Here is a 56,545-nt window from a genome sequence, read left to right as displayed (position 1 = left end):
AGTTCAGGAAGTTCTTGAACCCGATGACCAGGTTGATGAGGATGTAGCCCGCGGTCAGCGGTGCGGTTATCGAGACGAGCTGCCGCCAGGCGCTGGCACCGTCGAGGGCGGCTGCCTCGTACACCTCGCCGGGGATCGAGAGGACGCCGGCGATGTAGATGAGGAGCGTCGACGGGATCGCCTGCCAGGCGGTGACGACCACGATCGCCAGCCAGGCCAGGTCGGGGTTCGCCAGGATGCTCTGCTCGAGCGGCCCGAAGCCGATCGCGGTGGCGAAGGCCGGCAGGCTGTTCGCGAACAGGAACGAGAACACGTAGGCGATGACGATCCCCGAGATCACCATCGGCAGCACGAACACCGCACGCAGCGCGATCTTGCCGCGGATCTTCGACGTGAGCGCGATGGCCAGCAGGAACGCGATCGCGTTCACGACGATCACGGTGACGAGCGAGAACCCGAGCGTGAACAGGTACGCCTGCAGGATCGCGGGGTCGGAGAACACCGCGATGTAGTTGGTGAGCCCGGTGAAGCGGAACTCGCCGAAGCCGACGGAGTTCGTGAAGCTCAGCACGATGCCCATCACCGCCGGCAGCGTGATGGCGAGCGTGAAGAGCACCAGGGTGGGCAGCAGGAACGCCAGGAAGAGCGGGTCGACGCGGGGCTTGCGTCGTCCGGCCTGGAGGCCCGTGGCGGCTCCGCCACGGCGGCGGCGGTCCGCCGTCGTGATGGATTCGGTGGTCGTGGTTGCCATTCGGACGTCTCCTTACGCGGCCGTGCGGAGCGCGAGACGCGCCCAGTCGGCGTCGAGGGTGCGGAGCTGGCGCTGCGGGTCGCCGCCGAAGGCGATCGACTGCGCGTAGTTCGCGACCGGGATCTCGGCGGGGATGAGCTGCGAGGCGCCGAGGTAGAAGGCTGCGTCGTCGTAGTACGACTGCATGCCGCGGAGGGCGGGGTTCGACGCCGGTGGAGCGTCCTTGCGGACCCCGAAGCCGTTGTTGTCCGCGTTGTACTCGTCGTTGACCCGCTTGGACATCAGGAACGACAGGAACTCGCGGGCGGCCTCCTGCTTGCGGGACGCCTCCGGGATCCAGAGCGCCAGGTCGACGTTCACGCGGACCTTGCGGTCGGCCGGGTCGTCGGTGACGGGCAGCGGGAACGTGCCGAGGTCCATGTCCTTCGTGGTCTTGGCGATCTCGCCGAGGGCCCACGGTCCCTGCAGGTACATGCCCGCCTTGCCCTGGGCGAAGGCGAGGTTGCCGTCGCCGTACCCGCGGCTCGCGGCGCCGTCCTGGTGCCAGGCGCGGAGCTGCACCATGCGCTCCATCGGCTTCCGCAGGTCGCGCTCGAACGAGACGGCGGATCCCTTGCCGACGTTCGTGCCCTCGCGGCGGAGCGCCTCGAAGGTCGCCGGGGTGTCGATCATGCCGCCGATCGAGTAGTCGAACATGCCCTGGGCGATCGTCCAGTTGTCCTTGAACGTGCCGTAGATCGGCGCGATGCCGGCCTTGGTCAGGCGCTCGCACACGTCGGCGAACTCGCTCCACGTCGTCGGGACGTCGAGCTCCTGCTGCGCGAAGAGCGCCTTGTTGTAGATCACCGACGCCGCCGTCACCGAGTACGGCAGGGCGCTCTTCCGGCCGGGGTAGTCGGCGGTCTGCTCCATGAGCGGCCACAGGTCGGGGTTGATGGTGTCGGCCTGCGGCAGGTCGGACAGGTCGGTCAGCGCGCCGTGCTCGACGAACGGCACGACCGAGAAGTTGTAGTTCCAGCAGCCGAGGTCCGGCGGCCGGTTCCGCACGAAGTTCGCGGACATGCTCGAGGTCGAGTCGCGCACGACCCGGACCTTCGACTGGCTCTGGTGGAACTGCGCGATGACGTCGTCGAAGTAGCCGATGACCTCGGGCTTCGACACGTAGAACGTGATGGTCTCCGGCTTGGCGCTCGAGGACCCGATCGGGGCGCATCCGGCGAGCGCGAGGCCCGCTCCGATGCCGCCCGCTCCCAGCAGGAACCCGCGTCGGCTGACCGATGCTGCGCTCCTGGCGGTGGCGTGTGCTTGCACGTCGTCTCCGTCCGTCCGGACCCGGCGTCCCTGCCGTTCCGTCCCGCGAGCGGCTCCGATGCTGCCCGCGGAACTAAATGTAGCGAGAAAATCTAATTCCGCAAGGAACTCGTCGCGCGATAGGGTCACGACATGCCGCCACCCCGTGGAACGAGCGCAGAGACGCTGCTCGCGTACGCCTTCGACTCGTCGGCGTTCACCGCGACCGAGGCGATCGACGCCACCGGCCTGACCCGGTCGACCGTGCTCGGGGCGGCCGAGGAGCTCGTGCGGCTCGGCTGGCTCCGCGAGCTCGACGACGCCCGCGCCGCGGGGGAGTACCGGATGGGACGCCCGGCTCGCCGCTACGAGCTCGACACGGTCGCCGGGGTCGTCGTCGGTGTGGACGCCGGCCAGCACCGGGTCACGGCCTTCGTCGCCGACCTGCGCGGCACGGTGCTCGGTCGTGCCGAGGGGTCGCTGGGTGCATCGGGCCTCGACGTGCTCGTGCGACTCGGGGTCCTCGCCGACACCGTGGCCGCCGCCCTCGCCGCGGCCGACGTCGACCGCACCCGGGTCCTGGTCACCGTCGTGGGCATCCCGGCGCCGGTCGACGCCGCCGGGGCCTCGCCCGACGACGGCGGCTTCTGGGTCCGGATGAACCCGGGGTTCGCCGACGCCGTGCCGGACGGGCGGGTGCTCGTCGAGAACGACGCGAACCTCGCCGCGCTCGCCGAGCGGCCGTCCTCGGGTGACGCCTCGTTCGCGGCGCTGCTGTCCGGCGAGCGCTTCGGCGCAGGCCTCGTCGTCGACGGGGTCCTGCTGCGCGGTGCCCACGGCGGTGCCGGGGAGATGCGGGTGCTCGAACTCGTCGAGGGTGTCGGCTCCTCCGACGGCATCGGCGCGGTCGCCCGCACCTTCGTGGCCGACGCCGTCGCCGCCGGGCACATCCCCGCGGACGCCGCACTCGCCGGCGACGCTGCCCTGGTGTTCGCGGCCGCGCGGAGCGGTGATCCGGTCGCGCGCACCATCGTCGACCGCCTGGGCGACCGCCTGGCCCGGGTCTGCATCCTGCTCGCGAGCCTGCTCGACATCGACCGCGTCGTGGTCGCCGGCGCGATCGCCCAGCCGGCGGTCGCGGTCATCGACCGTGCGCGCGACCTGCTCGCGAAGGGGCACTTCGACCCGGTGCCGGAACTCGTCGCGTCGTCGCTCGGGGCCGATGTCGTGGTCATCGGGGCCGTGGCCCACGCGGTCGACGCGGTGCGTGCCGACCCGCTGTCGTTCCCGGTGCTCAGTCGGGCAGCGGCACCTCGAGGCTCCGGTCCCACGGTTCCGTCCAGCCGAGTCGGTCGAACAGCGCATCCAGCAGCATCGCGGTGAAGCCCCACACCAGGTGCTCGTCCCCGTCGGCCTCGATCGTGAACGCCGGTCCGCGCCACTCCTGACCACTGCGGCGGATCACGGTCACGCCGCGGTTCGCCGGGTCGAGCAGGTCGGCCACGGGGACCCGGAACACCGCCGCCGACTCGTGCTCGTCGACGACGCGGATCGGTGAGGGGTCGCGCCACCAGCCGATGACGGGCCGGACCAGGTGGTTCGAGAACGCCAGGGGCACGGCCGGCAGGGTGCCGAGCACCTCGACGCCGGCGGGGTCGAGCCCCGTCTCCTCCTGTGCCTCGCGGAGTGCGGCGGCGACGGCGTCCGCGTCACCGGGGTCGATGCGTCCGCCGGGGAACGCGACCTCGCCGGCGTGCGCCCGCAGGGTCGTGGCCCGGGCGAGGAGCAGGACGTCGAGGTCCCGCGGGACCCCGGGTGCTGCTGCCGGTCGGTCGCTCGGCGTGTGGTCGAGCGCGCCGAAGAGCATCAGGACCGCGGCCCGTCGTGGCGAGGCCGTACTGCCGGGTTCGACGAGCGGCCCACCGTCACCCCAGCCGTCCGCTGCGACCGCCGCGAGGGCAGCCCGTACCGATCCGTCGTGCGTCACCCGTTCACCCTAGGTGTGCGCCACCGAGAGGTCCGGCGGGCCCGTCGCTCCGGACGGTTCGCTGGGGGTTGTTCGAGCACTGCCTGGGAGCCGCACAGGTGGGAACTGTGCGAACCGGAAGCGCGTCGGTGCCCCGTTCGCAGCGGGCCGACGCCACGATTGCACCGTCCGCCGGGAGGCCCCATGTTCCACGATCTGCTCCGACCCCTGTTCCACGTCGCCGTCGTCGCACCGTCCGTGCTCGTCCCGGTGGACGTCGCCGCGGGGCTCCTCGCCGTCGCCGCGCTGCTGCCGGCGTTCGGTCGTCGCTCCCGGCATCCGGTCCGCGGGCTGGTGGTCTGGCGGCTCGGCGGCGTGGCCGTCGGTGCCGTGATCGGCCTGGTCGCGGTGTGGTGGTTCGGGGACGTCCAGGACCTGTACGGGGTGTCGTTCACCCCTATCACCCGGATGTGGGTGGCCCTGGCCTTCGGCGCCGTCGGCCTGCTCGTCGTGACGGTCGTGCAGGGCGGCTGGGTCCGCCGCGTGCTCGGCGTGCTCGCGGCGGTGGCGGTGGCCCTGGCCGCCGTCCTCGGCGTCAACGTCGACTTCGGGGCGTACCGCACGATCGAGCAGGCCGTCACGACCGATCCGTACCCGTCCGGTCCGCTGGCACACGAGACGGGGGTGGGGCGCGCCTCCAGTCCGGTGGTCGACCCGGCCACCTGGCGGGCGCCCGCCGACATGCCGCGACGAGGGAAGGTGCTCTCCGTCGCCATCCCGTCGACCGTCTCCCACTTCCACGCGCGGCCTGCGGACGTGTACCTGCCGCCCGCTGCCCTGACCGAGCGACCGCCGACCCTGCCGGTCCTGATCAGCCTGGCCGGACAACCCGGCCAGCCGAGCGACATGTTCCAGGCCGGTCAGCTCGGGGCGGTGATGGACGCGTTCGCCGAGGCTCACCACGGACTGGCCCCGATCGTCGTCGCGCCGGACCAACTCGGGGCACCGGGCCGGAACCCGATGTGCGTCGACTCGCCCCTCGGCCGTTCCGCGACGTACATCATGACCGACACCACGAACTGGATCCGGCAGCACCTGCGCGTCGGGGCAGCGCCCTCCGCCTGGGGCATCGTCGGGTTCTCGCAGGGCGCGACGTGCGCCATGCAGTTCTCCGCCGCGCACCCCGACGTGTTCGGCACGACCTTCGCGATCTCGAGCGAGCTCGCACCCCTGAGCGGCTCCGTCCAGCACAGCATCCAGGTGGGGTTCGGCGGCTCCGCCAGCCGCTACGCCGCAGCGGCACCGCGGGCGATCATGCGGGCGCACGGGCCGTACCCGGGGCACCTGACCGTCTTCGCCTACGGCAGCGAGGACGACCCCTACGTCGCCTCGACCACGGCGCTCCGCGCAGCTGCGGACGCCGCGGGGATGCAGACCCGACTGTTGGTGTCCGAGGGCTCCGCCCACGACTGGAACACCGTGCGCTACGCCCTGCGCGTGGGGATGCCCGGCGTGATCGCGCACATGGGCCTCCGGTGAGCGCAGTGGCCGCGGCCCTCGCGTGGGCGACCCCGGGGCGACTCGTGCCGGTGGCCCGTCGGTACCCGCTGACGAGTGTCGTCTCGGCCCTGACCGTCGTCGCCGGCATCGCCGCCGTGGTGCTCCGCTGCGTCGGCGCGCTCGACGGACGGACGCCCGACACCCTGGGCGGGACGATGGGTCCGCTCGGCGTGGTCGCGGTGACGTCCAGCGTCGTCGGGTTCCTCGTCACCTTCATCGCCGTCGTGGTGTGCACCGGCGCGTCCGAACGGCTGCTCGGCTGGCGGCGCACCCTGCTCGCGATGGTCGTCACGACCGTCGTGGGGACCGGCCTCGGTGCCGTGCTCCAGCTGTTCGACGGAGCCCCGGCCAACCCCGGCTTCCTCGTGCACCTGGGACACGTCGGCCCCTGGACCTGGATCGTCGGGACCATCGTCACCGCGAGCGCGTTCGCCGGCGCCCTGTGGCGACGCCGGATCCGGGTCGTGTCGATCGCCGTCGTCGCCGCGCTGCTGCTCTACGCCGGACACGCGTCCGACCTGCACGCGGCGCTCGCCCTGGTCGTCGGCCTGGTGCTCGGCCGCGTGCTGCGACGGTCACCGGTACGGAGCGGCTGGACCCGGAGCTCCTCACGCGAGACCCGCGTGCTGCTGGTGGCCGCGGTCACCGTGTCGGCGGTCGGCCCCGTCCTCGCGCTCGTCACCGGTGCTCAACTCGGGCTGCTCGCCCCGCTCGCCGTGGTGCTCGACACCGGGCCGACCGGACGGATGCCGCACTGCTCGGTGACCGGGGTGACCGCCAGCTGCGTCCGAGCGCTCGCCGCGGTGCACCCGCACGGCCTGTTCCAGTCGCTGCTGGCCGTGATGCCGCTCGTGGTCCTGGCGGTCGGTGCGGTGGGCCTCCGGCGTGGCAGTCGGTTCGCGCTGTGGCTCGTCGTGACCGTCGACCTGGTCACCGGCCTCGCGACCGCCGTCTCGTACGGGGTGCTGCCCGAGCGGCACCATGCCGTCGTGCAGCGTCTGGCGTCTGACCACCTCGAGGTCTCGCTCTCGCTCATCGCGTCGGTGCTGGTGCCGATCGCCACCGCCGTGGTGCTCGTCCTGCGCCGCGCGGACTTCCCTGTCCGGACCGACCGGCGACGACTGCTGACCTTCGCCGTCACGATCGCGGGCGCGGCCCTGGTGCTCGCGGTCGTCGTCGTCGGCGTCGCCGTGGCTTCGGGCGACAGCGTGCGGGAGCCCCTCCACCTGGCGCTCGCCGTGCTCGGTCCGATCGCCCCCGTGACCCTGCCCACGCACCTCGGACAAGCCGAGCCGGCGCTGCGGTTCGTCGTCGGCATCTCGGGCCCGCTCCTGTGGCTCGCGGTGGCGATCGCCGCGGTCCGGCCGACCGGTGCCGGACGCTCGGACAGTGACCTCGACGGGCAGGACGCCGCGCGGGCGGCTGCTCGGGCGCTCCTGGTCGCCGGCGGCGGTGACACCTTCGGGTGGATGACGACGTGGCCCGGCAACGAGTACTGGTTCACCGAGGACGGCCGAGCCGGGGTCGCCTACCACCGCACCGGGAGCGTGGCCGTGACGACCGGCGGCCCCTTCGGACACGAGGACGCGCGGCTCGCGGCACTCGAGGGCTTCGCACGGGCCGCGGACGACCACGGCTGGACGCCCGTCTTCTACGGCATCGACGCCACTCTCGGTGCTGCACTCGCACGACTCGGTTGGACGACGCTCCCCGTGGCCGAGGACGCCGACCTCGACCCGCGCACCTGGACCACGACGGGCAAGCGCAAGCAGGACGTCCGCACGGCCGTGAACAAGGCCGCACGGTCCGGCACCACCGCGCTCTGGTCGGACTGGGCCTCGCTGCCCGGATCGGTCACGCGCCAGATCGAGGCGATCTCGGAGGAGTGGGTCGCCGAGCGCGAACTGCCGGAGATGGGGTTCACCCTCGGCGGCATCGACGAGATGCGCGACCCCGCCGTCCGGACGCTCGTCGCCCTGAGCGAGGACGGCACCGTCCTCGCCGTCACCAGCTGGCTCCCCACGTACCGTGCCGGGCAGGTGGTCGGGTGGACGCTCGACGTGATGCGCCGTGCGCCGGACGCCCCGAACGGTGTGATGGAGTTCCTGGTCGCGAGTGCGGTCGACCGGATGCGCGTCGACGGTGCCGAGCGTCTCAGCCTGTCCGCGGCCCCGCTCGCGTCCTCGGCGGAACCGCAGGGCTCCGGCCGGAGCGGCGTCGAATCGGTCCTCGACGTCGTCGGCGGTGCGCTCGAGCCCGTCTACGGGTTCCGTTCCCTGCTGCGCTTCAAGGCGAAGTTCGGGCCCGACCTGCACCCCCTGGTGATGGCGTACCCGGACCCGGTGGCGCTGCCCACCATCGGCGTCGCGATCGTCCGTACCTACCTGCCGGGGTTGTCGCTGCGCCAGGCGGTGGCGATCGTGCGGGAGCGGCGTCCGGCACGCGGAGTCCGGGCCGAGCCGCCGGCGGAACGAGTGGGCTGACCCGGACGGGTTCCGACCGCCGTCGGTACGTTCGGAGCATGGGAACCGAACGGGCCGACGGACCGGCCGTGGACGAGCACGATCCGTACGAACGCCGCCCCGGGTACGTCACGAGTGGCGACGGCCGGACCGACCGGATGACCACGGACATGTTCGTGGGCATCGCGGTCGGGTTCGTCCTGGTGATCGTCTTCGGGTCCTTCCACATCGTCGAATGGCTCGCGATCGGAGCGGCCGTCGTCATCGGCGCCGCGGTCTGGTTGGTCCTGCGCAGCCGGCGACGGCGTGCAGACCGCCGTGCAGGTCGGTCGCCCGACGCCGTCCCTCGTGCTCGGGACCGCGCGATCGCCGAAGCGAACGGTGGGCGCCGGTTCTTCATCGCCCAGAACCCGGTCGTCGTCATCGTGATGGGCGCCGTCTTCATCGCTGTCGCGGTCGCCCCGCTGCTGTTCGGTGGGGTCTCCATCGGCCGGATCGTGACCGGGGTCATCGTCGTCGCGAGCGGTGTCGTCTGCATCGTGCAGGGGATCGGCACCCTTCGGGTGCGTCGTCGGGAGCGCAGCGGCGGCTGATCCCCGGTCGTCAGGCATCCGGGGGCCGGTGGAGGTCAGCGTGTTGACGAACAGGGGCCGCGAGACCTGGCGGCCGTACTGGCCCTGGGAAGACTGATACGTCGTCGACGCGATCCCAGGGCGGACGGGAGGCCCGGTGCCAGCTGGCACCGTCCCTCCAGGCTCGGCCGTCACCCCGCTGGCGCGGTGCGCCGGTACCGGCTGGAGGGGCCGGGCGGAGGTGCGTGACTCAGTGACCGGCGCCGAGGTTTCCGGCGAGGCGCGCGTGGAATGCCCGGCTGGCGTCGTTCATCCCGCGGATGTCGACCCGCTTGCCGTGCGCGTGGTACTTCGTCTCGATCGAGTCGAGGGCGGCGACGGTGGAGGCGTCCCACACGTGCGACCGGTTCATGTCGATGACGACGAGTTCGGGGTCGCCGACGTAGTCGAACCGTGTGGTGAGTTCGTTGCTCGATGCGAAGAAGAGTTCACCCTCGACCAAGTAGATCGCGTGCTGCTCACCACTGTCGGCGGTCTCGATGCTGCGGGTCACGGAGGTGAAGTGCGAGACCCGGCGGGCGAAGACGACCATCGCCGCGATGACACCGATGATCACGCCGATGGCGAGGTTGTCGGTCGCGACAACGATCACGACGGTGAGGACCATGACGATGGTCTCCCCGACGGGCATGCGCTTGAGGGTGGAGGGCTTGATGCTGTGCCAGTCGAAGGTGCCGACGGAGACCATGACCATCACGGCGACGAGCGCGGCCATCGGGATGACCGCGACGACGTCGCCGAGCCCGACGACGAGCACGAGCAGGAACACCCCGGACAGGAACGTCGAGATGCGGGTGCGGGCGCCGGATGCTTTGACGTTGATCATCGTCTGGCCGATCATCGCGCAACCACCCATGCCGCCCATGAATCCTGAGCAGATGTTGGCGATGCCCTGCCCGATGGCTTCGCGGGTCTTGCGTGAGCCGGTGTCGGTGACCTCGTCGACGAGCTTTGCCGTCATCAGGGACTCGAGGAGCCCGACGAGGGCCATGGCGAGGGCGTAGGGGGCGATGATCGTGAGCGTCTCGAGGTTCAGCGGGACGTTCGGGATGAACAGCGTCGGCAGGCTGTCGGGGAGCTTGCCCTCGTCGCCGACGGTCGGGATCGCGATGGACGCGAGCACGGTGACGAGGGTCAGGACGACGATCGCGACCAGCGGCGCCGGGATCGCCTTGGTGAGCCGGGGCAGGAGCACGATGATCGCGATGCCGACGATGGTGATTGGCCAGACGAGCCAGTCGACGCCGATGATGTTGGGCAACTGAGCGGTGAAGATCAGGATCGCGAGCGCGTTGACGAACCCGACCATCACCGACCGGGGCACGAACCGCATCAGCTTCGCAGCTCCCAGCCCGCCGAGGATGAGCTGGAACACGCCGCCGAGCAGGACGGTGGCGATCAGGTAGTCGATGCCGTGCTCCTTCATCACCGGGGCGACGACGAGGGCGATGGCGCCGGTCGCACCGGAGATCATCGCGGCACGGCCTCCGACGATCGAGATGACGACGGCCATCACGAACGCCGAGAACAGCCCGACGCGGGGATCGACGCCGGCGATGATCGAGAACGAGATCGCTTCCGGGATCAGCGCGAGGGCGACCACCAGGCCGGCGAGGGCCTCACGGGTCAGCAGGCGCGGGCTCTTCAGTGCGGACAGGACGGTGGGGCTGGTGTGCACCTGAGCTGGTGCGGGCGTGACCGTTGTCACGGTTCTCCTTCGATGAGGGGGCGGACGCTCCGCGCCCGCAGGGGAATGTCGTGGGGCGCTGCGTCGCGCACGCCGGCCGCGGGGGAACGAACCGGGAACCCGAATCTTCCGTTGCGGAAGAGTTGGTCCTGTCCGACTCTAACGCAACGGAAGGGTTGCTGCGCAAGGGTCGGTACGATCGGTCAGGACCGGGCAGCCGGGCGGAAGGTGGCAGCAGTGACGGACGCGGCAGGTGCATCGACGATGCGCATCGGTGAACTCGCCGAGCGGACCGGTCTGTCGATCCGGACCGTGCGCCACTACGACGACGTCGGCCTCCTCCATCCCACCGGCCGGACCGAGGGCGGCTTCCGGCTCTACTCCGACGACGACCTGCAGCGTCTCCTCGTGATCCGCCGGATGAAGCCCCTCGGCTACTCCCTCGAGCAGATGGCCGAACTCCTCAGCATCGTCGACGGGCTCCAGACGGCGGACGGCACTGCGCGCGACCGGCTTCAGGCGCAGCTCGACGCGTACATCGTGAACACCGAGGATCGCCGAGCAAAGCTCGCCCGCAACCTCGACTGGGCGGACGAGTTCCTCGGCATCCTGCGACGACACTGATCGATCAGCAGCAGACACCAAGCGCGGAGCGGAATCTGCGAGCAGAGCCGCGGAGATGCGCAGCAGGCTGTTCAGACCGTGGTTGTTCGTTGAACGACCGGCTGGTGAGACCCGGGCGGTCAGACGGCGTGAGTCCGTGGCGTCGGTACTGTCCCCGTGTGAGCCCTAGGCGACTGGCCCGATTCCGCCCTCAGCGGTCATGGTGCGCTCGAGCAACGTGCGACGCAGGGTCGCCACCCTGGACCTGGCCCGATCTGGAGCGACCACGGCCATGACGTTGATCCCGTCCGCTGCCATCTGCACGGCCGTGATCGTTGCAGCGTCCAGGCCATCGAGCGCCAGCTCCCGATCCCAGTAGTCGATGTCATCGGTGAGCAGTGCGGCAATGCTCGGCTCGGTCGAGAGCGCAAGCCACAGCGACAGAGAGGTCCCCGGATCCCGGTCATCGGCGACGAGGTCGCAGACAGCGCGGACGTAGGCGCGGAGGAGCTTTCCCGGAGCGTTCTCAGAGAGGTCCACCCGCTCAGCGACCGCCTCACGGAACCAGGCGAACGAAGCGATCCCGAGCTCACGGATGAGGGCCTCTCTGGACGGAAAGTGGTGCAACCATGTACAACTGCACGCTCACCGACGACACGGTGGGCTCCTCCTACGTCAGCAGCGGGATGACCGACAGTCACTGAGCACGGTTGGTGCCGGTTCCGAGCGGCGTTCCATGAGCCGCCACGATCCGCCGAGCAGCGGCGTGAGCGTCACGACCGTGTACACGACCGCGACGACGGCGAAGGTGGCCTCGACCCCCACGCCGTCGGCAGCGAGCCCGGCGACCAGGCCGCCGACGGGGATGCCCGCCCACGCGCCGGCACCGAGCAGGCCGAACACCCGCGCGCGCATGTGCTCCGGGATCCGCTCGAGCTCGACGGCTCCGAGGATCGGGTTGATCGAACCGGCCGCGAGCCCGGAGAGCGCGGCGGACGCGAGCATCCACGGCAGGCCGAGCCCGAGCGCCGGGACGACCAGTGACGGCCCACCGGCGAGGACGAAGCACAGGGTGAAGACCAACCGTCGTGGCACGCGGTGCGCCACGTACCCGAAGGCGACGGAGCCGAGGAACGCCGCACCCCCGAAGACGCCGGTGACGAGCCCGAGTGCCTGCGCGCCGCCGAGCTGCTGGTCGGCGTAGAGCGGGAGGAGCGTGGTCGAGCGTGCGGCGTCGAGCAGGTTCGTCACGAGCACCAGCGCGACCACGAGCCGGAACAGGGGATCGCGGACGCAGAACCGGAACCCGTCGGCGATGTCGCGCCAGTACCCCTGCGACTCCACGGGCTCGCCTGACTCGACCGGCGCCACCGCGCCGCGGACCGTGAGCGCCGTGAGCAGCGCGGCTGCCCCGAAGGTGATCGCCACGCAGGCCAGGCCCGGCATCGGACCGAGGACGGCGACCAGGGTCCCACCGAGGGGCGCACCGATCAGCACCGACAACCGTGACGACGCCTCGAAGTGGCCGACGGCGCGTTCGAGCGGCACGCCTGCCGCGGTCGCGAGCCCCGGCAGGAGCACCCGTCGGGCGGACTCACCCGGGGTGTCGAACAGCCCGCTGACGAACACGAGCGCGAGGAGCGCCCAGAACGGCAGACCGACGGTCCAGGCGAGCACCGGCATCGCGAGCAGGGTGAGCCCGCTGATGACGTCGGACGCGACACTCGAGCGGACGAACCCGACCCGCTCCACGAGGGCGCCGCCGAACGGACCGCCGAGCACGATCGGCACCGTCGCCATGAACGCGGCGATGCCCACGTCGGTGGCGGAGCCGCCACGCGCGAGGACGGCGAACGGCACGGTGATGGTGGTGACGACGTTCCCGATGCGCGACACCACCTGCACCGCGAGCAGTGCGCGCAGTTGCGCGCGGGGGCTCAGGCGCGCGGCCATCGGTACGCCTGGTTCAGCACGAAGACCTGCTCAGAGCCGTCCCCGGCGTGGTGCTCGGCAGCGACACCGGCCCAGCGGTCCACGACGCCGCGGAGTTCCTCGCCCATGTCCTGGAGCTCGGCTGCCGTCAGGCGGAGCACGCGGTCCGAGCTCGAGGACGCCGACACCCACTCGCGTCCGAGCGTCGGCGCGAGGTCGACGAAGGCCTCGTAGTTCGCGGCGTACACGCGGGCGACCGCGTGGTCGAGGGCGTTCGTCGCGAGCAACCGCTCCGGGTCGTCGAGCGCTTCGGCAAGCTCCCACACGGAGGCGTCGTGTGCGGCTCGCCACCAGCGCTCACGGCGGTCCGTGCCCGCGTCGGGAGTGGGTTCGATGAAGCCCGCGGCGGCGAGTCGGGTGCAGTGGTAGCTGATCGTGCCCGGCGCCTCGTCGATCACCTCACCGATCGTCGCAGCGGTCTGCGGGCCGCTCGCACGCAATAGGCCGAGGATGCGCAGGCGCGTCGGGTGAGCGAGGGCGCGCATCTGGGCGGGGTCGTCGATCCGTCCTTGGGTCATGGTGCAACCCTACATGCACAAGAAGTCTTGTGGAGTTCGCCCAGTGTTCGGCGTCGTCGTGCGACCTCCGCACCTTGTGGCCCTCTCATGGCGCGGGGCGTCCCGCCGACCTACCGTCTACTTGTCAGACGATCGTCTGTCGAATGGACCTCTGGAAGGAACCTGCTCCATGCGTCACGCTCCTCGCCTCCGCCGGACCAACGCGCTGCTGATCACCAGTGGCGTCCTGACGGCGGCAGCGCTCGCTGTCGGGGCAGCCGGGCCCGTCTCCGCGGCCAACGCCGACGGCGCGGCGCCCGCCCAGTCCGTGGCCGCCGTGTCCTCGCCGTCCCGCGGTGACAGCTATGTGGCCCTCGGTGACTCGTACGCGGGCGGCTTCGGCGTCGCCCCCTACGGCTCGGGTCCGGCGGCCGGCTGCTTCCAGTCCACCACCGACTACCCGCACCAGGTCGCGGCATCCCTGGGTCTCCGGCTCGATGACCGCGCCTGCTCCGGTGCCACCACCGGCAACATCACCCGGGTCCCGCAGGCGACCGGTGTCGGCAGTGCCACCGCGCCCGTCCAGGCCGACGCGCTGTCCAAGGACACGGACGTCGTCACGGTGTCGATCGGCGGGAACGACCTGGGCTTCACCGACGTCATCTCGAACTGCGTCGCGCTGGACAAGGACGGCCCGGTGTTCTCGGAGATCCACGGCAAGACCTACGACCACTGCAAGGACTACTACGCACCAGTCGTGCACGGCGTCGAGCGGGACCGTCTCGCAGCGCGCATCCACAACACGGTCGCGCCACGGCTCGCGCAGACGTTCCGTGTGATCGCGCAGCGTGCGCCGCGGGCGAAGGTGTTCGTCGTCGGCTACCCGATGATCGCGCCGGGCTCGGCGCAGTCCCCGAAGGGGTGCTTCTCGAGCCTCCTCGGCGACTCCGGACTCGAGCCGCCGTTCCCGCAGAACGCGTTCCCCTTCACCGCGACCGACACCGCCTACTTCCACCGCACCCAGAACGCGCTCGACGCAGCGGTGAAGGCTGCGGCGCAGGCTCGTGGCTTCACCTACGTCTCGACGCTCCAGGGCTCTGCCGCGCACACGCCCTGTGCTGCGTCGGGTTCCGCCTGGATGGCAGGACTCACCCTGACCGATCGCGGTACCGCCGCGAACAGCACGCCGCTGGCCGGTACGAAGTACAGCATCCTGTTCGGCGCACTCCACCCGAACGCCGCCGGCGTCGCGTACCTGCGTGACCAGACCAAGGCCGCGATCGTCCGATCGCGCTGACGCACCAGCGCCTGTTCGTCGCGTCGTCGACGCGACCAGCAGGCGGACGGGAGGCCCGGTGCCAGCTGGCACCGTCCCTCCAGGCTCGGCCGTCACTCCGCTGGCGCGGTGCGCCGGTACCGGCTGGTGGGGCCCACCTCCCGTCCGTCTCGTGTGGACCACCGGGCGTCAGGTCGCCAGCGCTCGACATGTCGTCGGACCGTGACCCGGCAGGGCGTCGCGTTGAGCCATGCTCGTCCTGTGCAGAAGCCACTCGTCCTCGCCGCCGCCGGACTCGCGCTGGTCGCGCTGCCGCTCCTGTCGGCGTGCAGCGAGCAGCCAGCTGACCCCATCGCATCCGCCCGCACACTCGCCGATGCGCCCGAGTGGGTCAGCAACCCGAGCGGTACCGACTGCGGTGACGTGGAGCTCGAAGCCGACGGTGCGCTCCCCGCTGAGAGCCTGAGGTGCCTGCAGGACGCGAGCGAAGCGGGCGAGGTGGCCTCGCTCCAGTGGGTCCGGTGGACGACCGAGGGTGATCCGACCCCGTCCTTCGTCCGGACGGCTGGTGCAGGGGCCACGGTGGCGTCGACTGCGGCGTACGACACCTACGGCCAGGGTGGGTGGAGCGAGTACGGGTGCACGGACATCGCGGCGTTGCCGAGATGCTCGGACGTGGGGGAGTAGCGGCGGTTCCGGTTGCGGATGGTCTTCGGAGACTGCTTCTCGTGAGTGAAGGCGTTCACCGTGGGATGCTGATGCATGTGCTCCTGCTGACCGAAGCCCTGCGAGGTGACTGGCTCGTGAAGCGAGCCGGTCGATGGGCGACCGTCGGCGGTGTCGCTGGCACGGGCTTCGAGGCGTACGCGCGGCTGCTGCACCCGGTGGATGCGCACCGTACTGACCCGAACACGGTCGACGAGTGGGGCAATCCCGTCGATGTTGAGCACACGCGTTGGCGGTGGGCTGAGGTTGCGCGTCGTAACGGCCGGGTGATGCATCCCCTGGTGCAGTGGTTCCGCATCAGCGATGACGAGCAGACGAGGGACTGGTCCGATGGGTGGAGTGTCGGTCAGTCGGACGATGGGTGGTTCGACCCGGAGGACCTCGCGGTCCTGACCACGCACCTGCGGGCCGCGACACGGACCCCGGACAATCTGGTCATCGGAGCTTGGGAAGGCACCGGCAACCCGCCATGGGCCGAGGGAGGCCGGAACACACGCGCGCGGGCTCGCATGCAGATGCCGTGGCCCGGTCGGGACATGTGGTTGTTCAGCTCGAGCCTGCGCGAGCTTGCTGACCCATCGTGGGCGCAGCGCTCCGTCCCCGGATGGGGATGCAGTCGCCCCCAGCAGGAAGGGCCCTACACGTCGCTGATCTGGCCCGGGGATCACACCTGGGTCGTCGCTTCCGAGGAAGACTGGGACTCGACGATCGTCGCCGGCTCACGCGCACTCGTCGACAGCATCCTCGCGGACGATCACTTCGAGGCCTTCGAGGTGCACGAAGACGACGACCTGAGCTGGGACGGCGATCTCCTCAACCCCCGCCGACAGCCGACGTCAGAGCTCTGAGGCGACCAGACCCCGGTGAGGAATCGGCTACGGGACGGTCACGGGCTCGCTCGCTCGCTCGCTCGCTCTTTACTTTCGCGCGCTTGTGACTGTTCAGCGGTTAGATGAGCAGCCCGATGGTGAGCACGACGATCCCGCCCGCCGTGAGCAGGGCCGGCCCCGCGACCCGGCCGGGCGCGGGCCGTTCCGTCGTACGTGCGAAGAAGGCGGCGACGAGCATCGACGTCGCGCCTCCGTAGATGAGCACGAAGGCTTCGGGAAAGAAGCCGATGATGTGGACCACGAGCCCGGCGAAGACCGTCAATGCCGACGTGAACAGGTGGGCTCTGGAAGCTGCTGGGAGCACAGGCATTGCTCGTGTTCTGAGGAAAAGGCCGATCAGGCACCAGATCGAAGCTGTCGCGAAGAGCGCGCCGCTGATCGAGACGATCGCGGCTCCGATCACGTCGAGGTTCACGCGTTACACCGTTCCGGTAGAGCCGTGTTCGGGTGTTCCGAACCAGGCGGCGAGTGCCTCTGTGAGGGAGGCGGGGTCGCTGTGGGACCAGGCGACGAATCCGTCGGGCCGAATCAGCATCGAGGTCTGTTCGTGCGTTGCGGCAAGCGGCACGTAGTCGACGCGGTCGTTCCATGGAGCGATGGTGTCGCGGTACGTGCCGGTCGCGTCGACCAAGATGGGGTGGGCGGTGCGGAGCAGTTCCGGGATTCTGCTGATGGTCCCGTCGGCGAGTTCGACCCGTTGTGACGGTGCAAACCATCCGGTGGGGCCGTCTGGGTTCGCGGGACTCGTGTCGTAGCGGACGTCCGAGCCGGCGAGGAGATCTGCGATGCGCTGCACGGTGGTCGTGTCTGCGAGCATCTCGGCGAAGAGGTTCCGGAGGGCGGTGACATCCGAGCCGGGCGCCATGAGCGCGGTCTGCGCTTGGGTCTGCATGAAGACGCGTTGTCCGAGCGGGCGCCGCTCTGTCTCGTAGGTGTCGAGCAAGCTCGCGGGGGCCCAGCCGTGGAGGCTGGCGGCGAGTTTCCAGGCGAGGTTCGCCGCGTCCTGGAGCGCGAGGTTCAGGCCGGGTCCGCCTGCGGCAGAGTGCACGTGTGCGGCATCGCCGAGGAGGAAGATCCGCCGGTCGCGATAGCGGTCAGCGACGCGTGTGTTCCGACCGGTCAGACGGCGCAGCAACGTCGGCTCACCGTCGGCCGGCGCGTTGAGGTCGAGACGGACGCCGAGGACGCGCTCGAGGCTGTCCTCCATCTCGTGCAATGTCATGGCTGCTCCCTCACCGGGGAAGCTGCGGTCAGGCTGGTCCTCCCATTCCGCGGTGTAGACCAGCGGGTGCTCCGGGTCACGGAGGGCGATGGTGACGACGCCGGTTTCAGTGCGGTGGAAGCTCTCCGCGATCTCTCCCAGACCCGCGACGTGCACTTTCCCGGGGCCGGCGGGCGTCAGCTGCTCAGTTGGCGAGATCAGGGCTGTGCGGTCCACGATGTGGTGGTCGGTGTTGCCAGGGAAGCCGATACCGGAGAGCTTCCGAACAGTGCTTCGCGCCCCGTCACTACCCACGAGGTACTGCGCCGACACGGTGCTCTCTGCTCCGCTCGCGACGTCGACAACGTCGACGGTGACGGAGTCGCCCTGTTGGGTGAAGGAGCGCATCTCGACGCCGCGACGGATCTCAACACCGAGTTCTGCTGCGCGGTCGTTGAGCACGCGCTCGAGGTCGCGCTGGTTGATGTGGAGCAGGTACATCGGGTTGCGGTCGCCGAGCGTGTGGAGCGGCAATGGCAGCGCTCCGAAGAAGAAGCCCGGAGCCGGCTCCGGGACGGCCCTCCCAGCACACCGCTCGAACAAGCCGCGGTGGTCCAGTAGTCGGACGACCTGCCCGGTCAAGCCGTGCGCCTTGTCCCATTGGTTGATCTCGGGGAGGCGTTCGAGGACGAGGGGGTTCACACCCGCGAGCTTCAGCTCGCAGGCGACGAAGATGCCCACGGGGCCGCCTCCGACGATGACGACGTCGTACATGATGGTCTTCCTTCTGACGAAGAGTGTGGGATCAGTGGTCAGCGGAGGTGATCGAAACCGTCGCCGAGGACTTGGAACGCAGCTCGGAGGAACGGCTGGAGGGGTTGTGGCTCCGCGCGCGCCGCCCAGGACTCCAGCGTTGTCAACAAGGTCGAAAGCGCAGCGGCGGACACCAGGCCAGGAATGGGATCCTCCGGTGCTGCGTCTGAGCGCGCCGCGACGGCGGCCGCGAACACTGCGTTCGCTGCGCGAGCACCTCGATCGACGGCTGACTGCATGCCCGGCGTCGACAGCACTGCAAGCAGCCCGCTCTGCTCCTCCCGGGACGGGGTCGTCGTCTCTTCTGCCTCGTACGGCGCGAGCAGCGCCTCCGTGATGGCAGCCCACAACGGCTCCTCGAGTGGCCGCTGGAGCAGATCGTCGGCTGCCCTGCGCACGCGTTGCACGTGGCGGTCCGCGATCGCGTCTTCCTTGCTCGAGAAGTAGTTCCCGAACGTCCGCCTCGACACTCCGACCCGACCGACGATGTCCTCGACACGGATGTTGTCGAGCCCCCGCTCCCGAGCGAGCAGCACAGTCGTCACGCTCAACGCGTCACGGATCGCTGCCTTCTTCTGGTCACGGAACGAGACCTCGTCTGTCATGACACCAAACTAGAACATATTTGCCCATTGGGCAAATTTACTCAATGGGCAACCTGGACCTCGGGGCATCGCTTCACAGACGGTCGATCACGAGACACTCATCGACCCGGGCGAGAGCGGCGTGCCCGAGTGGAACGACCGTTGCGCTCGCCCGGTAGCCTCCTGCGCTTGGGCATCTCCGACTTCGACGTTGCACCCAGCGCCGGTTCGCGGTTCGGGGTGGTCGTGCTCGGAGTCGCGAGCGCGGTCGCCGGAGTTCTCGCCGTCATCGGATGGCCACTGCCCGTCATCTCGTCGACGCACGGCCGAGGTCAGCACGCGTGGGCGCGCACCGTCCGTGAAGTCCAAGACTGGTTCGCGCACGACGGCTGGCGGATGTCCGGCGCATCGTGGATCTACGGTGCTCTGGCGGTCGTCGCCGTGGCCGCCGCTGTCATCCTGCTGCATCCCGCCTGGAGCGGCCGCCGCGCGTTGCTGATCATCGTCGTTCCGGCCGGGGTGCTCCTCGTGTTGGGCCCCGCGCTCCAGCGGGGTCTCGGGCTGCCATGGTCGAACTACGGAAGCGGATCGGCCGGCGGGACGGCCATCGGCATCGTCGTCACGGTCGTGTGCGGCGCCGTGCTCACGGGGGTCCGTCAGGTCCTGCGGCGAAGAGCCCGCCGCGACGAAGAGGCGCCCGCCCGCTGAGGAGGCCGAGGTCGGAGCCAACGGCTACTGCGCCGGCGCGAACTCCGAATCGGCCTTGCTGGTTACCGCAAGATCGGTGAGGAACCGTCGTGTGGGCCGACGGTCCGGCAGTACGGTCCGGGAACAGCCTGACTCGAGGCTGCGAGAAGCCGACCCGAAGGCGACCCGATGGACAACTGCGACGAGCGACGGCCTGGCGCCCTTGCGTTCAAGAAGCATCTCGGCGAGCAGTTCGGCGGTGATCTCCGGTGGACACGAGCAGCTCCGGTCACGCCACGACTCCACGGCGCGGTGAAGGCGACTGCCGTGCGAGCGCACACCGCCGGCGGCTCGAACGGCGGATTCCGTCAGGTCGTTGCTGAGCCAGTCCCGTTGCGGTTCGAGATGGCGGGCATGGGGCTGTCCCTCGCCGGCCTGGGTGTCGCGATCGGATGCGGAGTCGCGCGCACGATCGGCCAGCAGATCCTGCCAGTCGCGAGGATCATGGATCCCGAGGCGGGCGACGCGGAGCTCGACGAACGCGGCGTGTTCGAGGCACAGCTCGCCGAGGTGCTCACGGAGTCTTGGCCTCTCACCGTGGAACTCGCTGCAGAGGAGCTGGCGGCGGACACCATCATCATGCCCGTCGTCGGTGATCGCGTGCACTACAGCCGGGGTTCCGGGCACCTCATCGGGCTGCAGGGAGTCGTCGTCGAGTCCGAAGACGGACAAGCCCTGCCGCGCGGGCTGCGGTACGTGCAGCTCGACGGTGAGGCGTGGCCGATCGTCGTCACGGTGGTGTCCCTGGACCGGATCTAGCTGTTGCTGCGAACAGGAGCCGGTCCCGGCACGAGCGCCGCGATGTGCTCGTGCCGGGGCCGCCGTCAAGCGGCCGGGCTGAGGAGGCGACCGGTGAACTCGCGCAGGGCCCGCACGGCCCGCTGCGACAGCGTCGCGTCGGGCATCATGCTCGTCGATCCGTGGAACGCTCCCGGCCACACGTGCAGTTCCGCCTGGACTCCTGCCGCCCACAGCGAGCTGGCCCAGGCGACGGTCTCGTCGCGGAACACCTCGGTGCTGCCGCAGTCGATGTACGCGGGCGGGAGCCCGGTGAGGTCGGTCGCGCGGCCCGGTGCAGCGTAGACGGAGACGTCTTCGCCACCCCGCCGGTCACCGAGGTAGGCGTCCCAGCCGAACCGTGTCATCTCCCGGTCGGCGACCCCGACACCGTCGAACTGCCGAGCCGACAGTGTCGCGTCGCGGTCGTCGAGCATGGGACTCACGAGCACCTGGCCGAGGACGGAGGGCCCCTGTCGGTCGCGGGCCAGGAGGGCCGTGCCGGCGGCGAGACCGGCACCGGCGCTCTGCCCGACGAGGACGATGCGCTCCGGGTCGATGCCGAGTTCGTCGGCGTGCTCGGCTGCCCAGACGAGACCGGCGTAGCAGTCCTCGACCGGGTACGGGTCCGGGTGTTCCGGCGCCAGGCGGTAGTCGGGGCTGACCAGGACGACGTCGTGCACCAGCAGCCACTCGTCGTAGGAGTCGAGGTTGCCGAGGTGGTGGCCGAACATCATGCCGCCGCCGTGGATCGCGTAGGCCAGGGCAGCCGTGCCGGTTCGGCCGGCGCGTTGGATCACGGCGAGGTCGATCGGGTCGCCGCGGTGCCCCGGGATCGTGACGCTGCTCCGCTCGAGGCCGCGAGCACGCAGTCCTTCGTCGAGCTGCGCCTCCGTCATGTCCAGTTGTCGCATCTGCGGCAGCATCTGGGTCGTGAGGTGGAAGCGGCCTCGCGCGTCCATAGCCGTGAGGAAGGGCACGAACTCGGGATCGAACGGCGGGCGGGGGAGGGCGATGGTGTCAGGCACGGGAGGTCTCCTCGGTGATGGTGATCGGGTCGGTGTGTGCAGGGGTGGTGTCGGCAGGTTGGGACGGGGCCTCGTCCTCTGGTTCGACGGTGGGCCGGGCTCGGAGCATGCCGACCACGACGAGCAGCGCTGCGACCGCGGCGAGGCCGAGGCCGGCGACGGTGAGGGCGTCCTGGAAGCCCTCGAGCCGGGCGGCGGTCCAGGTGGTCGTGGTGATGCTCCCGGCGACGAAGGCGGCGACGATGGTCCCCGCCGCGGCGACGGCGGCACCGCCCGCGAGCTCGCTCGAGGTGTCGACGAGCGCAGCTCCGACGGAGGTGCGGTCCGCGGGCAGTCCCGTGAGGACCGACGCGCCGGCGACGACGCCGACGACCCGCATGCCGGCTGCGACGAGCACGAGCGCGACGAGCACCCACGGGTACCCGTGCCGGCTCAGGGCGCCGAAGACCGCGAGACCGGAGACGACCGAGACGGCGCTCATCCAGGCGGCGCGGCCCAGGCCGACCCGCTGCACGAACGGCCCGACGAAGCGGCCGCCGACGAGCAGCACGACCACCTGCGGCAACGTCCCGACGGCGGCCAGCGCCGGCGGCCAGCCCCAGGCCAACTGCAGCTGCAGGGTCACGAGGTACGACAGTCCGGCGACGGCCAGACCCGACGCGGCCTTGAACGCGAGGCCGCTCGAGACGAGTGGTCGGGCGAGCAGGTGCAGGTCGATCAGCGGGTGCTGCGCGGTCCGCTCACGGGCGACGAACCCCACCGCGCAGGTGGCGGCGAGGGCGAGGACTGCCCAGCCCCACCAGCCAGCGGCTCCGGACTCGACCAGGATCGTCGGCGCCACGAGCGCTCCGGCCGTGGTCACGGTGCCGAGCAGCGCTCCGACCACGTCGACCGGATCGCGACGGAGCTCCGCCGCCTCGTCGCGGGCGACACCCAACCGGACGCCGACGAGTGCAAGGACCGCGATGGGCACGTCGGCCAGCAGCAGCACCTGCCACGGCGCGACGGCGAGCACGAACCCGCCGACGGTCGGACCGATGGCCAGCCCCACGAGCCCGGCCGTCGAGATGACGGTGAGCGCCCGCACCCGGAGGCCTTCGTCGTCGAAGAGGCGGAACGCCAGCGCCATCGACCCGGGCGTCGTCATCGCCGCGGCGACGCCCATCGCGACGCGCACGGCGATCAGTTGCTCGGTCGACGTGACCACCGCCGTGGCGAGGCTCGCCACGGCCAACAGCACGAGCCCGGCGAGCATGACCCGACGGCGTCCGATGCGGTCGGCGACGGCGCCGAAGAGCAGCATCAGCCCTCCGAAGGCGACCGAGTAGGCACCCGAGACCCACTGCAGGCCCGTCGTCGACGAGCCCAGGTCGCGGCCGATCGTCGGCAGGGCGACGTTGAGCACGGAGTTGTCGAGCATCTCGAACAGGAACACCGCGGACAGCCCGGCGAGGGCGATCCAGGCGTCGCGCAGACGAGGCGACGAGTCACCGGCGCGTACGTGCCCGGTGGTGAGAGCGGGACTGGGGGACACGATGGCGCACTCCTTCGAGGGAAGAAGTGGCGACTCGTTCGATGCCGCGTGCTGGTGCGTCGCAGATCGCGGCGCCTTTTACCTCAGTGATCGAGACCATACACGGACTGCCCACTCGAGGAAAGTCCGCGGTGGACGTCCCGGTTGCTGCCGTCGCAGTTCGAGGTGGGAAGTGGCAGGACCTACCCTGGACGGATGCTCTCCCGCCGCGAAGCCGCCGTCCGGCTCGACATCCCCCTCGAGATGGCGACCCGCCACGGCATCCCGTCGCGCCTGAGCGAAGCGGAGCTCGACGCGATCGAGCAGGACCCGCCCGCCTGGCTCGTCCAGTCCCGCGCCAACCGCACCGGCACCAAGAAGGTCTGGACGCGCCTGGAGTGCGTGGTCTGCGGCTTCGACGAAGAGGCGCGCCCGAAGAAGTGGTGGCCCGAGTGGGACTACCTGATGTGCGACTACCACGCCCCGTACCAGGCGCCCGAGCCCACCACCGGCCTGACGCGGCGCGAGGTCGAGGGCATCGGCAGCCGCTTCATCGCGCTCGTCGACGAGAAGCTCTGAGCAGCAGCACGATGCACCTGCTGAGCAGGTCTCCTCTCCCCGAGGGCTGAGCGGCCCCACCGCGTCGTCCGGAACCCGCCAGCTCGTCCGCGCTCGGACCGCTGGGATCGAGGGGTGAACACGACTTCGACCAGAGCCGCGACCTTCCACGGACTCCACGACCACCCATCCCGGCCACTCGTCCTCGTCAACGTCTGGGACGCCGCGAGCGCCCGAGTCGTCGAGGATGCCGGCGCGACCGCGATCGCCACGACCAGTGCGGGCGTCGCCTGGTCCCTCGGGCGACCGGACGGCAACACCCTGACCCGGGCGGAAGCGATGGACGCGGTCGCGCGGATCGCGGCTTCGGTGTCGGTGCCGGTCACCGTCGACCTCGAGTCCGGGTACGCCGACGACGCGGACGGCGTGGCGCGCACGGTGGACGCGGTCCTCGAAGCGGGCGCCGTCGGGATCAACATCGAGGACGGCAGGTTGCATCCGGATGCGCTCGCCGACCGCATCGGGGCGGCCCGGCGCGCGGCGGAACGAGCCGGGGTGCCCCTGTTCGTCAACGCACGGACCGACGTCCACCTCGCCGGTCTCGTCGATCCCGAACGACGCCTGGCCGAGACGCTCGAGCGTGCTCGTCGCTACCGCGGAGCCGGCGCGGACGGCGTGTTCGTCCCCGGAGTCCGAGACGTCGAGACCATCCGTGCGCTGGTGGAGTCGATCGATGGCCCGGTGAACGTGATGGCCGGTCCGGGGTCGCCGACCGTGTCGGAACTCGCCGGGATCGGTGTGGCCCGCATCAGTCTCGGTTCCGCCGTCGCGCAGGCCGCGTACGCCGTCGTTCGGCAGGCCACGGCCGAACTCCTGACCACCGGCACCTACGACTCGCTGGCGGCCGGGGTGGACTACGCGGACCTGAACGCGCTCTTCTGAGCGGCGCGCGTGACGCCCGGAACATGACCACGCAGACGGACGGGAGGCCCGGTGCCAGCTGGCACCGGGCCTCCCGTCGGCCGTGTCGTGGACCTGCGGACGCTACTCGGTCGTCGAGACCCAGTCGATGAGCAGGTTGCCCTTCTCGCCCCAGTTGCCGACCTGGAACATGAAGCGGTGCGGGGTCGTCGGCACGTCGTGCGTGATCGTGCCGAGGACCTTGCCGTCGACGCTGTAGGTGACGGACTGACCGGGGACCCAGTCGACCTTGTAGGTGTGCCAGTCGCGCCACGAGACGCCGGTGCCGAGCTGGACGCGCTCGGCTTCCTTGCCCGGGGTCATCGAGTGGTGGAACACCGAGGGGCTGTCCTCGAAGTTGCCCTCGGGGAAGTCGATCTCGCCGTCGGCCCACACGTTCGACGTCGGCCACAGCATGAAGGCCGCGCCGTTGCCGTCGCCGCCGGTCGCCTTCGCGCGGACCGAGAACGACCCGCCGACGTGGTCCCAGGCGCCGTCGGAGGAGCCGAAGGTGCCGGCCGCTCCGGCACCGGTGCCGAGGGCGACGTCCATCACGCCGTCGTGCACCGACACGGTCTTGCTCGGCGCGTAGATGCCCGAGGTGCCGTCGGGGTAGGCCTGCCACGACTGCGGGTACAGCGACGAGACCAGGCCCGTGACGGCGTCCTTGCTGAAGTCCTCGACGAACGAGGCGTCCGGTGCGATCGCGGACAGGTCCGCGAGGGATCCCTCCGCTTCGGGCGCCGCTTCCGGCGCGGCCTCGGGAGCGGGCTCGGCGACGGGGGCGGAGTCCTCGATCGGCGCGGAGTCCTGCTCGGGCTCCGCATCCGGGGTCCACTCGTCGGTGGGGGCCGGGGTCTCCGTCACGTCCGGGGCCGGCGTCGGGGTGGGGTTCACCGGGGCGTTGTGCCAGCGGCGTTCGCCGTCCCAGCCCCACCAGGTGCGGGCGGAGGCGGCGGTGGGGACGCCGAGGACCAGGGCGCCGGCGGTCGCGACCGCCAGGATCGCGCGGTGGCGGATCATCGGGTGCCCCCTCGGGTGGTCGGGGGTGTCGGGGTGGTCCGTGGGGTCGTGCCGCGCGAGGGCGTGCACGTGCTTCGGGTCGAGATGTCGGGCTCCTCGTGGATGCTCGGGCGCAGGATGCGGGGAGGGACGGACGCATCAGCCGGCCGGATGCCGAGGGTTTCGTTGACACGTCCACGGACATCTTGCATCATTTGTGACCCGTTCGGGGGGCGTCACGGAAATCGACCGACGAACGCCCGGTGTCCGACGGCCGAACGTGCACGGTGCAACGCGCGACGAGCCGACGGGTCAGACCCGGGGGATCGGCTGCAACCGCTGCAGCTGCGTCACGTGCCCCGGCTCGAGCTCGTCGAGCGAGGCGACCCCGAGCAGCCGCATGGTCCGCTCGATCTGCTCGGACAGGATCTGGATCATCCGGTCCACCCCGGCCTCGCCGCCGGCCATCAGCCCGTACAGGTAGGCGCGGCCGACCATCGTGAACTTCGCGCCGAGGGCCACGGCAGCCACGATGTCGGCGCCGGACATGATGCCCGTGTCGAGGTGCACCTCGGTGTCCTTCCCGACCTCCTTGACCACGGCGGGCAGCAGGTGGAAGGGCACCGGGGCGCGGTCCAGCTGCCGGCCGCCGTGGTTCGACAGCGTGATGCCGTCGACCCCCAGGTCGGCCAGCCGCTTGGCGTCGGCCAGCGACTGCACGCCCTTCACGACGACCTTGCCCTGCCACTGGTCGCGGATCCAGGCGAGGTCCTCGTAGGTGACGGTCGGGTCGAACATGTGGTCGAGCAGCTCGCCGACGGTGCCGGACCAGCGGTCGAGCGACGCGAACGCCAGCGGCTCGGTGGTCAGGAAGTCGAACCACCACCACGGCCGGGGGATCGCGTTGACGATCGTCTTCGCGCCGAGCTGCGGCGGGATCGAGAACCCGTTCCGCTTGTCCCGCAGCCGCGCACCCGCAACGGGGACGTCCACGGTGACGAGGAGGGTGTCGAAGCCGGCCTGCTGGGCGCGGGAGACCAGCGCCATCGACTTCTCGCGGTCCTTCCACATGTACAGCTGGAACCAGTTGCGCCCGTGCGGGTTGGCGTCGCGGACGTCCTCGATCGCGGTGGTGCCCATCGTGGAGAGCGAGAACGGGATGCCGGCACGTCCGGCGGCCCGGGCACCGGCCCGCTCGCCCTCGGTCTGCATCATCCGCGTGAAGCCCGTCGGCGCGATGCCGAACGGGTACGACACCGGCGCCCCGAGCACCTGGCGCGAGGTGTCCACCCTCGACACGTCCCGCAGGATCGCCGGGGTGAACTCGATGTCCTCGAACGCCTGCCGCGCGCGGGCCAGTGAGATCTCCGCCTCGGCCGCACCCTCGGTGTAGTCGAACGCGGCCTTCGGGGTGCGGCGGGCGGCGATGTCCCGCAGGTCCCAGATCGTCAAGGCCTGTTCGAGGCGCTGACGCCGACCCGGCAGCGAAGGCTTCTTGAACTGCATGAGCGGCGCGAGGTCCCGCACCGTCGGCAGCTGCCGCTTGACCCGGGTGCGAGCCGCGGACGTGGACCCGGTCGCGGGCGCCGGTGCGCCGGTTGCGGGGTCGATCCGGTGCTGGTCGTCGGTCGTGGTCATGCGTGGCTCCTGACGGGGGATCGATCGGGATCGGCACGCGACGACGCCGAGGGGGTGTACCGCACGGGCTCGACGCTCCGTGCGACGATGCTGCGGAGTGCCTCCAGTGAAGCCCCTCCGAGGCCCGCGAGGCCGACGGCGCGCGCCTGCACCAGCACGTTGCCGAGTGCGGTGGCCTCGACCGGGCCGGCCACGACCGGCAGGCCGGTGCGGTCCGCGGTCAGCTGGCAGAGCAGGCGGTTCTGCGAGCCGCCGCCGACGACGTGGACGACCCGGATGGTCTTGCCGGTCACGTCGGCGATGGTGCGCAGGGTCTCGGCGTACGCCGTCGCGAGCGACTCGAGGATGCTCCGGACGAACTCCGCGCGCGACGCGGGGGCGCTCAGCCCGTGCGCCGCGCACCACGCGGCGATCCGCGCCGGCACGTCGCCTGGTGCCGTGAACGACTCGTCCGCGGGGTCGAAGACGGGGACCGGGGCGGTGACGGCCGCGGCGGAGGCGAGCAGGGCCTCCAGGTCGACGTGGTCGCCACCGCGCTCCCAGGTGCGGACGCTCTCCGACAGCAGCCACAGTCCGGACACGTTCTTCAGGAACCGGACGCGGCCGTCGACACCGCCCTCGTTCGTGCAGTTCGCGCGTCGTGCCGCGTCCGACAGGACGGGCGCGTCGAGCTCGACGCCGACGAGCGACCACGTGCCCGACGAGATGTAGGCGAAGTCCGGCTCCGTCGCGGGGACCGCGACGACGGCGCTCGCCGTGTCGTGCGAACCGACCAGCGTCACGTCGGCCTGCCCGCCGACGAGCGCGGCGACGGACGGCAGCAGGGGGCCGAGTCGGTCGCCCGGGTCGCGCAGCGTGGGCAGCAGCCCGGCCGGGAGGCCCGCAGCAGCCCGCACCGCCGGGTCCCACCCACGGGTGGTCGCGTTCAGGGCCCCGGTCGTCGAGGCGTTCGTGCGCTCGGCCGCCTCGACCCCCGTCAGCCAGTACCCGAGCAGGTCGGGGACGAGCAGCGCACGCTGCGCGAGCTGCAGCGACGGGTCGGCAGCCCACTGGAACAGGGTGTTGAACGGCAGGTGCTGCAGACCGTTCCGGGCGTACAGCTCGGCGGCGGACATCCGGTCGTGCACGGGGACGACACCGCCCTGGTGCCGGTCGTCGCGGTAGTGCGACGGCAGCCCGAGCAGTCGGCCGTCGCGGAGCAGGCCGTAGTCGACCGCCCACGAGTCGATGCCGATGCCGGCGATCGCGGGGTGCTCGGCGAACGCACGCCGCAGCCCCTCGGTCACCTGTCGGTACAGCTCGACGACGTCCCAGTGCAGGGCGTCGCGGCCGGTGTCGGCGTCGCCCTCGTGCAGGGTGACGGGGCCGTTCGGGAACCGTGCGACGTGGTCCATCCGGACCCCGTCGGAGTCGACGTGGCCGACGATCACCCGGCCGCTGGTGGCCCCGAGGTCGACCGCGGCGACGCTGCCGCTGGTGTGCATGCTCTGCTCCTGCTCGGTGTTCGTCGGTCGTCGCTACCGCAGGAATGCCGCGGCGACACCGGCGTCGACGGGCACGTGCAGGCCGGTGGTGTGCGAGAAGTCGTCGGTGCAGATGGCGTAGACGGCGTTCGCGACGTTCTCGGGCACGACCTCGCGCTTCAGGATCGTGCGCTGCGCGTAGAACTTGCCGAGGTCCTGCTCCTCGATGCCGTACGTCTTGGCGCGGTTGGCGCCCCAGCCGCTCGCGAAGATGCCCGAGCCGCGCACGACCCCGTCGGGGTTGATGCCGTTGACGCGGACGCCGTGCTCACCGAGCTCGGCGGCGAGCAACCGCACCTGGTGGGCCTGGTCGGCCTTCGTGGCGGAGTAGGCGATGTTGTTCGGCCCGGCGAACACCGAGTTCTTCGACGAGATGTAGACGATGTCGCCGCCCAGGCCCTGCTCGATGAGCACCTTCGCGGCGGCCTTCGACACCAGGAACGACCCCTTCGCCATCACGTCGTGCTGCAGGTCCCAGTCCTGCTCGGTGGTCTCGAGCAGGCTCTTGGACAGCGACAGCCCCGCGTTGTTCACGACGAGGTCGAGGCCGCCGAAGTGCAGCAGCGTCTGCTGGATCGCCCGGTCGATCGCGGCGGCGTCCGTCACGTTCGCGGCGACGCCGATGGCCTGGTCGAGGCCGCCGATCTCGGCCGCCGCAGCGGTGGCCTTCTCGAGGTCGAGGTCGGCGATGACGACGGCGGCGCCCTCGGCCGCCAGGCGCTTCGCGATCGCCTTGCCGATGCCGGACGCTGCCCCGGTGACCAGGGCGATGCGCGTCGCGAGCTTCCTGGGCGCGGGCATCCGCTGCAGCTTCGCCTCTTCGAGGGCCCAGTACTCGATCCGGAACTTCTCGGCCTCGTCGATGGGGGCGTAAGTGCTGACCGACTCGGCACCGCGCATCACGTTGATCGCGTTCACGTAGAACTCCCCGGCGACCCGGGCGGTCTGGGCGTCCTTGCCGTACGAGAACATCCCGACGCCGGGGACCAGCACGATGAGCGGGTCGGCGCCGCGGATCGCGGGGGAGTCCGGCGTCCGGTGCCGGTCGTAGTAGGCCTGGTAGTCCGCGCGGTACTGCTCGTGCAGTTCGCGCAGGCGGGCGGTCTGCTCGTCGACGCTCGCCGAGGCCGGCAGGTCGAGGATGAGCGGCTTGACCTTGGTGCGCAGGAAGTGGTCCGGGCAGCTGGTGCCGAGGGCCGCGAGTGCTTCGGCGCGCTCGCTCGCCAGGAACTCGAGCACGACGTCGCTGTCGGTGAAGTGCCCGACGACCGGCTTGTCGTGCCCGGCGATGCCGCGGATCGTCGGGGCGAGGGCGGCGGCGCGTGCGCGACGTTCGTCGGTCGGCAGTGCTTCGAACCCCGCTCGGACGCCGCCGAACGGGTCCGCCTTGCCGTGCTCCGCGAGGTACCGCTCGGCGGTGTCGATGATCCAGCGCGAGTTGCCTTGCGCCTCGTCGCTCGTGTCGCCCCACGCGGTGATGCCGTGGCCGCCCAGGATCGTGCCGATCGCCTGCGGGTGGTCACGCTTGACGCCTGCGATGTCGAGCCCGAGCTGGAACCCGGGCCGGCGCCAGGCCACCCAGACGACCCGGTCGCCGAAGATCCGCTCGGTCAGGGCCGGACCGTCCGCCGCGGTGGCGATCGCGATGCCGGCGTCGGGGTGCAGGTGGTCGACGTGGGCGGCGTCGACGAGGGCGTGCATCGCGGTGTCGATCGACGGCGCGGCTCCGCCCTTGCCGTGCAGCGTGTAGTCGAAGGCGGCGACCATCTCGTCCTCGCGCTCCACCCCGGGGTAGACGTCCTGGAGGGCCCGGACGCGATCGACGCGCAGGACCGCGAGGCCCGCCGGGGTGAGGGTACCGAGGTCGCCCCCGGAGCCCTTCAGCCAGAGCAGCTCGACCGGTTCGCCCGTGACCGGGTCGGTGTCGGTGCCCTTGGCGGAGGTGTTCCCGCCCGCGTAGTTCGTGATCCGCGGATCCGAGCCGAGCGCGTTCGAGCGCGCGACCAGCGCCCGGATCGTGGTGTCTGCGTCGGTGCCGTGCGTTGCGGGGTCCACCCGTGCCTCCACTGTGTTCGTCATGTTCCTACGCGCCCCAGCCGGCCTGGACGCCGCCGACGCGGTCCGCCGCGATCGACTGCTGGTACCCGGACTCCAGGTAGGCGCGCATCGGGTTCGCCGGCAGCCCGCGGGACTCGCGCCACTCGGCCAGGTCCTTCCGGACGTCGGTCTGGTACGCGTCCATGAAGACCTCGTTCGCGCCGAGGACGTCGTGCGCCTCTTGTGCGGCGGTCAGTGCGACACGGTCGAGGAGCAGCGCGCGGGCCGTCATCTCCTGCACGTTGAGCACCGAGCGGATCTGGCCGGGGATCTTGTCCTCGACGTTGTGGCACTGGTCGAGCATGAATGCCACGTCGGGGTTGTCGTAGCCGCCGCCGCGGATGACCTCGACCAGGATCCGGAACAGCTGGAACGGGTCCGCGGCGCCCACGATCAGGTCGTCGTCGGCGTAGAAGCGCGAGTTGAAGTCGAAGGAACCGAGCTTGCCGAGACGCAGGAGCTGCATCACGATGAACTCGATGTTCGTGCCGGGGGCGTGGTGCCCGGTGTCGAGGCAGACCATCGCCTTCGGACCGAGTGCCGCCGTCTGCACGTAGCTCGTGCCCCAGTCGGGGACGTCCGTGTGGTAGAACGACGGCTCGAAGAACTTGTACTCGAGGACGAGCCGCTGGTCGCCACCGAGGCGGTCGTAGATCGTCGAGAGCGACTCGTGCAGGCGGTCCTGGCGGGAGCGCATGTCCTCTTGACCGGGGTAGTTCGAGCCCTCGGCGAGCCAGATCTTCAGGTCGCGGCTGCCGGTGGCGTCCATCACGTCGATGCAGCGCAGGTGGTGGTCGATCGCCTTCTGCCGGATCGTCTCGTCGACGTGGGTCAGGGCGCCGAACTTGTAGTCGTCGTCCTGGAACGTGTTCGAGTTGACGGTGCCGAGCGACACCCCGTGCTCCTCGGCGTGGCGCTTGAGGTCGGCGAAGTCGTCGACCAGGTCCCACGGGATGTGCAGTGCCACGGTCGGCGCGAGCCCGGTGTAGCGGTGCACCTGCGCGGCGTCGGCGATCTTCTCGTACGGGTCGCGCGGGGTACCCGGCGTGCTGAACACCTTGAAGCGGGTGCCGGAGTTGCCGAAGGCCCAGCTGGGCAGCTCGATCTGCTGTCGTGCCAGCTGGTCGGCGATGCCGGCGAAGCTCGGGGTCGATGTCATCGTGTCACTTCCTCGTGTGCGATTGAATCGTTTCATACAGTACGGCCCGCGGAGGTCTGCCGCAACCGTGGGGTGGTGGGCTGGTGGGGTGGTGCCGCAAAACACCGGTGTTCACGTGTTGAACACGCGCGTTCGGGGGTTCGACGCGCGAACACCGGTGTTTTGCGAGCCAGGCCCCTACGCGGCGGGGACCGCGGTGGGGGCGCGGAGGTCGTGCGTTCCGCCGCCGACCCGCTGCTCGGGCGCACCCGGCAGGCGCACCACGGCTGAGACGCCCTCGGGCACGGTCGCCCGGACGCGCAACTCCCCGTCGACGAGCTCCCACCGCACGGCGACGTGCCCGTGCACGGTGTCGAGCGAGGTCTCCGCCCACGTCAGTCCACCGCCCGGCTGCGGCGCGATCAGGACGGCCGAGTACCCCGGTGACAGCGGCGACAGGCCACCCACCACCCGGTGCATCCAGTCCGCCACGGCACCGAGTGCGTAGTGGTTGAACGAGGTCATCTCACCCGGGTTGATCGTGCCGTCCGGCAGCATCGAGTCCCACCGCTCCCACACCGTCGTCGCGCCCATCGTCACCGGGTACAGCCACGACGGGCACTCCGTCTGCAGCAGCAGCCGGTAGGCGTCCTCCAGGTGGCCCGTCTGCGTCAGCGCGTCGGTGATGAACGGGGTCCCGGCGAAGCCCGTCGAGATCCGGTACCCGGACGCCTCGACCAGCTCGGCGAGACGCTCGCCGGCCACGGCCTGCTCCTGCTCGGACAGGATCCCGAACACGATCGCCAGCGTGTACACCGTGGTCGCGTCCGACAGGATCCGCCCGTCGTCCTGCAGGTAGTGGGTGCGGAACCCGGCCTGGAGGCGCGTGGCGAGTTCCCGGAACTCCGCTGCTTGCGCCTCGTGGCCTCCCAACAGCTCCGCCGCGTCCGCCACGATCGTCGCGGACCGGTAGGCGCAGATCGTCGCGACGACGCCCTTGTCGGCCTTCGCGTCGGCCGGGGCCTCGGGCGGGGCGTCCGGGTCGAGCCAGTCGCCGAACTGGAACACGGTGTCCCACAGGTCCTCCGGGGACAGGTGGTCGCGGACCCGGCGCAGGTGTGCGGCCATCGAGTCGAACTGCTCCTCGAGCACCGCGGTGTCGCCGTACGCCTGGTACAGGGTCCACGGCACCCAGACGCCGGCGTCCGACCAGACGGCGGTCGCGTCGGGCGTGCCGAAGTCCTCGGCGGGGGAGTACTTCAGCACGTCCGGCACCACGAACGGGATGACCCCGTCGGCGTGCTGCTGCTCGAGCCAGACGTCGCGCAGCCAGTCGGCCAGGAACGTCCGCGTGTCGAACAGGTACGAGGCCGTCGGGGCGAACGCGGCGATGTCACCCGTCCAGCCGAGTCGCTCGTCGCGCTGCGGGCAGTCCGTCGGCACGCTCAGGAAGTTGCCCTGCATGCCCCGGACGACGTTGTCGTGGAAGGTGTTCAGCAGCTCGTGGCTCGACGCGAACGTGCCGGTGCGGGTGAGGTCCGACCCGACCTGCACGGCGGTGACCGCGGCGCGGAGTTCGTCGTGCGTGCCCGGCCAGCCGTCGACCTGCGCGTACCGGAACCCGTGGAACGTGAACCGGGGCTCGAACGTCTCGGGCTCGTCGTCACCGCGCAGGGTGAAGTGGTCCGTCGCCTTCGCGGTGCGCAAGGGGCGGGTGCCGAGCTCGTCGTGCTCGAGCACCTCGGCGTGCTGCAGGGTGAGCACGGTGCCGGCCGGGCCGGTCGCGGTGACCCGGAGCCACCCGACCAGGTTCACGCCGAAGTCGAGCAGGGTCGCTCCCGACGGGCTCGTCCAGATCGCCACCGGGGCGATCTCGGCGAGCGGGCGCACCGGCGGCACCGTGTCGGCGACGAGTTCGCGCTCGCCGATGTCGACCGTGTGCACCGTGCTCGTCCGCCCCCGGTGGCCGTCGACGCTCGGCACGGTGACCTCGCCGGGCGTCAGGAACGAGCCGTCGCGGAGTCGGGCGTCGATGTCCTGCCCGTCGTAGAGCTGGTCCGCGGTGATCGCGCTCGACAGGGCCTGCCAGTCGGTGTCGGTCGTGACGTGCTGCTCGTGCCCGTCGGCGAACGTGATCCGGAGTTCGGCGAACCCGGCACGCTCGTCGGTGTACCAGCCGCCACCGCCGCCCCAGGCCAGTCGTCCGGCGGCCCAGCCGTTGCCGACGACGAGCGCGAGCACGGCCGGCTGGCCGGGGAGGGTGTCGGACAGGTGCTCGGTGACGTCGTGCGAGACGACGCGGATGCGCCACTCGTAGCTCGTCCACCCCGGTTCGAGCAGGTGGTCGGAGACACGCTGCCCGCCGAGCCAGGCCTCGACGACGCCGAGGGCGCTGACGTCGAGGGTGGCGGCGGTCACGGCGCCGTGGCCGTCGTCGAGGGGGAACTCCCGACGCAGGATCGGGGCGCTGCCGAGGTCCGTGTCGGCCGCGATGAACGGTGCGGTCCAGGTGGTCATGTGGTGGTCCTTTCACGCGACCGGTCGTCGTCGACCGGTGCGGGGGTCGTGGGCCCGACCGTCCGCCCGGGTGGGCGGTGTGGCGGAGGCGGGTCGCGCCTCCAGGCCGGGGTGGGCGGTCAGCCCTTGACGGCGCCGCTGGTCATGCCGGCGACGATCTGACGGTTGAAGAAGACGTAGAGGATCAGCGGCGGGATCGTGATGAGCAGCACGTCGGTGAACAGCAGGTTGAGCTGGCTGACCGACTGGCTCTGGAACGCGTAGAGCGTCTGCTGCACCGTCGCGTTCTCGGACCCCGGCAGGAAGTACAGCGGGTTCGTGAAGTCGTTGAACACCGTCACCGACTGCACGAGCACGACCGTGATGATCACCGGCTTGAGCAGTGGCAGCACCACCCCGAAGAACAGGCGGATCGGGCCGGCGCCGTCGAGCACGGCGGCCTCGTCGAGCTCCTTCGGGATCGTCGCGACGAACGCCCGGAACAGCAGGATGCAGAACGACAGGCCGAAGGTCGCCTCGATGAGGATCATCCCGCCCATGGTCTTGAACAGGTTGAGCCCCTGCAGCACCCAGATGGTCGGCACGATCGCCGGCGGCACGATGAGCCCCGCCAGCACGAAGAAGTTGATCAGCCCGTTCCACTTGCTCGGCCGCCGCTGCAGGACGTACCCGACCATCGCGGAGAACACCACCATGACGGTGACGCTGCCGACCGTGAGGAGGGCGCTGTTCCAGAACGCGCGGAGGATCCCGCCGTCGCCGCTCTGGAACACCGCCTGCAGGTTCTGCCACAGCTGCCAGTCGCTCGGCAGGCTGAAGCCGAGCTGGTTCGCCTCGGCCGGGTTCTTCGCCGCCTGGAGCAGGACGAAGACGAACGGCACCAGGAACACGACGAAGCTGACGACGATGGCGATCGAGCCGATGATCCACCGGCGGGCACGCCCGGGGTGGCGGTTCCGGCTCGCCGGTGTCGGGCGGCGGCTGCCGGACGCCGGCGCGTGACCGGTCCCGGGGGTGGTGACGGCGGTCACAGTTCCGCCTCCTTGCGGTTGAGGAGCCACGAGATCGGCACCATGATCGCCGTGACGACGACGAACAGGACCACGTTGCCGGCGGTGGACAGGCCGTAGAACCCGGCCTGGTACTGCTTGTAGATCACGCTCGCGATCACGTCGCTGGTGAACCCCGGCCCACCGCCGGTCATCGCCCAGATCAGGTCGAACGACCGCAGGCCGCCGATGAGCGACAGGATGATGACCGTGCCCATCGCGGGGCGGGACAGCGGCAACGTGATGTTCCGGAAGATCGACCACGCGCTCGCGCCGTCGACCCGTGCCGCCTCGAAGTACTCCTGCGGGATCGCCACGATGCCGGCGATGAAGATGAGCGTCGCGATGCCGACGCCCTTCCAGACGTCCACCGCTGCGACGCTCCACAGTGCGAGCGCCGGGTCGGTCAGCCACCCGGGGGTGGGCAGGCCGACCGAACCCAGCACGCCGTTGATGATCCCGTGGAACGGGTCCATCAGCGCCTTGAACGTGATGCCGATGCCGATGGTCGACACGAGCACCGGGAAGAACACGACCGCCCGCAGGTAGCCGCGCCCCAGCACGGGCGACGTGAGGAGCAGGGCGAGGGCGAGTCCGAGGACCACCTTCGCCGCGCTCGTCACGAAGCCGTACTGGAAGGTGTGCACGAACCCGGAGACGAGCTGCGGGTCCTGGAAGAACCGGACGAAGTTGTCGAAGCCGATGAAGGTCTGGTCGAACAGCGTCCAGCGGGTGAGCGAGAAGTAGAACCCGGCGAAGGTCGGGACCGCGAAGAACACGACGTACAGCGCGATCGCGGGGATGAAGAACCACGCGGGGTAGAACGAGCGCATCCGCTTGCGCGCTGGTCCGGGGCGGCCGGCCTTGCGTGTTTGCGGCGGGGCCACCGCCGTCGTGAGGGTCGCGGTCACACCGATCACCAGCCCTTGATGCCGAGCTGCTGTGCCTGCTGGACGACGTCGTCGTCGTACTGGTCGGCGCCCTTGCTCGCGGTGGTGATGCCCGAGCCGACCTGCACGCAGATCTTCTCGAGGTTCGGGCCCTTGATCGGGGACAGGAACTCGAGCGCGGGGCTCGCCTTGCCGTCGTCCAGGTACTTCTGCAGGTCGTCGATCATCGGGGGCACGTCGTCCGGCAGCGAGCACGTCGAGATGACGTACGGGCCGGCGGGGGTGCCGGTGCCGTTCTGCACCTGGCAGCCCTCGGTGGAGTTCGCGAAGGCGATGAACTTCTTCGCCGCCGCCAGCTTGTCACCCGTGGTCGTCTTCGGGATGTACAGGCCGTTCGGCTCCCAGATCGTCAGGTTCGTGTCCGCGGCGTCCTCGGCCGGCAGGGCGAACGCGCCGATGTCGTCGACGGCGTCGGGGGAGTCCTGCTGGATCGCGGAGATCGCGTTCGTGAGCATCGGGTACTGCGCGCCGGTGCCGTCGGCCAGCATCTTCAGGCCGTTCGCCTGCGTGGCCGAGGCGTAGTCCTCGTTGTAGAGGTCCTTGTCCTTGCCCTCGGCGAGGTGCTGGAACCCGGCGAGAGCGGGTTCGTCGGCGTAGGACTCCTTGTTGGCGGTGTAGTCGTCCGCCCACTTCTCGTCCTGTGCGGTGATGTTCGCGAAGTCGCCGAGGACGAACAGCTGGCTGGTCCAGGTGTCGCCGTAGGTCTGGATGATCGGGGCGACGTCGCCGGCGTCCTTGATCTTCTCGCTGTTGCTGATGAACTCGTCCCACGTGGTCGGGACCTTGAGGCCGAGGTCGTCGTAGACCTTCGTGTTGTAGAGCACCGCACCGCCGAAGCTCGTGCCGAACGGGGCGCCGTACATGCCCTTGTCGGTGCTGACGACCTTGGTGAACTGCGGGTCGACGTCGCCCGCCCACTTCTCGTCGGACAGGTCCACCAGGGTGTTGTCCGGGTTGAGGGCCTGCATGAGCGAGCCGGAGTTGTAGTTGAAGACGTCGGCGGCCTCGCCGGTCGACAGGCGGGTCTTGATCAGGTTGTCGCCGTCGGTGCCCTGGGGTCGGGTGTCGAACTTGACGGTGATGTCAGGGTTGGCCTTCTCGAAGGCCTCGATGAGCGGCTTCGCGGTGGCCGCGGTGGCCGGGGCGTTGTCGGCCTGGTAAGTGATCTCGACCTTGCCGCCGCCTTCGTCGGCGGAGCCGCCGGACGAGCACGCTGCGAGCCCGCCGATCAGGACCGTTGCGCCGCCGATGGCGATCGCGCGCTTGGTCACGGAACGAACTGACATTCCTTACCTCCTCGTAAGGCCCGGGGCTGGGGTACCCCGGGTGAAACGGACCCGGATCCCGCGCCGTCGCGGGGTCCGGTTACTGCGTTTTAGAACGTTTCAATCAGGATGGAACCACGCGGATTGAAGCGTGTCAATCGCTGTGCCGATTTCGTTACGCGATCCCGCAGCTCGCTCGCTCGTCCATTCGTTCGTTCGCTCGCTTGCTCGCTTGTCCATTCGTCTGGTGCGAGGTTCCACACTCCGTGACGGGCTCGCGGGCTCGCGGGCTCGCACGGAGTGCGGAACCTCGCACCGAGCCGACGCGCGGTGCTGCACCGTGCGGTGGTCGCGCCGCCCGCCGGCCGGGAGGCCCGTGCCGGCCCCGCCCCGCGCCTCCCGTCCGGTGCCCGGTCGCGTCCGCGGGCCCGCGTCGCCTCGTGCGCGCCGGCGCGCCGGCCCGTGGCCCGCTCCCGCTGCCCGCACCGCCCGTGCGCGCCGGCGCGCCGGCCCGTGGCCCGCTGCCCGTGGCCCGCCGCCCGTGGCCCGCGAAGGCGACAGCGCGCCGCCGAACGTTCGCGCCGATCTGTCGCTCTGGCGGACCGGACGGTGTGGCCACCTGCGGATGTGTCGCTCTCGCGGGTTGGTCCGCCGCCGGTCAGGCCTCGGTGCGCCTCGGGTCGCTCGACGTGATCGTGCCCCCGACGGCGGCCGCGGCGGCTGCTGCGGCCGCGCCCTCGCGACCGAGCGTGCTCTCGCGCGGCACCAGCTCGCTGCCGAGCACGACGGTCCGGTGCACGTGCATCGGGTCGGTGAGTTCCTCGAGCAGCAGTTCCACCGCAGCCGCACCCATCTCCGAGCCGTGCATCGTCACCGAGGTCAGCGGCACCGCACCGCCCCACGCCACGGAGTTGTGGTCGCAGCCCGACACGGGGATGTCCTCGGGAACGCGGATCCCGGCGGCCCGGAGCTCGGAGACGACGGCCATCGCGAGCAGGTCGGTCACACCCAGTACCCCGTCGGGGCGTTCGTCCTCGGGCATCCGGGCGATGTGGAGCCCGGCGTCGGTGCCACCCGGCGGGTCGATGTCCCCGGCGTCGACGTCGACGAGCTCGACCCCGGGGTGCGCCGCGACGGCCCGCAGCACGCCGGCCCGTCGTCGGTCGACGGGCTGCAGGTCCGGACGGGCGCTCACGAACCCGATGCGTCGGCAGCCGCGGTCGATCAGGTGCTCGGCCGCCAGGAACCCGGCCTGCTCGTTGTCCACGACCACCGCGCACGCGTCGAGTTCGGTCGGTTCGTAGTTGACGTACACGACGGGCCGGCCGTGGCGCCGCGCGACCTCGACCTGGTCGCGGGACTCCGTCATCGAGGCGAGCAGGATCCCCGACACCCGGGCGCTCTCGAGGTAGGCGAGGTGTTCGCCCTGCGCCTGCAGGTCGTCCTCGCTGCTGGCGATCAGCAGGGTGAAGCCGCGTTCCCGTGCGGCCAGCTGTGCGCCGTTGACCATGTCGCTGAACAGGGAGTTCCGCAGCGACATCACCACCAGGCCGATCGCGCGCGTGCTGCCGGACACCAGCGCCCGGGCGTTGCGGTTCGGCGTGTACCCGAGCGCGTCGATCGCGTCACGCACGCGTGCGGCGGTCGCGTCGGCGACCCGCTCGGGGTGGTTCAGGACGTTCGAGACGGTCGCGAGCGAGACCCCGGCCCGGGCTGCGACGTGGTGCACGCTCGGCGGACCGTCGCGCCGGGGGACATGCACCATGCTCCGATCGTAGGCGGCGGGGGAGCCGTATCCGGACCGCGCCCTAGGCGTCGGCGACGGAGGACTGCCGCACCACGAGCTCCGGTGTGAACTCCACGTGCTCGAGGTCGATGTCCTGCCCCTGCTCGACCTGCTTCGTCAGGAGTTCGATCGCGCGGCGACCGAGGTCCTGCGCGGGCTGCCGCACCGACGTCAGCGGGACCACGGCGGACTCGGCGAACGCGATGTCGTCGTAGCCGACGATGGCGATCTGCTCGGGCACCGCGATGGTGCCGCGCATGATGAAAGCCTGTTCGAGCCCGACGGCGAGCAGGTCGTTGGCGGCGAAGACGGCGTCCGGGCGTTCGGCGGCCGGCCGTGCCTGGATCGCTTCGCCGATGCGGCGCCCCTCGAGCACGGACAGCGAGGTGGTCGGCAGGGCTTCGAGCCGGATGCCCGCGGCCTGTGCGGCGGCGAGTGCCCCGGCGTGCCGGTCGGCGACCTGGCGGATGCCGAACGGGCCGCCGACGAAGGCGATGTGGGTGCGGCCGATCGCCGCGAGGTGCTCGACCGCGATGCGACCACCGGCGATGTCGTCGACCGAGACCGAGGCGAAGTGCTCGTCGTCGGCGCGGCGGTCCACCAGCACCACGGCGGTGCCCTGGTCACGCAGCCGCGCGAGGCGGGACAGGTCGTCGCCGGCGGGGGAGATCAGGAGTCCGGCGACACGGCGTTCCTCGAACAGGTCGACGTAGGTGCGTTCGCGGTCGGTCGACTCGTCGGAGTTGCCGATCAGCACCGCGAGGCCGTTGTCCATCGCGGCGTCCTCGGCACCCCGGGCGACGTCGGTGAAGAACGGGTTGCCGCCGTCGAGCACGATGAGCCCGACGGTGGAGCTGCGCCCGGCCCGGAGCTGCCGCGCGGAGTCGTTGCGGACGAACCCGAGCGTCGCGATCGCCGACTGCACGCGTTCCACCGTGCCGGGAGCGACCTTGTCAGGGCGGTTCAGCACGTTCGACACCGTGCCGAGGGACACGCCCGCGAGCGCTGCCACCTCTCGCACGCTGACCGCCATGTGGCCATCCTGGCATCGGTGCGGTCCGCGCGGTCGGCCCGCGCCGTGATCTGTGGAAAACGCGGACGGGAGGCGCGGGGCGGGCCGGTGCCGGGCCTTCCGTCCGTGGGGTGGTCGCGTCGACTGCCCGCGCACGGTGCGAGGCGTGAGGCTGGTGCGATGCGCGCGGCTGGTGCGAGCCGCGCGGCCGGTGCGAGGTTCCGCACTCGGTGCGGGGTGGAAAGGCTCGCACGGAGTGCGGAACCTCGCACGGGGCGAACGCCCCCTCGCACGGTGCGAGGCGCAACCTCGCGTGGGGCGAACGCCCCCTCGCACGGTGCGAGGAGCAGCCGTGCGAACCCGCTCTTGCCAGCGCGCACACGGGAGCGCTATCGTCCTCGTCGTCCCGTTGAAACGATTCACCGACGAACACGCGAACGGAGGACCAATGGCGGTCCGCATCGGAGCCCGGAACACCACGGGCTGGAAGGCCACCGTCTCGGTGGCCATGTCGAACTACATCGAGTCGGGGTCGATCATCGCGATCGCCACGAGCCTCAGCCTGTGGCAGGCGGAGTTCCGGATCGGCGACCTCGAGGTCGGCCTGCTCGCGAGCCTGTCCGCGAACGCCTTCGGTGCCGCCGTCGGCGCGATCGTCGGCGGACCGCTGTGCGACCGGTACGGCCGGAAGTTCATCTACACGTACGACCTGCTCCTGTACATGCTCGGCATCCTGCTCGCGGTGTTCGCCGGCAGCTACGGCATGCTCCTGGTCGGCTTCATCCTGACCGGCATCGCCGTCGGTGCGGGCGTCCCGGCGAGCTGGACCTACATCGCCGAGCAGGCCCCCGCGGACAAGCGTGCGGCCCACGTCGGCACGGCACAGCTCGCGTGGTCGATCGGGCCGATGGTCGGGTTCGCCCTGGCGATCGCCGCCGCCCCGCTCGGCCTGCTCGGCAGCCGCCTCATCTTCGCCCACCTGTTCGTCGTCGCCGCGATCGTGTGGTGGCTCCGCCGCGGGCTGCCCGAGTCGGCGATCTGGAAGGACGAGCGCGCGGCCACCGGCACGGCGAACTTCTTCCACGGGATCACGCAGCTGTTCAGCCGCCGGAAGAACCTGACCGCGATGCTGTTCCTGTTCGGCGTCTACGCGCTCTGGAACACCGTCGCCGGGCAGGCCGGCATCTTCCAGCCCCGGGTGTACGCGGCGACCGGGGTCACGAGCGTCACCGAGCAGTACGGACTGCAGATCCTGGTCTGGGGCTGCACGGTGGCCGCGACGTACTTCGGCTTCATGCGGTACGCCGACCGGGTCAGCCGCCGCGCGCTCTACGCCGCCGGTGCCGTGCTGGCGATCATCGCGTGGGCCGTGCTCATCTACGCGCCCGCCAACCTCGGCACCCTGCTGTTCTTCGCCGTGGCGTGGGGCATCTCGTCGGGCATCGGCGCGCAGGCGTTCTACGGCCTGTGGACGAGCGAGCTCTTCGCCACCCGGTACCGCGCCAGCGCCCAGGGCGTGCTGTTCCTGGCTGCCCGCGTCATGGTCGGACTGCTGAGCATCTGGTTCCCGCTGCTGCTGTCGGACATCGGGCTGCGGGCTCTCGGCGGCCTGATCCTCGGGCTGCTCGCGCTGTCGTTCTTGGTCGGCACGATCTGGGCACCGCGCACCCAGGGCAAGACCCTCGAGGCGATCGAAGCCGAGCGCTACGGCACCGTCACCACGGTCACCGGGACGGTCCGCACCGCCGACGAGCGCACCGTCCACGACGCCGAGCAGCGTCGCCGCGAACAGGCCGGCCGGTGACCCGCGTCTGCTTCCGGCTGCAGGTGCAGGTCGAGCTGCTCGACGCCTACCGCGAGCGGCACGCCGCCGTGTGGCCGGCGATGCTCCGGGCGATCGCGGCGGCGGGGCGGCGGAACTACTCGCTGTTCCTCGACGACGACGGGCTGCTCATCGGGTACTACGAGACGGACTCGGTGGCCGATGCGGACGCCGCGCTCGCCGCGTCCGAGGTGGCCACGGCGTGGGAGGCGCACATGCAGGACCTCTTCGCCGGGGCCACCGGGCGCGCCGACCAGACGGCGCGGGTGCTGCCCGAGGTGTTCAACCTCGAGGACCAGCTGGCCGCAGCACCGGACTGACGGCCGGACGCGGACTTCGTGAGCAGGAATGGTCGGGTCCGCTGGCGCGACCCGACCATTCCTGCTCACCAAGCGCCCGCAGCACCGGACTGACGGGGGCCGTGGCTACCGTGGACGCATGCAGCCGCCAGCAGCCGGGACCCTCCGCATCCTCCACCTCTCCGACACCCACCTGACCGGCGACGGAGCCCTGCACCAGGGCGCGGTCGACACCACGGCCGCGCTCGAACGGCTGCTCGCCCACGTCGACCAGGTGCCCGGCATCGGGCTGGTGGTCGTCTCCGGCGACGTCTCCGAGGACGGCACCCCCGAGTCCTACGCGACCGTGCGGGACCGGGTCGGCGGCTGGGCGGAGCGGCACGGTGCAGCCTTCGTCGCGGTCCCCGGCAACCACGACCTGCGCGAGGGGTTCCGGCAGGTCCTGGCGAACGGGCACGTCCTGGGCCAGGGCGGCACGGCGCTGATGCACACGATGGAGTACCTGCCGCCGACGGTGCCGGTCTCCGGGCAGTCGGTCGTCGCCGGGCGCCGGATCGTGACCGTCGACACGAGTGTCCCGGGTGCCGGGTACGGCGAGCTCAGCGACGCGGCGCTCGAGCACCTGCGCACAGCCCTGGCCGAAGACGCCCGCAGCGGCCCGGACGACGCCCCGCACGGCACCGTCGTCGTCCTGCACCACCCGCCGCTGCCCGCCCCGACCGAGCTGCACGAGGCCCTCCGCCTGCAGAACCCCGAGGCGCTCGCCGACGTCATCCGTGGTTCCGACGTGCGGGTCGTCCTCGCCGGCCACTACCACCACCACTTCGCCGGGTCGCTCGCCGGCGGCCCGGTCCTCGTCGCCCCCGGTGTCGCGAACGACACCGACGTCGTCGGGCCGTACGACGAGGAATCGGCCGTCGTCGACAGCGGCGCACTCGTCGTCGACGTCGCCGCGGACGGCTCCGTCTGGTCGACACCGGTCCGCGTGCCCCGGGGCGACGCCGACCCGCGGGCGTTCCGCCTCGACCCCGAGACGGTCCGCGCCGTCATCGCGGCCGCCGGCAAGCACTGAGCCCGGTCCCCACGCGCGGTGGACGCGCGTGACGACGGACTGGAGGCCCGTGGCGGCGCCGCCACGGGCCTCCAGTCCGCCGTCTGGTCACGTCCACAGCCGCGGTACCCCACGTCTTCGGGTTGCGTGCGGGAACACCGAGTAGCACGGACGCACACCTGGAGCGAAGGAGCACCCATGCGAGTCGGCAGTGCAGTGCAGTACGACCGGTACGGCGACTTCGACGTCGTCGAGCTCGTCCCCCAGCAGAAGCCCGAGGCCGGGCCGGGCGAGATCGTCGTCGAGATCGTGGCCGCGGGCCTGAACCACATCGAGCGGTTCCTGCGCGAGGGGAAGCTCCGCGACCACGTCGACCTCGAGTTCCCGCACACCAGGGCGTCGACTTCGCCGGCATAGTGCGCGCGCGGGGCGACGGCGTGAAGGACCTCCGCATCGGCGACGAGGTGATGGGGCACGCGCCGACCGGCGGCGCCCACGCCACCTGGATCGCGGTGCCGCGCGGCGCCGTCATCAAGAAGCCGGAGCACGTCGGGTGGGAGGTCGCCGGCGGCCTGTACCTGGCGGGCTGCACCGCGGTGTCGGTCGTCCGGTCGCTCCGGCTCGGACCGCAGGACACCGTCGTCATCTCGGCCGCAGCCGGTGGCGTCGGACACATCGAGTGCCAGCTGGCGCACGATGCCGGCGCGACCGTGATCGCCCTCGGCAGCCCCCGCAACCACGACTACCTGCGACAGATCGGCACGCTGCCCGTCGCCTACGGTGAGGGCGAGGAGGACCGCATCCGCGACATCGCCGACGGCCGGCCGATCACCGCGTTCATCGACAACCACGGCGAGAGCAACGCCGAGCTGCTGGCCGAACGTCTCGGCGTCGGCCAGGAGCGGTTCGTGTCGTCGGAGGAGCGCCGGGACATCGAGGTCCGGTTCCTCCGTGCGCCCGCCGAGGACGAGGAGACCCGCGAGCTGCTCACCCTGCTGGCGAAGGCCGTGCAGGATCGCCGGGTGCAGGTCCTGATCTCGGGCTTCTACCCGTTCGAGTACATCGTCGAGGCGTACGAGGACCTGGCGGAGATGAAGTCCCGCGGCAAGGTCGTGATCGGGATGCAGACGGTGGAGACCGGGGCGCGGCTCGACTGGTACCGCTCCGAGAAGGCCCGTGACCTGCGCGACCGGTACGCCGATGCGCGGGGGACCGACACGGAGACGATGGCCGGCGGATCGGCGTCGCCCGCGAGCTGAGCGAGCGGAACGAGCTGCGCGAGCGGAGCGTCGCAGGGGCCCGACACCTTCGTGCCGGGCCCCTGCCGCGTCAGCTCAGGATGTCCTTCGAGGCGAACCGGCTGTAGGCCAGCGCCCCGAACACCACGACGTACCCGAGCTGCAGCACCGCGTTCGACCCGAACGAGTCGAACGAGATCGGGTCGCGCAGCAGGTCGCCGAACCCGAGCCACTGGTGCGAGAACAGGAACGGGTGCAGCCAGTCGAGCTGGGGGAGCTGGTCGAGCACCTGCGACGCCCCGGCGAGCACGACCGTCGCTGCCATCGCGCCGACCGGCACGTTCGTCAGCGTCGACGTGAACATGCCGATCGCCACGAGCCCGAGCATCGACATCGCGACGTACAGCGCGAGCAGCAGGGCACGGCCGGCGTACGACCAGCCGCCCACCTGGGTGCCGGACAGCAGCGTGACGGGGCCGATCGGGAACAGCACGGCGCCGATCGCCGCACCGACCAGCACCACCAGCAGGGTGGCGGCCAGGCAGAACGCGACGGCACCGGCGAACTTCACCAGGATGAACCGCACGCGGCCCGTCGGCGCGACGAGCAGGTAGCGGATCGTGCCGTGGCTGGCCTCGCCCGCGACGGTGTCACCGGCGACCACGCCGACGGTCAGCGGCAGGAACAGTGGGATCGACACGGTCAGCGCGGTGAACGCGACGAACAGGCCGTTGTTGGTGATGTCGCCGAGGAACGCCGGCCCGCCGTCGTCGCCGTCGGTGGTGAGCTTCACGGCGACCGCGATCAGGATCGGCACGAGCGCGAGTGCCCCGAGCATCGCCCAGGTGCGGCGACGCCGGAACACCAGCGCGAGTTCGGAACCGAGCAGTGCGAACGGGCGCTGCCGGCGGCGGACGGGCAGGTCGCGCACGGCCGCGTCAGGCTGCGACATCGAATCCCTCTCCGGTGAGTGCGACGAACAGGTCCTCGAGGGTGCCGCCGCCCACCGTCAGGCCGCGCACCCGGACGTCGGCGCGCACGAGCTCCGCGGCGATCGTCTCGGGCAGCAGCTCGTTCGGCAGGTCGGCCACCAGCACGTCGGCCCCGCCGTCGTGCCGCGGGGTGAGCCCGAGTCGGGTGAGGACGGAACCGGCCTGCCCGACGTCGGGCGTCCGCACGGTCACGGTCCGGGCCCCGGCTGCGCGCAGCTCGTCGAGGGGGCCCTGCGCGACGATCTTGCCCGTCCGCATGACGGCTGCGTGCGTGCAGACCTGTTCGATCTCGGCCAGCAGGTGGCTCGACACGAACACCGTGGTGCCGTCGTCGGCCAGGGAGCGGATGAGGTTGCGGACCTCGCGCGTGCCCTGCGGGTCGAGGCCGTTGGTCGGCTCGTCGAGCACCAGCAGGTCGCGCGGGGACAGCAGGGCGTTCGCGAGGCCGAGCCGCTGCTTCATGCCGAGGGAGTACGCGTGCGCCTTCTTGTCGGCCGCGTGGGTCAGCCCGACGCGGTCGAGCGCATCGGCGACGCGGGCCTTGCGGGTGCGCGGGTCCGAGGTGGGGTCGGCGGCGTCGAAGCGCTGCAGGTTGGCCCGGCCGGACAGGTACGGGTAGAAGGCCGGCCCCTCGACGAGCGCGCCGACACGGGGCAGGACGTCGTGCAGCGCCTTCGGCATCGGTTCGCCGAGCAGCTCGATGGTGCCGCCGCTCGCGCTCGAGAGCCCGAGCAGCATCCGGATCGTGGTGGTCTTGCCGGAACCGTTCGGCCCGAGGAACCCGAACACCGCGCCGCGCGGCACCGCCAGGTCGATCCCGTCGACCGCGCGCTGCTTGCGGAACACCTTCTGGAGGCCCGTGGTGCGGATCGCCAGGTCGGACGCCGGTGCCGCCGTGCTCGCCCCGCGGTCGGCCGTGCTCACCTCGTGGTCGGCGGTGCGCACCTCGTGGTCGTCCGCGCTCACTTCGCGGCGTCGACCAGGGAGGCGACCGGCACGGCACCTGCGAGCACTCGGCCGTCGTCGGTCAGGTAGACCGAGACGAGCGACGTCTGCACGGCACGGCCGCCGTCGACGGGCTTGGTCAGCTGGTCGAGCAGGCCGGAGGCCTCGCCCTCGAGCCCGGACCGGTCCACCGTGCCGGCGGGGAGCTCGGCGATGGTGCTCCAGCCCGTGCCGGTGAAGGTCGGCTCGTCACCGCTCGGGGTGCCACGGCGGTCGCCGTGCTCGCCCTTCGCGTGGGATCCGGCGTCGGACAGGTCCTTCTCGGTGACCTTGGCGTTCGACGGCGGGGTGAAGTCGAAGAGCCGGGCCGCCGGGGCGCCGTAGTCGAGGCTCGTGAACCCGACCTGCACCGCGGGGTCGTCCGCGCCTGCGGCCTGGACGCTCGCGCGGAGCGGGAGTCCGGTCTGCTGGTCGACGGCCAACCGGACGGCTCCGACGAGGGTGTCGGACGACTTCGGCGTCAGGGTGATCTGCCAGGCGTCGTGTCCGGCGACGCTGACCTCGGTCGGCTTCGACACGGTGGTGGTCGGGGTGATCGCGTCGATGGCCTGCTTCGCGATGTCGGCCGGGGTGGTCGCGCCGTCCTGCGGGTCCTTCGCGGTGTCGCTCGGCAGGGTCACGTGCGTGGCCGTGCGCTCCTTCGAGTCCCAGGTCCAGACGTCCGAGCCGTTGCGGACGACGTCCTGCTCGGCGAGCTGCTGCGTCAGCTGGACGCGCTGCTTGTCGGGGCCGTCGACGTAGACCCGGGCGGTGTGCGACGCGGTGAGCAGCCCGAGCACGTCGGAGGCGTCGCCCTCGAGCGAGGAGCCACCCGAACCCGTCGGCAGTTCGGGGAGGCCGAGCGCGCTCGTCTGCGAGAGCTTCCCCGAGTACTGGGCGTCCGACGACTTCGCGATGCTGGCGATGACGGCCGCCGCGCTGGGGTTCGTCCCCGCGATCGGGTCGTTCGCGGCGTTCGCGATCATCGGGGCGGCAACGGCGCCGGCGACGACGACCGGTGCGATGACGGCTGGCAGCCAGGCTGACTTCTTCATCGGGTTCCCCTCGTGGAGCATTGGAGTCGTCGGTACGGTACGTCCGGCCCCCGACAGGCAGCTGGGCGTCGCTCGTAGACTCGTGGCGCGACCGGCGGCGGTCGTGTGGCGGCGAAGGAGGCGGCATGCGAGCGGTGCTCGGTCTGGACATCGGGACGTCGAGCACGAAGGCGTTGCTGGCCCGGTTCGACGGCACCGTGCTCGCCGAGGTGAGCCGCCGACACGACGTCGACCGTCCCGAGCAGGGCCTGGTCGAGATGGACTCCGCAGTCTGGTGGGAGGAGTTCACCGCCCTCACCCGCTCGCTGCTCGACCGCGTGCCCGACGTCGAGGTGCAGGCGGTCGGCGTGAGCGGCATCGGACCGTGCGCGCTGCTGACCGACGTCGACGGTGCGCCGCTCGGCCCGGCGATCCTGTACGGCATCGACACCCGCACGGCGACGCTGCTCGACGACGTCACGGCGGAGCTCGGCGGCGAGGGCGCGATCCGTGCCCGCTGCGGCTCCGCCCTGAGCACGCAGGCCGCCGGCGTCAAGCTCGCCTGGCTTGCCCGGCACGAACCCGACGTCTGGGCGCGGGCTGCCCGGTTCACGATGCCGTCGTCCCGCGTGGTCGAGCGGCTGACGGGTGAGTACGTCCTCGACCACCACTCGGCCAGCCAGACGACACCCCTCTATGACGTGCACGTGAACCGGTGGATCCCGGAGTGGTGCGACCGACTGGCGCCCGGTCTCGCCATGCCGCGCCTGCTGTGGTCGGGCGACCAGGCGGGCGTCGTGACGCCCGAGGCAGCCGCGGCCACGGGCCTCCCGGCCGGCATCCCCGTGACGGCCGGTACCATCGACGCCTGGGCCGAGGGTGTGAGCGTCGGTGAGTCCGTGCCGGGCCGGATGTTCCTGCAGTACGGAACCACGATGTTCATGATCGTTCCGACGGCCGAACCCACGGCGGTGCCGGGGATGTGGACGACCGTCGGCACGCACCCGGGCCAGCCGAGCGTGTCCGGGGGGATGGCGACCTCCGGGGCGATCACGGACTGGTTGCGACGGCTGGTCGACGGCGAGTGGTCGACCATGCTCGAGGAAGCGCGGTGCTCCGGCATCGGGGCGAACGGGCTGCTGATGCTGCCGTACTTCGCGGGGGAGCGGACGCCGATCGCCGACCCCGACGCCCGCGGAGTGCTCGCGGGACTGACGGTCCGGCACACGCGCGGGGACATCTACCGGGCGACGCTCGAGGCGACGGCGTACGCGGTACGGCACCACCTCGAGGCGCTGCGCGACGCCGGGGTCGAGGTCCGCGAACTCGTCGGGGCCGGTGGCGGGCTGCTCGGACGGCTGTGGCCCACGATCGTGTCGGACGTCACCGGGCTGCGGCAGACGGTGCCGAGCGTGACGATCGGTGCGTGCTTCGGCTCGGCGTACCTGGCTGCCGAGCTGGTCGCGGGGCCGGGCGACACCGTGGACATCGGTGCGTGGAACCCACCGGCGACGGTGATCGAGCCTGACCCTGCAGCGACCGCGGCGTACGAGGCCGGCTACCGGGACTACCGCGAGCTGTACGAGGCGACGAAGGCCGTCGTGCACCGCCTGGCCGCCCGCGGCTGAGTGGCGCGGAACGGCTCGCAAGACACCGGTGTCCGCGTGCCGAACACCCGAACGGGCGTGTTCAGTGCGCGAACACCGGTGTCGTGCGCAACCCGAGCGACCTACGCCTGGGCGTCGACGCCGGCGGGCGCGCTGCCGTCGTACTCGCAGATGGCGTTGACCTTCTCGGCGCTGGCACTGGCACGGTCGAACTCGTAGCCGAGCCACTCCTTCGCCAGCCGGCGGGCGAGCTCGATGCCGACGACGCGCTGCCCCATGCAGAGCACCTGGGCGTCGTTCGACAGGATCGACCGCTCCACGCTGTAGGAGTCGTGCGCGGTCACGGCGCGGATGCCCGGCACCTTGTTCGCGCTGATCGCCACACCGAGGCCGGTGCCGCAGATCAGGATCGCGCGGTCGGCCTCGCCGTTCGCCACCAGGCGCGCAGCGTCCACGGCGACGTGCGGGTAGGCGGTGTGGCCGTCCGAGTCGACGCCGACGTCGGTGACGTCCGACACACGGTCGTCGGCGAGCAGGTCGGCCTTGATGATCTCCTTGTAGTCGAACCCGGCGTCGTCGGACCCGATCACGAGACGGTACGTCATGCGTGTGTTCCTTCCTTGTCAGCACGGGCGGCGAGGACCTCGCCGATCCGCGTGAGGATCATCCCCATCGAGGTGGCACCCGCGTCGGGTGTCCCCAGGCTCTTCTCGGCCAGCGGCCTGGCCCGTCCGACCTTCGGCGTGAGGTCGGCGGTGGCCTCGGCCTGCTCGACCGCGACCCGCGCCGCGGTCTCCCACGCTGCCACGAGCGGTGCGCCGGTGTCGACGGCCCCGCGCAGTTCGTCCACGAACGGCAGCAGCGCGTCGAGCAGCGTCTTGTCCCCGCGGGACGCCCCGCCCAGGTGGACGATCGAGTCGGCGAAGTCCTGCGCCGCGTCGACGACGTCGGACGCCCGGTACGAGTCACGGTCGTCGCCGAGGGAACGGCCGAACGCCTCGAGTGCGGCGCCCCACAGGACACCGGAGGTACCGCCCGCGAACGCGGCCCATGCGTCACCGGCGCGTCCGAGGACGAAGGCGACCCCGGCCTCCGGGCCGAGCCCGTCGACCGCCTTGCGCGCCGCACCGATCCCCTTGACCATGCCGCGGCCGTGGTCGCCGTCCCCGGCGACCGCATCGATGCGGCCGAGCGTCTCCTCGTGCTCGCGCAGGAGCGCGTCCATCGCCTCGACGGCGGCTCGTGCCGTCTGCGCGGCCTGCCGGGAGGCATCGGTCGCCTCCGGGACGACCGTCGCCTCATCCTCGGCGGCGTCCACCGCGTCGGCCGGCACGAGCGCTGCGACCTGCGCCGCCACCTTGCGGAACGCGGGCGTGTAGGCGTCGGCACGCCAGAACCGCTCGAGTTCGTCGTCGAGCCACTGCAGCGTCAGCGAGCAGCCGCCCATGTCGAGGCTCGTGACGAGTTCGCCGACCTCAGGTTCGACGACCTGGAGCCCGGCGTCCTGCAGCAGGGGCAGCACCCGGCCCCAGAGCAGGAAGAGCTCCTCGTACTTGGTGTCACCGAGCCCGTTGAGGATCGGGGCGACCCGGGAGCCGGCGGCTGCGGGGCGGTCGGTGAGCAGCCGTTCGGCGAGCAGGGACGCCAGATCCGTCGCACGGAGCAGCGGGACGTCCTGGATGCCCGGTTCGCCGTGGATGCCGAGCCCCAGGCCGAGGTGGCCCTCGGGGACGGTGAACAGCGGTTCGGTCGCGCCGGGCATGGTGCAGCCGGAGAACGCGACGCCGATGGTGCGGGTCGCGGCGTTCGACGCACGGCCGATCCGTTCGACCTCGTCGAGATCGGCTCCCTCGGCAGCGGCGGCACCCATCGCCTTGAAGACGGAGAAGTCGCCGGCGATGCCGCGCCGCTTCGTCTCGTCGTCGGCACTGGCGACGTCGTCGGTGACCACGACGATGCGGGTGTCGATGCCCTCGGCGCGCAGCCGCTCGGCCGCGAGCCCGAAGTTCATGGTGTCACCGGCGTAGTTGCCGAACGACAGCACGACACCGCGGCCCTGGTCGGCGGCCTTGGCGACCGAGTAGACCTGCGCGGTCGACGGCGAGGTGAAGACGTTGCCGACGACGGCGCCGGTGGCGAAGCCAGGACCGACGACGCCGCAGAACGCGGGGTAGTGGCCGGAGCCGCCCCCGACGACGACGGCGACCTGCGGTGCGGCCCCCTCGGTGGGCAGGGTGACGACGCCGCCGTGGACGCCGCGGACCCGGTCGGCGTAGAGCGCGAGCCAGCCGCTCAGCTGGTCTTCGGCGAACTCGTCCGGGTCGTCGTGGATCGTGGTCATGGTGCGGGTCCTCCGGGGATGGTGGTGGGTGGTGCACCGGGCGACGACGGGACGGCCGTCGTCGCCCGGAACTCAGTGTCCTCGGTCGCCCTGCGGGACCTTGAGGAAGTGGATCATCACGAAGGCGCAGGCGTACAGGCCGACGAACGTCCACGTGGCGGCCTGGCCGCCGCCGCCCAGGGCGAAGACCGCGGCGACGACACCGGTGCCGAGGAACGCGGCGCCCCCGGCGGCCGTGGTGTACATCGCCATCGCCGCGCCCTTGTGCTCGGGGGCGAGCGCCGGCATGATCGCGCCCATCGGCACGAACCCGGCGAGCAGGCAGCCGAACACGCAGCCGGCGACGACGGAGAGCACGTAGCCCCAGTCCGACCCGGCGGGGACGAGCTGCGGCACGTACCACCAGGCGATGAGCCCGAGGGCGGAGCCGACGATGCCGAACCACTTGACGGTGCGCTGCCAGCCGATCTTGTCGCCCACCCAACCGAACAGGGCGTTGACCAGGATGTTCGTCGCGTAGACGCAGACGGTCATGAGCAGCCAGCGGCTCTGGCCCCAGCCGCGCTCGTTCGCGATGACCGCGGGGAGCACGACGAACATGCCGAACTCCGGCGCGGTGTTGATCAGGCGGACGAGGAAGCCCATCAGGATCTTCGGTCGCGTGACCGTCAGGCGGATGCCGCTCGTCAGCACCTGCCAGGCGCTCTCGCCAGCGGGGGCGATGCGCGTGAACCCGTTCGGCAGCCGGACGCCGAACAGCATGATGAGGAACCCGATCACGACCAGGCCGATCGAGGCGACCATCGCACCGGTCTCACCGACCGTGCCGCCGCCGAACACCGGGATGGCACCGATCGCGAACAGCGAGCCGAGGGTCGGCAGGCCACCCGTGAAGGCGACGTAGAACCAGCCGACCGCGGAGCCGTTCCGTTCGACCGGGGTGGTGATGTTCACCCAGACCAGGAACGCGAAGGCGAACAGCGGGTAGCCGAACCCACGCAACGCGTAGGTGACGGCGGCGAACGGGACACTGCCGGCGCCGAGTGCCAGCAGGAACAGGACCTCGAACACGACCCAGACGGCGAAGCCGAGGATCATCACGCGGCGCGGCCCGACCAGGTCGGACAGGGCTCCCGAGACGTAGCTGCCGATCAGTGCGGCCAAGCTGTAGAAGGTGACGATCGTCGCCACGGTGGCCTCGGGGCTGCCGAGGACCGCCACCATGTGCGGCGTGATGAAGTTCGACTCGACGCCGTTCCCGGTCATGAAGACCAGGACGGCGACGAACCCGAGGGCGAGCGGACGGGGGATGCCCATCCGGTCCAGGCGGCCCTCGGTGCGGGGCGCGGTCGTGCGGGCGCCGGTGGCGCGGGCTGTCGTCGCTGACATGCTCGTTCTCTCCCTGCTGGCGGAGTCGGTCAGGCCCGTGCGGCCTGTGCGGCCTGTGCGGCCTGTGCGGCCGTGGTGGGGGCGGTCAGGGACGGGATGATCGACACCTTGACGCTGGCACCGGCGGAGTCGCCGACCAGGTCGAGGGCCTCCTGGAACTGCTCGAGCGGGAACTGGTGCGTGCAGATCTCCGACATCGGCAGGGTCTCGGCCTCGAGCAGCTTGATCGCCGCCGGCCAGGTGTGCGGACCGAGGTGGGCGCCGCGGACGTCGAGCTCCTTGTCGTCCGAGATGATCGACCAGTCCACGGACACGTCGTCCTTGAACACCGAGTACTCGACGAAGGTCCCGAGCTTGCGGAGCAGGTTCAGTCCCTGCGGCACCGCCGACGGGTGCCCGGTGGCCTCGATGTAGACGTCGGCACCGTAGCCGTCGGTGAGCTCCTTGACCCGGGCGACCGCGTCCTCCTGGGCGATGTTGATCGTGAGGTCGGCACCGACCTTGCGGGCCAGCTCGAGTTTCGCCTCGACCACATCGAGCGCGATGATCCGGAGCGGGTTCTTCTGCCGTGCACCGGCGATCGCGGAGAGGCCGATCGGGCCGGCACCGGCGATCACCACGGTGTCGCCGAACTTGATGTCCCCGCGCTCGACGGCGTGGAACGCGCAGGACAACGGCTCCGAGAACGCGGCGACCTGGCCGGGCAGCGCCTTCGACACCGGGTGGGTCAGCGCCTTCGCCGGCACGAGCACGTACTCGGCCATCGCGCCGTCGTAGCCCTTGAAGCCGAACATGTCGTGCACGTTGCACATCCAGTACGCGCCCTCGAGGCAGTAGCGGCACTCCCAGCACGGCACGATCTGCTCGCAGGCGATCCGGTCACCGAGGGCGACGCCACGCTTGGTCAGGGCGGTGTCGTCACCGGCGACGATCGTGCCGACGAACTCGTGTCCGGGGATGCGGTCGCGCTCGGCCCAGGCCGCACGGTTCTCGTCGCCCCAGAACTTCGCGGCGCCGTGGTAGCACTTCAGGTCGCTCGCGCAGATGCCGACGGCGTCGGTGCGGAGCAGGAGTTCCCCGGGGCCGGGCGTCGGGACGGGACGCTCCCCGAGCCGGTAGTCACCGGGGCCGTGGACGACGACGGCGCGCATCGTCGTGGGGATCGTGGTGGGGGCGGTCGTGGCCGCGTTCTCGGTCGTCGTCGACATGAGCTGTTCCTCCATTGGGTGGCTTCGGCGATGACTGTACACCCTGCAGAACGTTTGTCCAGAACACAATTTCTGGTAGGTTCGACTGCGAACGCAAGGGAGCGAACATGACGACGGACTTCGCCGCGGCCCTCCGACCGGGCCCCGACACGATCGACCTGACCAACGACTTCAGCGGCCGCACGGCGGTGGTGACCGGTGGGGCGTCCGGCATCGGCAACGCCATCGCCCGGGCACTGGCCGCGCGGGGTGCCCGTGTCGCCGTCGTCGACGTCCGTGCGGACGGTGCCACGTCGGCGGCGGCCGACCTGCCCACGTCCGCCGGGCCCGTGACGACCGGGCCGGACGCCGCGGCCGACGGGGCGGACGCGGCCACGGGCCTCCATGCCGGCTTCGCCTGCGACGTGACCGACGCCGACTCCGTGACCCGCACCGTCGCGGACGTCGTCCGGCACTTCGGCGGCGTCGACGTGCTGGTGAACTGCGCTGGCATCGCCGCGCTCGCCCCGGCAGAGGACCTGGCTGCCGAGACCTGGGCAGCGACCATCGACGTCAACCTGACCGGCACGTTCCGCGTGGCGCAGGCCGTCGGCCGGCACATGCTCGACGCCGGGTACGGGCGGATCGTCAACATCGCATCGCAGGCGGCCCACGTCGGCATCGACGGTCACGCCGCCTACTGCGCCTCGAAGGCCGGCGTCATCGGTCTGACGACCGTGCTCGCACTCGAGTGGGGTGGCCGCGGTGTCACCGTGAACACCGTGTCGCCGACCGTCGTCCTCACCGACCTCGGCCGTGCTGCCTGGGCGAACGAGAACGGCATCCGGCACCAGGACGAGATCCCCACCGGCCGCTTCGCGACCCCCGACGAGATCGCCGCGGCCGTGCTGTTCCTGGCGGGGGAGTCGAGCGCCATGGTGAACGGTGCAGACCTCCGCGTGGACGGCGGGTTCACGATCCGCTGAGGCCTGCTCGGACTACGATCGCGGTGTCCGATCGAGTCGAAGGGTCCTGCTCCATGTCGTCCGAGAGCACCGCTGGCCCCGGCCCCGACGCGTCGCGGACCCGGTTCCCGCTGGACACCGTCTACCAGGCGGCGCGGATGTACTACCTCGAGGACGCCACGCAGGTCGAGATCGCCTCGCGCCTCGGCGTCTCGCGCCCGACCGTCTCGCGGCTCGTCGCCGAGGCCCGCAAGGCCGGACTCGTCCGCATCGAGGTCGTCGACCCGTTCCAGGACGAGACCGTGGCGCTCGCCGAACGCCTGCAGGTCGTGCTCGGGCTCCGAGCCGTCCACCTCGCCGCGGTCACCCACGCCGCCACGCTCGGCGCCGACCTGGCCGCACCGCTGGCCGCCGCGGTCGAGGGCATGGGACTCGTCCCCGGCGACGCCGTCCTGATGTCGTCCGGCCGCACCGTGTACGACGTCGCACGGTCCGGCATGCCGACCATGCCCGGCGTGCAGCTCGTGCCCACCGTGGGCGGGCAGGCCGACCCGATGCCGTGGTTCCAGACGAACGAGATCACCCGGACGGCCGCGGAACACTCCGGCGCGATCCCGGCGTTCCTGTTCGCCCAGGCGCTGCCGTCCCCGGCGATGCGGTCCACCCTCGACGAGGACCCGGCGTTCCAACACGTCGTCGGGCTGTGGAGCCGGGCGAAGGGCGCGATCCTCGGCATCGGGGCGCCGACGCACACGCGTGACGCCCTGGCCCGGGGCATCCCGGTCGAGGACGCGGCGTTCGACCGGGCCGCCGGCGACGTCTGCCTGAACTTCTACGCCGCGGACGGCTCGCCGATCGAGTTCCCCGGCAGCGACCGGATGGTGCGGACCTCGCGCGAGATCCTGTCGACGGTGCCGCACGCGGTCGGGGTCGCCGTGGGCAGTGCCAAGGTCACGAGCATCGTGGCCGCGGTGCGGGGCGGGCTGGTCAACGAGCTGGTGACGGACGCCGCGACGGCGCGCGCCGTGCTCGACGCACTCGCCTGAGCGCTCCGGCTCGGTGCCCGTTCCTTCCCATCACGCGCGCGATGGAGGGTGCTTTCGGGCATACCTGGTCGATTCTTCGTGGCAGGTACGCCCGGTTTCG

The 56,545-nt window shown here is 71.1% G+C and carries 50 protein-coding genes (1 of these 50 cut by a window edge); 20 read left to right on the top strand and 30 right to left on the bottom strand.

What is annotated here, in order from left to right:
- On the bottom strand, positions 1–751 hold the 5' portion of the coding sequence (locus tag BIU89_RS15150) for a carbohydrate ABC transporter permease (protein WP_071247801.1). Its footprint begins 194 nt before the window's first position; the window shows 751 of its 945 coding nt (coding positions 1–751); its start codon is at positions 749–751; the stop codon falls past the left edge of the window.
- A gap of 12 nt (positions 752–763) precedes the next feature.
- Entirely contained in the window at positions 764–2,062 is a 1,299-nt protein-coding gene (locus BIU89_RS15145) for an ABC transporter substrate-binding protein (protein ID WP_071247798.1), read from the bottom strand.
- 132 nt (positions 2,063–2,194) lie between these two features.
- Here BIU89_RS15145 and BIU89_RS15140 point away from each other — a divergent pair, with 132 nt between their 5' ends.
- Positions 2,195–3,424, top strand: coding sequence for an ROK family protein (locus BIU89_RS15140; RefSeq protein ID WP_071247796.1), 1,230 nt, complete (start codon positions 2,195–2,197; stop codon positions 3,422–3,424).
- Here the strand turns inward: BIU89_RS15140 and BIU89_RS15135 are convergent.
- A complete protein-coding gene (locus BIU89_RS15135) occupies positions 3,336–4,028 on the bottom strand; it encodes an NUDIX hydrolase (protein ID WP_071247793.1) in 693 nt (230 codons plus the stop codon). The two genes, BIU89_RS15140 and BIU89_RS15135, sit on opposite strands and share 89 nt — an antisense overlap.
- A gap of 183 nt (positions 4,029–4,211) precedes the next feature.
- On the opposite strand from BIU89_RS15135, the gene BIU89_RS15130 reads away from it, so the two are divergent.
- From BIU89_RS15130 to BIU89_RS15120, 3 genes are read left to right on the top strand one after another with little or no spacing between them, the layout of a single operon-like run.
- Positions 4,212–5,546, top strand: a complete 1,335-nt coding sequence (locus BIU89_RS15130) for an alpha/beta hydrolase (RefSeq protein WP_083404404.1) — start codon at positions 4,212–4,214, stop codon at positions 5,544–5,546.
- Positions 5,543–8,050: a bifunctional lysylphosphatidylglycerol flippase/synthetase MprF gene (locus BIU89_RS15125; RefSeq protein ID WP_139179243.1), complete on the top strand. Its 2,508-nt coding sequence runs from the start codon at positions 5,543–5,545 to the stop codon at positions 8,048–8,050. The genes BIU89_RS15130 and BIU89_RS15125 overlap by 4 nt, the downstream gene beginning before the upstream one ends.
- A 38-nt stretch (positions 8,051–8,088) precedes the next feature.
- Positions 8,089–8,622 carry a hypothetical protein gene (locus BIU89_RS15120; protein ID WP_071247783.1) on the top strand — a complete coding sequence of 178 codons (534 nt, stop codon included), beginning with the start codon at positions 8,089–8,091 and terminating at the stop codon, positions 8,620–8,622.
- Between the two features lie 229 nt (positions 8,623–8,851).
- Here the strand turns inward: BIU89_RS15120 and BIU89_RS15115 are convergent, their stop codons facing one another.
- Positions 8,852–10,369, bottom strand: coding sequence for a SulP family inorganic anion transporter (locus tag BIU89_RS15115; protein WP_071247780.1), 1,518 nt, complete (start codon positions 10,367–10,369; stop codon positions 8,852–8,854).
- Between the two features lie 216 nt (positions 10,370–10,585).
- Between BIU89_RS15115 and BIU89_RS15110 the strand changes: the two genes are divergently transcribed.
- A complete protein-coding gene (locus tag BIU89_RS15110) occupies positions 10,586–10,972 on the top strand; it encodes a MerR family transcriptional regulator (RefSeq protein ID WP_071247777.1) in 387 nt (128 codons plus the stop codon).
- A 165-nt stretch (positions 10,973–11,137) separates the two neighbouring features.
- Here BIU89_RS15110 and BIU89_RS15105 read toward each other — a convergent pair whose 3' ends face one another.
- From BIU89_RS15105 to BIU89_RS15095, 3 genes are all read right to left on the bottom strand, one after another.
- A complete protein-coding gene (locus BIU89_RS15105; RefSeq protein WP_139179241.1) occupies positions 11,138–11,491 on the bottom strand; it encodes a hypothetical protein in 354 nt (117 codons plus the stop codon).
- Between the two features lie 135 nt (positions 11,492–11,626).
- Entirely contained in the window at positions 11,627–12,904 is a 1,278-nt protein-coding gene (locus BIU89_RS15100) for an MFS transporter (protein ID WP_071247772.1), read from the bottom strand.
- Positions 12,889–13,461 carry an ArsR/SmtB family transcription factor gene (locus BIU89_RS15095; RefSeq protein ID WP_071247770.1) on the bottom strand — a complete coding sequence of 191 codons (573 nt, stop codon included), beginning with the start codon at positions 13,459–13,461 and terminating at the stop codon, positions 12,889–12,891. The genes BIU89_RS15100 and BIU89_RS15095 overlap by 16 nt, the downstream gene beginning before the upstream one ends.
- A gap of 169 nt (positions 13,462–13,630) precedes the next feature.
- Between BIU89_RS15095 and BIU89_RS15090 the strand changes: the two genes are divergently transcribed.
- From BIU89_RS15090 to BIU89_RS15080, 3 genes are all read left to right on the top strand, one after another.
- Positions 13,631–14,737, top strand: a complete 1,107-nt coding sequence (locus BIU89_RS15090; RefSeq protein ID WP_071247767.1) for an SGNH/GDSL hydrolase family protein — start codon at positions 13,631–13,633, stop codon at positions 14,735–14,737.
- Positions 14,738–14,977: 240 nt separating this feature from the next.
- Positions 14,978–15,403, top strand: a complete 426-nt coding sequence (locus BIU89_RS15085; protein WP_071247764.1) for a hypothetical protein — start codon at positions 14,978–14,980, stop codon at positions 15,401–15,403.
- Between the two features lie 41 nt (positions 15,404–15,444).
- Complete coding sequence (locus BIU89_RS15080; RefSeq protein WP_139179239.1) at positions 15,445–16,290, top strand: hypothetical protein; 846 nt, start codon at positions 15,445–15,447, stop codon at positions 16,288–16,290.
- A 100-nt stretch (positions 16,291–16,390) separates the two neighbouring features.
- On the opposite strand, the gene BIU89_RS18265 is transcribed toward BIU89_RS15080, so the two are convergent.
- The 3 genes from BIU89_RS18265 to BIU89_RS15065 are packed head-to-tail and all read right to left on the bottom strand — an operon-like array spanning position 16,391 to position 18,951.
- A complete protein-coding gene (locus BIU89_RS18265) occupies positions 16,391–16,747 on the bottom strand; it encodes a hypothetical protein (protein ID WP_139179237.1) in 357 nt (118 codons plus the stop codon).
- A gap of 3 nt (positions 16,748–16,750) precedes the next feature.
- Positions 16,751–18,307 carry an FAD-dependent monooxygenase gene (locus BIU89_RS15070; protein ID WP_071247758.1) on the bottom strand — a complete coding sequence of 519 codons (1,557 nt, stop codon included), beginning with the start codon at positions 18,305–18,307 and terminating at the stop codon, positions 16,751–16,753.
- Between the two features lie 38 nt (positions 18,308–18,345).
- On the bottom strand, positions 18,346–18,951 hold the full coding sequence (locus tag BIU89_RS15065; RefSeq protein WP_071247754.1) for a TetR/AcrR family transcriptional regulator: 606 nt from the start codon (positions 18,949–18,951) through the stop codon (positions 18,346–18,348).
- A 168-nt stretch (positions 18,952–19,119) separates the two neighbouring features.
- On the opposite strand from BIU89_RS15065, the gene BIU89_RS15060 reads away from it, so the two are divergent.
- Together BIU89_RS15060 and BIU89_RS15055 are read left to right on the top strand one after the other, a co-directional pair.
- Positions 19,120–19,638, top strand: a complete 519-nt coding sequence (locus BIU89_RS15060) for a hypothetical protein (protein ID WP_027466200.1) — start codon at positions 19,120–19,122, stop codon at positions 19,636–19,638.
- A 168-nt stretch (positions 19,639–19,806) separates the two neighbouring features.
- A complete protein-coding gene (locus BIU89_RS15055) occupies positions 19,807–20,436 on the top strand; it encodes a hypothetical protein (RefSeq protein WP_139179235.1) in 630 nt (209 codons plus the stop codon).
- A 65-nt stretch (positions 20,437–20,501) separates the two neighbouring features.
- On the opposite strand, the gene BIU89_RS15050 is transcribed toward BIU89_RS15055, so the two are convergent.
- Together BIU89_RS15050 and BIU89_RS15045 are read right to left on the bottom strand one after the other, a co-directional pair.
- Entirely contained in the window at positions 20,502–21,482 is a 981-nt protein-coding gene (locus BIU89_RS15050; RefSeq protein WP_071247749.1) for an alpha/beta hydrolase, read from the bottom strand.
- Positions 21,475–23,016 (bottom strand): MFS transporter, encoded by a 1,542-nt coding sequence (locus BIU89_RS15045; protein ID WP_071247746.1) that lies wholly within the window; start codon positions 23,014–23,016, stop codon positions 21,475–21,477. The genes BIU89_RS15050 and BIU89_RS15045 overlap by 8 nt, the downstream gene beginning before the upstream one ends.
- A gap of 195 nt (positions 23,017–23,211) precedes the next feature.
- On the opposite strand from BIU89_RS15045, the gene BIU89_RS15040 reads away from it, so the two are divergent.
- Both BIU89_RS15040 and BIU89_RS15035 read left to right on the top strand, forming a co-directional pair.
- The gene (locus BIU89_RS15040; RefSeq protein WP_071247743.1) at positions 23,212–23,574 is read left to right on the top strand and encodes a hypothetical protein; all 363 of its coding nucleotides are present in this window, start codon (positions 23,212–23,214) and stop codon (positions 23,572–23,574) included.
- Positions 23,575–23,688: 114 nt separating this feature from the next.
- Positions 23,689–24,495 carry an isocitrate lyase/PEP mutase family protein gene (locus BIU89_RS15035; protein WP_071247741.1) on the top strand — a complete coding sequence of 269 codons (807 nt, stop codon included), beginning with the start codon at positions 23,689–23,691 and terminating at the stop codon, positions 24,493–24,495.
- 102 nt (positions 24,496–24,597) lie between these two features.
- Here the strand turns inward: BIU89_RS15035 and BIU89_RS18985 are convergent, their stop codons facing one another.
- The 11 genes from BIU89_RS18985 to BIU89_RS14980 all read right to left on the bottom strand — a co-directional run bounded on the left by BIU89_RS18985 (position 24,598) and on the right by BIU89_RS14980 (position 40,511).
- Positions 24,598–25,536 (bottom strand): glycoside hydrolase family 16 protein, encoded by a 939-nt coding sequence (locus BIU89_RS18985; protein ID WP_254791656.1) that lies wholly within the window; start codon positions 25,534–25,536, stop codon positions 24,598–24,600.
- A gap of 291 nt (positions 25,537–25,827) precedes the next feature.
- Entirely contained in the window at positions 25,828–27,153 is a 1,326-nt protein-coding gene (locus BIU89_RS15025) for an alpha-hydroxy acid oxidase (protein ID WP_217642838.1), read from the bottom strand.
- On the bottom strand, positions 27,150–28,637 hold the full coding sequence (locus tag BIU89_RS15020) for a rhamnulokinase (protein WP_071247736.1): 1,488 nt from the start codon (positions 28,635–28,637) through the stop codon (positions 27,150–27,152). The genes BIU89_RS15025 and BIU89_RS15020 overlap by 4 nt, the downstream gene beginning before the upstream one ends.
- Before the next feature lie 33 nt (positions 28,638–28,670).
- The gene (locus BIU89_RS15015; protein ID WP_083404402.1) at positions 28,671–30,755 is read right to left on the bottom strand and encodes a bifunctional rhamnulose-1-phosphate aldolase/short-chain dehydrogenase; all 2,085 of its coding nucleotides are present in this window, start codon (positions 30,753–30,755) and stop codon (positions 28,671–28,673) included.
- 4 nt (positions 30,756–30,759) lie between these two features.
- The gene (rhaI, locus tag BIU89_RS15010) at positions 30,760–31,932 is read right to left on the bottom strand and encodes an L-rhamnose isomerase (protein ID WP_071247733.1); all 1,173 of its coding nucleotides are present in this window, start codon (positions 31,930–31,932) and stop codon (positions 30,760–30,762) included.
- Between the two features lie 177 nt (positions 31,933–32,109).
- Entirely contained in the window at positions 32,110–34,428 is a 2,319-nt protein-coding gene (locus BIU89_RS15005; RefSeq protein WP_071247730.1) for a family 78 glycoside hydrolase catalytic domain, read from the bottom strand.
- Positions 34,429–34,547: 119 nt separating this feature from the next.
- Positions 34,548–35,354: a carbohydrate ABC transporter permease gene (locus tag BIU89_RS15000; protein WP_071247941.1), complete on the bottom strand. Its 807-nt coding sequence runs from the start codon at positions 35,352–35,354 to the stop codon at positions 34,548–34,550.
- A gap of 101 nt (positions 35,355–35,455) precedes the next feature.
- Positions 35,456–36,388 (bottom strand): carbohydrate ABC transporter permease, encoded by a 933-nt coding sequence (locus BIU89_RS14995; RefSeq protein WP_241660435.1) that lies wholly within the window; start codon positions 36,386–36,388, stop codon positions 35,456–35,458.
- A 5-nt stretch (positions 36,389–36,393) separates the two neighbouring features.
- The gene (locus BIU89_RS14990; RefSeq protein ID WP_071247727.1) at positions 36,394–37,713 is read right to left on the bottom strand and encodes an ABC transporter substrate-binding protein; all 1,320 of its coding nucleotides are present in this window, start codon (positions 37,711–37,713) and stop codon (positions 36,394–36,396) included.
- A 637-nt stretch (positions 37,714–38,350) separates the two neighbouring features.
- Positions 38,351–39,457, bottom strand: a complete 1,107-nt coding sequence (locus BIU89_RS14985) for a LacI family DNA-binding transcriptional regulator (protein ID WP_071247724.1) — start codon at positions 39,455–39,457, stop codon at positions 38,351–38,353.
- 43 nt (positions 39,458–39,500) lie between these two features.
- Entirely contained in the window at positions 39,501–40,511 is a 1,011-nt protein-coding gene (locus BIU89_RS14980; protein WP_071247721.1) for a LacI family DNA-binding transcriptional regulator, read from the bottom strand.
- 427 nt (positions 40,512–40,938) lie between these two features.
- On the opposite strand from BIU89_RS14980, the gene BIU89_RS14975 reads away from it, so the two are divergent.
- From BIU89_RS14975 to BIU89_RS14955, 5 genes are all read left to right on the top strand, one after another.
- The gene (locus BIU89_RS14975; RefSeq protein WP_071247718.1) at positions 40,939–42,294 is read left to right on the top strand and encodes an MFS transporter; all 1,356 of its coding nucleotides are present in this window, start codon (positions 40,939–40,941) and stop codon (positions 42,292–42,294) included.
- Entirely contained in the window at positions 42,291–42,632 is a 342-nt protein-coding gene (locus BIU89_RS14970) for an L-rhamnose mutarotase (protein WP_071247715.1), read from the top strand. Before BIU89_RS14975 ends, BIU89_RS14970 begins: the two co-directional genes overlap by 4 nt.
- Before the next feature lie 118 nt (positions 42,633–42,750).
- Positions 42,751–43,683 (top strand): metallophosphoesterase, encoded by a 933-nt coding sequence (locus BIU89_RS14965; protein ID WP_071247712.1) that lies wholly within the window; start codon positions 42,751–42,753, stop codon positions 43,681–43,683.
- A gap of 177 nt (positions 43,684–43,860) precedes the next feature.
- The gene (locus BIU89_RS18255; RefSeq protein ID WP_139179233.1) at positions 43,861–44,079 is read left to right on the top strand and encodes a hypothetical protein; all 219 of its coding nucleotides are present in this window, start codon (positions 43,861–43,863) and stop codon (positions 44,077–44,079) included.
- Positions 44,079–44,921: a zinc-binding dehydrogenase gene (locus tag BIU89_RS14955; protein ID WP_071247706.1), complete on the top strand. Its 843-nt coding sequence runs from the start codon at positions 44,079–44,081 to the stop codon at positions 44,919–44,921. The genes BIU89_RS18255 and BIU89_RS14955 overlap by 1 nt, the downstream gene beginning before the upstream one ends.
- A gap of 70 nt (positions 44,922–44,991) precedes the next feature.
- Here the strand turns inward: BIU89_RS14955 and BIU89_RS14950 are convergent, their stop codons facing one another.
- The 3 genes from BIU89_RS14950 to BIU89_RS14940 are packed head-to-tail and all read right to left on the bottom strand — an operon-like array spanning position 44,992 to position 47,931.
- Positions 44,992–45,852, bottom strand: coding sequence for an ABC transporter permease (locus tag BIU89_RS14950; protein WP_027466217.1), 861 nt, complete (start codon positions 45,850–45,852; stop codon positions 44,992–44,994).
- Positions 45,839–46,816, bottom strand: coding sequence for an ABC transporter ATP-binding protein (locus tag BIU89_RS14945; RefSeq protein ID WP_071247935.1), 978 nt, complete (start codon positions 46,814–46,816; stop codon positions 45,839–45,841). Before BIU89_RS14945 ends, BIU89_RS14950 begins: the two co-directional genes overlap by 14 nt.
- Positions 46,817–46,854: 38 nt before the next feature.
- Positions 46,855–47,931, bottom strand: a complete 1,077-nt coding sequence (locus tag BIU89_RS14940) for a LolA family protein (protein WP_071247932.1) — start codon at positions 47,929–47,931, stop codon at positions 46,855–46,857.
- A gap of 125 nt (positions 47,932–48,056) precedes the next feature.
- Here BIU89_RS14940 and BIU89_RS14935 point away from each other — a divergent pair, with 125 nt between their 5' ends.
- Positions 48,057–49,538 (top strand): FGGY-family carbohydrate kinase, encoded by a 1,482-nt coding sequence (locus BIU89_RS14935; RefSeq protein ID WP_027466220.1) that lies wholly within the window; start codon positions 48,057–48,059, stop codon positions 49,536–49,538.
- Between the two features lie 101 nt (positions 49,539–49,639).
- Here the strand turns inward: BIU89_RS14935 and BIU89_RS14930 are convergent, their stop codons facing one another.
- The 4 genes from BIU89_RS14930 to BIU89_RS14915 form a co-directional block, all read right to left on the bottom strand.
- The gene (locus tag BIU89_RS14930) at positions 49,640–50,122 is read right to left on the bottom strand and encodes a ribose-5-phosphate isomerase (RefSeq protein ID WP_071247703.1); all 483 of its coding nucleotides are present in this window, start codon (positions 50,120–50,122) and stop codon (positions 49,640–49,642) included.
- Positions 50,119–51,858: a dihydroxyacetone kinase family protein gene (locus BIU89_RS14925; RefSeq protein WP_071247700.1), complete on the bottom strand. Its 1,740-nt coding sequence runs from the start codon at positions 51,856–51,858 to the stop codon at positions 50,119–50,121. The genes BIU89_RS14930 and BIU89_RS14925 overlap by 4 nt, the downstream gene beginning before the upstream one ends.
- Before the next feature lie 72 nt (positions 51,859–51,930).
- On the bottom strand, positions 51,931–53,247 hold the full coding sequence (locus BIU89_RS14920) for an MFS transporter (RefSeq protein WP_214521431.1): 1,317 nt from the start codon (positions 53,245–53,247) through the stop codon (positions 51,931–51,933).
- A gap of 29 nt (positions 53,248–53,276) precedes the next feature.
- Positions 53,277–54,455, bottom strand: a complete 1,179-nt coding sequence (locus BIU89_RS14915; RefSeq protein WP_071247926.1) for a zinc-binding dehydrogenase — start codon at positions 54,453–54,455, stop codon at positions 53,277–53,279.
- Between the two features lie 107 nt (positions 54,456–54,562).
- Between BIU89_RS14915 and BIU89_RS14910 the strand changes: the two genes are divergently transcribed.
- Positions 54,563–55,420, top strand: coding sequence for a GolD/DthD family dehydrogenase (locus BIU89_RS14910; protein WP_071247697.1), 858 nt, complete (start codon positions 54,563–54,565; stop codon positions 55,418–55,420).
- A gap of 53 nt (positions 55,421–55,473) precedes the next feature.
- Complete coding sequence (locus BIU89_RS14905) at positions 55,474–56,445, top strand: sugar-binding transcriptional regulator (RefSeq protein WP_027466226.1); 972 nt, start codon at positions 55,474–55,476, stop codon at positions 56,443–56,445.
- Positions 56,446–56,545 lie beyond the last annotated feature (100 nt).

Origin of the sequence: Curtobacterium sp. MCBA15_005, from assembly GCF_001864855.1 — a bacterium.
GTDB lineage: Bacteria > Actinomycetota > Actinomycetes > Actinomycetales > Microbacteriaceae > Curtobacterium > Curtobacterium flaccumfaciens.
The sequence above is the reverse complement of the archived record's forward strand: the minus strand, read 5'-3'. Positions and strand labels throughout refer to the sequence as shown.

What these genes read in the sequence shown, in the direction of transcription:
- BIU89_RS15140 (WP_071247796.1), top strand. Translation starts at nt 2,195, where the DNA reads ATGCCGCCACCCCGTGGAACGAGCGCAGAGACGCTGCTCGCGTACGCC.
- BIU89_RS15130 (WP_083404404.1), top strand. Translation starts at nt 4,212, where the DNA reads ATGTTCCACGATCTGCTCCGACCCCTGTTCCACGTCGCCGTCGTCGCA.
- BIU89_RS15120 (WP_071247783.1), top strand. Translation starts at nt 8,089, where the DNA reads ATGGGAACCGAACGGGCCGACGGACCGGCCGTGGACGAGCACGATCCG.
- BIU89_RS15100 (WP_071247772.1), bottom strand. Translation starts at nt 12,904, where the DNA reads ATGGCCGCGCGCCTGAGCCCCCGCGCGCAACTGCGCGCACTGCTCGCG.
- BIU89_RS15095 (WP_071247770.1), bottom strand. Translation starts at nt 13,461, where the DNA reads ATGACCCAAGGACGGATCGACGACCCCGCCCAGATGCGCGCCCTCGCT.
- BIU89_RS15090 (WP_071247767.1), top strand. Translation starts at nt 13,631, where the DNA reads ATGCGTCACGCTCCTCGCCTCCGCCGGACCAACGCGCTGCTGATCACC.
- BIU89_RS15070 (WP_071247758.1), bottom strand. Translation starts at nt 18,307, where the DNA reads ATGTACGACGTCGTCATCGTCGGAGGCGGCCCCGTGGGCATCTTCGTC.
- BIU89_RS15065 (WP_071247754.1), bottom strand. Translation starts at nt 18,951, where the DNA reads ATGACAGACGAGGTCTCGTTCCGTGACCAGAAGAAGGCAGCGATCCGT.
- BIU89_RS15055 (WP_139179235.1), top strand. Translation starts at nt 19,807, where the DNA reads ATGGACAACTGCGACGAGCGACGGCCTGGCGCCCTTGCGTTCAAGAAG.
- BIU89_RS15040 (WP_071247743.1), top strand. Translation starts at nt 23,212, where the DNA reads ATGCTCTCCCGCCGCGAAGCCGCCGTCCGGCTCGACATCCCCCTCGAG.
- BIU89_RS18985 (WP_254791656.1), bottom strand. Translation starts at nt 25,536, where the DNA reads ATGATCCGCCACCGCGCGATCCTGGCGGTCGCGACCGCCGGCGCCCTG.
- BIU89_RS15025 (WP_217642838.1), bottom strand. Translation starts at nt 27,153, where the DNA reads ATGACCACGACCGACGACCAGCACCGGATCGACCCCGCAACCGGCGCA.
- BIU89_RS15020 (WP_071247736.1), bottom strand. Translation starts at nt 28,637, where the DNA reads ATGCACACCAGCGGCAGCGTCGCCGCGGTCGACCTCGGGGCCACCAGC.
- BIU89_RS15015 (WP_083404402.1), bottom strand. Translation starts at nt 30,755, where the DNA reads ATGACGAACACAGTGGAGGCACGGGTGGACCCCGCAACGCACGGCACC.
- rhaI (WP_071247733.1), bottom strand. Translation starts at nt 31,932, where the DNA reads ATGACATCGACCCCGAGCTTCGCCGGCATCGCCGACCAGCTGGCACGA.
- BIU89_RS15005 (WP_071247730.1), bottom strand. Translation starts at nt 34,428, where the DNA reads ATGACCACCTGGACCGCACCGTTCATCGCGGCCGACACGGACCTCGGC.
- BIU89_RS14990 (WP_071247727.1), bottom strand. Translation starts at nt 37,713, where the DNA reads ATGTCAGTTCGTTCCGTGACCAAGCGCGCGATCGCCATCGGCGGCGCA.
- BIU89_RS14985 (WP_071247724.1), bottom strand. Translation starts at nt 39,457, where the DNA reads ATGGTGCATGTCCCCCGGCGCGACGGTCCGCCGAGCGTGCACCACGTC.
- BIU89_RS14980 (WP_071247721.1), bottom strand. Translation starts at nt 40,511, where the DNA reads ATGGCGGTCAGCGTGCGAGAGGTGGCAGCGCTCGCGGGCGTGTCCCTC.
- BIU89_RS14975 (WP_071247718.1), top strand. Translation starts at nt 40,939, where the DNA reads ATGGCGGTCCGCATCGGAGCCCGGAACACCACGGGCTGGAAGGCCACC.
- BIU89_RS14965 (WP_071247712.1), top strand. Translation starts at nt 42,751, where the DNA reads ATGCAGCCGCCAGCAGCCGGGACCCTCCGCATCCTCCACCTCTCCGAC.
- BIU89_RS18255 (WP_139179233.1), top strand. Translation starts at nt 43,861, where the DNA reads ATGCGAGTCGGCAGTGCAGTGCAGTACGACCGGTACGGCGACTTCGAC.
- BIU89_RS14950 (WP_027466217.1), bottom strand. Translation starts at nt 45,852, where the DNA reads ATGTCGCAGCCTGACGCGGCCGTGCGCGACCTGCCCGTCCGCCGCCGG.
- BIU89_RS14940 (WP_071247932.1), bottom strand. Translation starts at nt 47,931, where the DNA reads ATGAAGAAGTCAGCCTGGCTGCCAGCCGTCATCGCACCGGTCGTCGTC.
- BIU89_RS14935 (WP_027466220.1), top strand. Translation starts at nt 48,057, where the DNA reads ATGCGAGCGGTGCTCGGTCTGGACATCGGGACGTCGAGCACGAAGGCG.
- BIU89_RS14930 (WP_071247703.1), bottom strand. Translation starts at nt 50,122, where the DNA reads ATGACGTACCGTCTCGTGATCGGGTCCGACGACGCCGGGTTCGACTAC.
- BIU89_RS14925 (WP_071247700.1), bottom strand. Translation starts at nt 51,858, where the DNA reads ATGACCACGATCCACGACGACCCGGACGAGTTCGCCGAAGACCAGCTG.
- BIU89_RS14920 (WP_214521431.1), bottom strand. Translation starts at nt 53,247, where the DNA reads ATGTCAGCGACGACAGCCCGCGCCACCGGCGCCCGCACGACCGCGCCC.
- BIU89_RS14915 (WP_071247926.1), bottom strand. Translation starts at nt 54,455, where the DNA reads ATGTCGACGACGACCGAGAACGCGGCCACGACCGCCCCCACCACGATC.
- BIU89_RS14910 (WP_071247697.1), top strand. Translation starts at nt 54,563, where the DNA reads ATGACGACGGACTTCGCCGCGGCCCTCCGACCGGGCCCCGACACGATC.
- BIU89_RS14905 (WP_027466226.1), top strand. Translation starts at nt 55,474, where the DNA reads ATGTCGTCCGAGAGCACCGCTGGCCCCGGCCCCGACGCGTCGCGGACC.